Source organism: Pantoea sp. WEP (genome assembly GCF_041678305.1).
In the GTDB taxonomy this organism is placed as follows: domain Bacteria; phylum Pseudomonadota; class Gammaproteobacteria; order Enterobacterales; family Enterobacteriaceae; genus Pantoea; species Pantoea dispersa.
Genome location: NZ_JBGNXB010000001.1, coordinates 1554047 through 1611717, shown reverse-complemented (window position 1 = coordinate 1611717; position 57671 = coordinate 1554047). Strand labels below are relative to the sequence as shown.

Genomic DNA, 57671 nt, shown 5'->3' with positions numbered 1-57671 from the left:
TGACTGGGTTAACCCCGGACATATTATTTATTAAATGCTGCGAATAAGTTGCTATACCGCATTTAGTATTCCAGGTTGTTATCCAACCTGTTTTAGCTTTCTGATTTAACTCCCAATTTTTAGCTTCCAGAGTATGTATAGCAGAGACAGAGCGCTCTGCCACAGCAGACCATGTAAAATCAGAAAGAATTTTCTCACGTCCAATCTTAGCCATTTCTCTTCGTTGATCGTATGACGTCGATGCAGCAAGTTTCATCTTCCTCGCCAAGTCATCAACATCAATGTTGACCCATGCAGAAGAGTAAAGGCCAAAATGCGTTTTAGCATGCGCATAGTCATAATCAACAAGCCAGCAATTAGTTAAATCACAGAAATCCTTTTGTCCACTCCAGCCAGTGACAATAGCAGGCATTCCACTTAACATAGCTTCTGCAATCGGTAGACCAAAACCTTCCGCACAACTTGGAGCGACGAGCACATCACATTGTTCATAGATGCTCTTTAGATTACCTTCTTCAAGGTCCTCTTTTATAATAACAACTTCAGGAAAATCACAGTATTTTTCCCGTAGCGCTGCCAGGCTGTCAGAAATATTATTGTGTGGGTTGTCAAACGTCTTGATGATTAATGTTACATCATCTTTACAGCTAAATGCTTTACCGTAAGCCTCAAGCATGTGTTCTGCCCCTTTACGTGGGAAGCACGATGAGACATGCAAGAAACGGAATGTTTTGATGGTTTGAAGCGGAATGTGCTTAACGGCGACATTTTCCCAATGATCACATCCATTACCGGTTACGATTGCAGGTAATCGCAAGCCGTTATCTATTAGCACTTTTTTTACGTGCTTTGAAGTGCAGAGTACCGCATCAAGTTCTGATTAAAAGTATGAATCCACTCGGATGGGTACCCTGTCTCTTCCCAAGCATAGCAGTGTAAAAGTTTTACCTTCGAATTCAGTCCAGACACTCGTGGCGGGTAGATATTACGAGACTGCACGGAAACTGATTCATTTATTTGTCTGCGTGCCTTCTCATTCCATGCTAGCAAGTCAGCATTATTACCTTTTTGCAGGAAAGATGTGCTAGGATTAAAATCACCAGGCCCTTCAGTGGAATGCAGAAAAATCTCTACGCCTTTTTTGGCAAGACCACGAGCAAATTCACGATTGACTAAGGCAAGACTATAAGATGAGTCAAAAGGGCCATCAATTTGCCATTCCAACGGTTTTGATAGAGCCTTATATAATTCGACCCGCTTGATATTACGGTCAAGCGCCTCGGCGACGCGCAATAAATCCTGCTCAGTAGGCCTTATTTTAGTATTAATTCTTTTTATGCTGTCAAGCGCAGTAATGGCCTCTTCGGCGTTTTCATCTTTTTCATTATTTTCAGATTCAAAAAGCTCAAAGGCTTCAATTGCACGTTGAGCAGAAATGTCCCAGGAAAATTTTGAGGCTTGACACAATGCATGCTTTTTGAGTGAGTGACGAAATTGTTCATTGATAATCACATCACGAATTTTACTACTGATTGAATTTACTGAAAATGGGTCAAATAGAGCCTCTTCAAGCCCGATAACTTCAGGTATACTGGTTACATTAGAACCAATAGTTGCCGCGCCACATCTCATTGCTTCCAATATAGGTAATCCGAACCCTTCATGCTCAGATGCAAATACAAATAAGAAGCAGTTCCGATAAAGAAGAATTAATTCATCATCGCTAACGTACCCTGTTAGAACAACATCTTTTTTTGACAGTCCTGCTCTAAGCACGATGGATTGCAGATAGTTTCTATCAGTCTCATTGATCTTGCTGATAATAACCAACTGTTTATTAAAGCGTAATTCTGGCTCAATTTTAGAGAAAGCTAAAATAAGTCTTTCAAAATTTTTTCGTTTGTCAAACCCCCCCGGAGCATAAAGAATAATATCTTTTTTGATTGAAAATTTTTCTTTAACTGCTTCAAAGTTGATATCAACTATTTCTTTATTGTACCACTCATCCTCAGTAGCAGAAGAAATCGAGACAATTTTACCTTGAGCATCTGATAACCATTCATGAATTTCTTGAGCAGTATAATCTGAGTTTGTCAGGATCAAGTCTGCTCTTTTAAGATAATCAATTTTTTCCATATAGTACTGGCGAAAATGATTATCTTGCAGGTACGTTTTTTCATTGACTAGTGGTATAAGATCGTGATGAAGAACTGCTATTTTCGCATTGCTTTGCAATTTTTTTATAGTAATCGCGGCGTCGTCAACATGACCTTCAAATAGACTGGTAATGAAAACCCAGTCAACTGAAAGTGTACGGATCATTTCCTCGCGAATAATTGCCGCAGCTTCCTGCCGCCATTCATTTCCCTGATCGCAGGCACGAAGAGGAGCCGGAAGCTGACAGACTATAATATTTTTTTCTGGTAAAAGTCCATACAAAGATTTTTTAATGTCTTCTAAAGTATCTTCAAAATTACCGTTCAGAAAGATATAGAAATTATGGTATTTGTTATTACGTAGTAAACCTTTAGTAATAGATAATGAATAGCGTCCTATTCCTCTAAATTTGCTTTCAGTTTGTGAGCCTTGCAAATCGATTAAAATATTCATTATTAATCACCTTTATTATTCTTTATTTCATCTTTATGAAGATCCTCGTAGATCTCCTTTGCTCTATTTGTCAACTTATCAATATGAGATGTCGGGAAAAAGTTATTATAAGAATATTGATTATTTTCCCCGCTAACAGATTTTAAATAAATTTTCCTTAGCAGGGAGTATATTCCTATCTTACGCATCAGTACCAAAATGTTAGACCTTGCCCTTGGGTATTTCCCCAATACACGGACAAGCCTCTGAAATATTTTACGCACAATGGCTTTTGCGAGATACTTAAGCCCTTTTTTACGAGCAACATCGGTGCGTTTACCCAAGTCTATCACACGTCGTAATGGAGCAGTCATGCGCCAGGAGTTACTGGAATATACGGCAAATAATCTATTTTCTAATTCTTTATTATAATCATTGATTTCTTTTATTTCAGCACGTACATTTTCAACTTTGTTTGTGAGCTCTTGGATGATAACATCAAGTTTACCTCCCAATCCCATATCATAGCGGTCAGCAAGTTCATCCAGAGTTACACCTATTTTTTTTACAAAAAACTCGTTAAATTCAGTATTTAATTTCTGAGAACCTGACTTTTGTGAAACAGTACTGTAATCTGGACTAACACCCTTCAACACTTCCGATAACGTAAGTTCTGAAGAATGATCTTTAATACGGTCACTTTCTTGCAATCTGACAATTCGCGTTCTTTCAAATCCATAATAGTCAGGGAGAAACTTTAAAAGTTCAGGAGGGAGTGGATTTTGATGCGTCGGGTCCATGTAAAACGAACAACTGCCTACACTTATGTTTTCTGGATTCGGCGTTTCAAGGATCAAAAGACCGCCGGCTTTTAATACGCGCAAAGCTTCTAATACTAGAGAATGAACAATTTCAAACGGAAGATGCTCAACTATATGAAAGCCCGTAATTGCGATAGCACTATCGCTTTCTTGCTTCTTCAAAAAATTGATACAATCATCTAATTCAACTGTAAGGCCATCTTTAAGTGCTTCAGCTAGCATTCCTTCATCAAGATCGACTCCTACGGCATGTATATTATTATCATGTAGAAGTTTTAGCCATTCGCCACGGCCGCAACCAATATCAATAACATTAGCATCTGGGTAGAAAGAATTGAGTTTTTGAATTAACGGTAAATATAATGTAAGCCGTTGACGAATATCTGCCACACTTCCACGATGTTTATCTTCAAATGCACGGTAAAAATTATTACTCACCTTTAATCTCCAATTGTGGTGGCATCCAGGCTACGCCTACAAAAGATGGTTTACCGCTGTTCACGACAGTGAAGACCAGAGCAAGATCACGCCATTCATAGTTTCGAGCAACATGTGTTTCTGATGAATGTAGAGCAACTGCAATTGAATAAGATCCCACACCTAAATTGGCTAAAAAACTGAAGGTAAATTTAATTTTACTTCCGGCAGCGACTCCACTTAACACTTTTTGCATATGATGAGTATTAGTACCAAAAACAGGCTGTCCCAAGCGATCTTTAATAACATAGCCCACAACTAATTCATCTAAATATTCATGTATATCAGCTTGAATATTCAACGTTACAGCTTGCCCAACTTGCAATGTTTCAATAGACTCATTATCTTGATTCAGCAGTTCTATGTGACTGATACGAGCTTCTCCAGTGCCTGAAAGCGTGGCCATCTTGCCATCATTATTACTCAACTTAATAGATTTTTTTTCTTTATCCGCTAAAAGCGCATTATAGAAATCCATTACAGCTTCAGGTTCTCCTTCCATTGCCACCTCCCCTTGGTTTAAAAGGATAGCGCGGTCGCAGATACTTTGGATTGCCTGCTTATCATGCGATACCAGGAGTAACGTCGTACCTTTTCTTCGGAACTCACGGATACGTTCGAAACTTTTGTGCTGAAAATAAGCATCTCCTACTGACAACGCTTCATCTATAATCAGAATGTCTGGTCGTATAGCCGTTGCTACGCTGAAGGCTAGCCTTACCTGCATCCCACTAGAATAAACTCGGACAGGCTGGTCAATGTAATCGTCAATCTCAGCAAATGACTCAATTTCAGGCATTAATTGATTAATCTGCTCAACCGACAAGCCTAATAATTGACCTGACATGTATACATTTTGCCGGCCAGTAAAATCAGCATGAAATCCCATACCCAGTTCCAGCATCGCTGCAACCCGGCCAGAAATATCAATATTGCCTGTAGTAGGCTTAGCTGTGCCAGTAATTAATTTCAACAATGTACTCTTGCCTGCACCATTAATGCCTATGATGCCAACAGCTTCACCTTCATTAATTTTGAAATTAATATTCTTCAAAATCCACTTAAGGGTGTGTTGTGGTTTAATGCCGGGAATCATCCATTCCATTAGCCGATGAACTTTACGCTGATAAATCTTGTATGCTTTTCCAACACCAGAAACTAAGATATGTGTCATTAGAGTTCATCCACCATTTCTGCTGAGTGTCTTCTAAATAAAATAAATCCGTAAATACAAAAAAGAATGCTTAAAATCACAACCGGAATTAGTGAACCCCAGTCCGGTATTTTATGGTAGGCAAATATCCCCTGATAAGCTTGCATTAGGCGCGCGACCGGGTTATACATGAGTATTTTATGCGCCCATTGAGGCAGGGAATTCAATACATAGACAATCGGTGTAAACCAGAACCAGAATTGTAATAGAACACTAACGAACTGCCCCACATCTCTGAAAAAGACATTCATCACGCCAAAGATCATTCCTAGCCCTGTCGCAAATGCAATTTGCAATACGATGACAGGAATCATTGTCAAAACTAACCATCCAGGGAATTCACCTGTAAATATCAGGAAAATAATGAAGAGTGTAAAAATTATTAAGAAATTAAGCACAGCTGATGCGACAACAATGAACGGCAAACATATCTTAGGAAAACTGAGTTTTTTTATCAGGTTAGCATTATTTATGAAAACACTCTGACTTTTGTCCAAAATTTCAGTAAATAAACCCCATGTTAGAACTCCTGAACAGAGATAGATACTGTATGCGAATGAGCCTGTGTTATCAGGCATTCTGGCTTTCATTACCTGTGAAAAAACTAATGTATAAACTAAAATCATAGCAAGCGGCTGGAGTACTAACCATAATGCTCCAAGCATACTTGTTTGATAACGAGATTGAAAATCTCGTTTTATACTACTGATAATAAAACCGCGATATTGATAAATGGATTTAAACATATCAGATATAATCCCTATCATCTAAAAAAGATAATATATCTGAAGTTTTGTTTATCATAAGCTTATAATTTTGTCGAGTTTCAACGTTCAATCTCATCAATGGTTCAGTATTTGACGTTCTTAAATTAAAACGCCAATCCTCGAATGACATACTGAGCCCATCTGTTTTATCAATGTCCAGAGCGTCTGAATTATATTTTTTTTCAATCAGTGCAATTAATTCGGCGGCATTAACAACTTTACGATTAATCTCTCCGGAGGCAGGGAACTTAGCCATTCTATTTTTTACTAAAGATTGAATGCTAGCCCTATTCGTCTGGACCAGTTCAGCCACTAAAAGCCATGGAATCATTCCACTATCGCAATAAGCAAAATCACGGAAGTAATGGTGTGCGCTCATTTCGCCGCCGTACACCGCATCTTCTTCACGCATGCGCTCTTTAATAAACGCATGACCTGTTTTAGACATAACAGGTATGCCACCCTCTTTAGTGACGACGTCGATAGTGTTCCAGGTCAAACGGGGATCGTGAATGATCTTCGCACCAGGCTCTTTCTTGAGGAACGCTTCGGCCAGCAGGCCGACAATGTAATAACCTTCGATGAACTCTGCGTTCTCGTCAAACAGGAAGCAGCGATCAAAGTCGCCATCAAATGCGATGCCCATGTCGGCTTTGTTCGCTTTCACCGCATCGGAGGTATCTTTCCGGCACTCTGGCAGTAAGGGATTGGGGATACCGTTCGGGAAATGACCATTCGCTTCATGGTGAACTTTAACGAAGGTGACCGGTGCATTCGCCAGCTGGAAGCGCTTTTCGATCTCATCAATAACGTGACCGGCAGCGCCATTACCCGAGTTGATGACCAGCGTCATGGGTTTAGTGAAATTTGCCAGATCAATGTAGCCCATCAGGTGATCGACATAGGCATTCAATACCGAGATCTGTTTATAGCTGCCACGCTTAGCTGCATCTACCGGCGCAAAATCGTTAGCTTCAGCCAGACGCTGAACATCACGTAAGCCTGTATCGCCACTGATAGGACGGGAACCTTCACGCACCAGCTTCATGCCGTTATAGTTCATCGGATTATGGCTTGCCGTCACTTCGATGCCACCATCAATGCCTAAATGGAAGGTGGCGAAATAAATCTCTTCCGTGCCGCTTAAGCCGATATCAAGTACATTGGTACCCGCATCCATTAAACCATTGGCCAGGGCCATTTTCAGGCTTTCGCTGGTCAGGCGGACATCGCCGCCCACGACAATCGTTTCCGGCTTTAAAAATTCGCCATAAGCGCGACCAATACGATATGCAATTTCTTCATTTAATTCCGCGCCAAGCTCACCGCGAATGTCATAAGCTTTAAAACAGGTCAATGCTGCCATGATTTTGTCTGTCCTTACTTACTTGCAAATTGTTCTTTAATCAGAATTAAATCGTCATCGCCCAGATAGGAGCCTGACTGAATTTCCAGCAGCTCTAACGGAATCTTGCCTGGATTTTCTAACGTGTGCTGATGGCCAATAGGAATAAAGGTCGATTGGTTTTCCGTCAGCAATAAGGTTTTATCCTGAATAGTCACTTTGGCAGTGCCGGATAAGATCACCCAGTGTTCAGTTCGGTGATAATGCATCTGTAATTCGAAACGTTCACCCGGTTTAACGGTGATACGATTTACATTAAAACGGCCGGTATTGACCACCAGATCGCAGCGTCCCCATGGCCAGTAAGTTTCACGATGACGACGATATTCCGTACGGCATTCGCTCTTCAGGAACTCCACCACGCGTTTGACGTCCTGAACCTGATCTTTGCGCGCCACCAGCACGGCATCTTTGGTGTTAACAATCACCAGATTTTCCACGCCGATAGCTGCCACTAACTGATCTTCGCTGTTGATGTAGCAATTTTTAGTGTTGTGCAGGAAGGTATCGCCTTTCAGCGAGTTACCGGCTGCATCTTTTTCATTCACTTCCCACAGCGCGGACCAGGATCCGACATCGCTCCAGCCCGCATCCAGCGGCACCACAACGGCTGCGTCCGTTTGCTCCATCACGGCATAGTCAACTGACTCATCCGGGCAGGCAATGAAATCGTCTTTATCAATGCTGATGAAGTCGTTACCTTCTGCCACGTTCGTCATCGCACGGCGGCAGGCATCCAGAATATCAGGACGGAATTTTTCCAGTTCCTGCAGATAACGTTTGGCGCGGAACATAAACATCCCGCTGTTCCAGTAATATTCACCGGAAGCCAGATAATCCTGAGCCGTTTTCAGATTCGGCTTTTCAACAAAACGCTGCACGCTAAACGGCGCATGTTCATCACCCGCCAGCTGCTCACCGCGATGAATATAGCCGTAACCGGTTTCAGGTCCGGTGGGCACGATGCCGAAGGTGACCAGATGCCCCTGCTTGGCATATTTCGTTGCGGTGGTGATGGCCTGATGGAATGCCGCGCGGTTCTCAATGACATGGTCGGCGGCTAACACTAACAGTACCGGATCATCGCCTTGCTCAATCGCGTTAATCGCTGCCAGAGCAATCGCCGGCGCCGTGTTGCGGCCAACCGGTTCAAGGATGATGTTATGGGAAAGTTTGTTGATTTGACGAAGCTGTTCAGCGACGAGGAAACGGTGCTCTTCGTTGCAGATGACCAGCGGAGCTCGCGCTTCGACACCGGTCAGGCGGTTGACAGTCTCCTGCAGCATCGAGTGCTGTCCGTGCAAGCTGATGAACTGTTTTGGATACAATTCACGTGAAAGGGGCCACAAACGACTGCCGGTTCCTCCGGCCATGATTACGGGAAGTAACATTCCACAACCTCTAATGTGTCTTTTAGACTGCTCTATCATTTTCAGCGGGACAATTTTTCAGCAAAACAAAAAATAGCCACGCTACCGCCCTTGGCTTGCAGCAACCAATATGCTGTGTAACAAGTCAATCCTGTGCTTTCCGTCTCGGCTAATTATGGTCAATATTGCAGCATCAACCGCTTTGTCTGAGACCATCGCAAATAATACATTTTGTGCTGCCGAATTAACATGGTTATTGTCTGATGCCGGCGCGGCGAATCTTAATTTCTTTTCGTCGTTGCGGTTAACTGCAAGCTACTGAGTCGGAAAGAATATAGCTGGCGATTCGCAGAATGAAAGGCTGCAGCGGGGTTTCACTAAATCAATATGATGAGTTGTGAACTTGATGCATTGGTCTGGCGCTGATTAGGATTTTTCTGCATCCCGCAAATGAATGCCTGAACAAAAAAACACCAAAGTAAATTATTTGCCCATAAAAAAACCCGGCATATGCCGGGTTTTTACTCATTACCTGCTTAATCACTTAAAGCCATTCGGGTTCTTCGACTGCCAGTTCCACGTATCGCGCATCATCGCATCAATACCGCGCGTGACGCGCCAGTCGAGCTCTTTGTTGGCCAGGCTGGCATCCGCCCAGAACGCCGGCAGATCGCCGTCGCGGCGCGGTTTGAATTCGAACGGAATCTGTTTACCGGACGCCTGCTCAAACGCCTTGATCATCTCCAGCACCGAGAAGCCTTTGCCGCCGCCGAGGTTGTAAGCTTTGTAGCCTTCAACTTTTGGCAGGTGATCCAGCGCTTTCAGGTGCCCTTCCGCCAGGTCGACGACGTGAATGTAGTCGCGCTGGCAGGTGCCATCTGGCGTCGCGTAGTCATCGCCAAACACGCCCAGCTTGTCCAGACGCCCAATCGCCACCTGCGCAATGTACGGCAGCAGGTTGTTCGGAATACCGGTTGGGTCTTCGCCAATCTCACCGGATTCGTGCGCGCCGACCGGGTTGAAGTAGCGCAGCGCGATGGCTTTGAAGTTCGGCTCGGCTTTGGCGAAGTCGCGCATCACGAACTCAATCATCAGCTTGGAGGTGCCGTACGGACTGGTGGTGCCACCAATCGGCGTCGTTTCGACATACGGAACCGGTGCGTCAGCGCCATACACGGTGGCGGATGAGCTGAAGATAAAGTTCCACACGCCGGCAGCGCGCATCTCTTCCAGCAGCACCACGGTCCCGGCGACATTGTTCTCGTAATATTCCAGCGGCATGCGCGTGGATTCGCCGACCGCTTTCAGCGCAGCGAAGTGGATGACGGCCGAGATGTCATTGCTGGCAAACAGATCGCGCAGGCAGGCGCGGTCGCGGATGTCGCCTTCAACGAAGACCGCTTTCTTACCGGCCAGCTTCTCAACGCGATTGATTGCTTCGCGCGAGGCATTGCAAAGGTTATCCAGGACTACAACGTCGTCGCCGCGCTCTAACAGCGCCAGCACCGTATGGGAGCCGATGTACCCTGCTCCGCCCGTTACCAAAATAGCCATGTGTACTCCTTTAAAACCGCGCAACCTGCGCGGCGGGGAAAGAGATTATTTTGCCAGAATTTTTTGGATTGCTTCGCGGAAATCGCGGCCCTGGGTGTTGTTGCGCAGACCGTAAGAGACGAAGGCCTGCATGTAGCCGAGTTTACGGCCGCAGTCGAAGCTGGTGCCGGTCAGCAGCTGGGCATCAACCGGTTTTTTCTGGCTCAGGGAAGCGATGGCATCGGTCAGCTGGATACGGCCCCAGGCACCTGGCTCAGTGCGCTCCAGTTCACCCCAGATATCCGCAGAAAGCACGTAACGGCCCACGGCGGTCAGGTCTGAGTTCAGCTCGGACGGATGCTCAGGTTTTTCCACGAAGTTGGTGATGGTGCTGATATCGCCCGGATTATCCAGCGGCTGCTCGGTGGTCAGCACGCCATACTCAGACAGGTCTTCGCCCGGCATGTGTTTCGCCAGAACCTGGCTGCGGCCGGTCTCTTCAAAGCGTGCCACCATCGCGGCAAGGTTGTAACGCAGGTGGTCAGCGGTAGAGTCATCCAGCAGCACGTCTGGCAGTACCACCACAAATGGGTTGTCGCCAATCATCGGACGGGCACACAGTACCGAGTGGCCAAGACCCAGCGGGTTCGCCTGACGCACGTTCATGATAGTCACGCCCGGCGGGCAGATTGACTGCACTTCGCTCAGCAATTGGCGTTTCACGCGCGCTTCAAGCAGCGCTTCCAGCTCGTAGGTGGTATCGAAGTGGTTTTCCACTGCATTTTTGGAAGCATGGGTGACCAGCACAATCTCCTTGATGCCCGCCGCCACGCACTCGTCGACAATGTACTGAATCATTGGTTTATCGACGATAGGCAGCATCTCTTTCGGAATGGCTTTAGTCGCAGGGAGCATATGCATACCGAGACCCGCAACCGGGATTACTGCTTTAAGCTTGGTCATATTTATTCCATTTCATGAAGTGAATACGTGGGGTCGATTATGCAGGATCGGCCGGTTGAGCAAGTATAATCTTTATCTGAAAAACCGGCACTAACTCTCTGTCAACACATAAAAAATCGTCAAAAAGTCCATCTGCCAGCCGGCAATGAGGCGGGAAAAAAAAGCGGCTAAATGGCTGAAAAACAGTGGAAGGCAGAGTGCAAGGCGATGACCGGTGAGGCCAGTGATTGTTGAGCGTTCAGACCGGCATTGCGGAAACATCATTGGGGCGAAGATGGAAGCGTAATTTTGAAAGGTCGCCATAAATGGCGCCCCTACGGGATCACGGCAGGTTTTTGTAGGGTGCGCATTAATGCGCACCGGCAGCTGCACATCAGTCACCGATCACACCTGATTTTGAAAGGTCGCCATGAATGGCGCCCCTACGGGATCACAGCAGGTTTTTGTAGGGTGCGCATTGATGCGCACCGGCAGCTGCACGTCAGTCACCGATCACATCTGATTTTAAAGGTCGCCATGAATGGCGCCCCTACGGGATCACGGCAGGTTTTTGTAGGGTGCGCATTAATGCGCACCGGCAGCTTCACGTCAGTCACCGATCACATTTGATGATGGCGGGCGGTCGCCGTTGCCAACGACAGCCCCTGTCATCACCGCTTACAGCCAGCCCTCAAACCACTCGGGCATCACGAACAGGTTGAAATGATTCACCAGCAGCATCAGGCCGACAAACACCACCGACACCGACACCCATTGACGCGCATACGGCATAAAGCGGATGCCAATCACCGGTTTGATGAAGAACGGATGCGCGAAGGCGGAGATCAGCACCTGGGAAATCGACAGCGTCAGCGCCACGTAAATCACGTTCGGCCAGATCCACGTAGTGGCCAGCACCACCACCACCACCAGGCTGGCGACGATATTCCAATAGAACTCCGACGTTGGTGCGTCCGTTCGCCTGGGAGATCGCGCCGGTCAGGCCGCCCATCGGGCGCAGCATACCGAACAGCAGCATCAGCGGGATCAGGTGATACACCTGCTCGTGCGAGGCGCCATACAGCACACGCACAATCACCGGAGAGAGAATACCAATCGCCAGGTACATCGCGCTGCTGAACAGCATGATGACGAAGGTGCCCTTGAGGAACAGTTTTTTCAGCTGCTCGGGATCGTGCTGCTTCTCGGCGAAGCGCGGCAGCGCCAGGCGGTTAATCACCGGCGACACCAGCTTCAGCGGCTGCAGAATCAGCTCCTTCGCCAGCGAGTAAATCCCCAGCATCTCGGCACCCATCACTTTACCGACGATCAGCGCATCGGCCTGGGTACGCAGCTGGTTAATGGTCTGCGAACCCAGCTGATAGATACCGTAACGCACCGCGCTGACAAAGGTTTTGCCGTCGAACTCCCACGTTGGCCGCCACGACTTCTCGCCAAAGTAGATCATGCAGAGAATGCGCGTGAAGGCGTTGATGAACAGCCCGAGAATCGCCGCCGCTACCGTCAGGGAGGTGAAATAGAGCATCGCCACCGTACACAGGAAGGCAAACAGCTTGGTGCCCATCTCAATCTTCGCCAGCGTCACCATGCGTTTGGTTTTCACATAGTGCGCCTGATACTGCGACAGATGACCGAGCACGAGGAAGTTGAGGCTGGTGAGCATAATCAGCGCCGTCAGCTCCGGCAGATGGTAGAACCACGCCACCGGCCAGGCGATGGCCAGCATGATCAGACCGGTACAGAAGCTCAGCGAGACGTTAACCCAGTAAATGGTGCTCTGCTCACGACGTGTAATCTCCTGACGATGCACGATGTAGCTACTCATGCCCATGTCCTGCAGCACGGTAGCCACCGCCAGAATGGCGTTGATGATCGCCAGCAAACCCAGCTCGTGCGCTTCCAGCTTACGCGCCAGCACCGCCAGCTGCAGCACCTGCAGCAGCGCGGCAAAGCAGGTGCTGCCAAACAGCCACACCGCCTGTTTTTTTAATCCACTCACACCATGCGCTCCAGAATTTTCGCCAGCTCACCGTAAGCGATGTGCTGATTGAACTCGGTTTCCACTTTATGGCGCGCTGCGGCCACCACCGGTGCAACGTCAACGTCGCCGCGCGACAGGCGCAGCAGCGTGTCCGCCAGCTCGTCGGCATCATTTTCCGACACCAGCCAGCCGCTGACGTTATTCTGAATCAGCTCCGGGATGCCGCTGTGGTAGGTGGACACCACCGGCAGGCCAACCGCCATCGCTTCCATCAGCGCCACCGGAATGCCTTCCATATCGCCATCGGCGGCGGTTTTCGACGGCAGCAGGAAGATGTCGGCCTCGCTCAGCGCCTGACGAATCTCCTCCTGCGGCTTGAAGCCCGGCATGGTCACCATGTCTTCCAGGCCGGCACGCGCGATGTGCTCGCGCATCATGCCGTCCTGCTCGCCGTTACCAATGATGGTGAACTGGAACTGACCGCCGTTATCGCGCAGGATTTCACTGGCTTTGACCGCCACGTCCAGCCCTTTTTTCTCGGTCAGGCGCGCCACCGAAACAATGCGCAGCGGTTTGTGGAACGCGTCGCGCGGCTGGAAGTTAAATTTCTCCGGCTCGATGCCCATGCGCGTGACGTGCACTTTTTCGCGCGGACAGCCCATCTCAATCAGCTTGTTCTCCCACAGATGGCTGATCGGCAGCATCAGTTCGCTCTGTCTGAACAGGTTGATGTAATCCTGTTTGTGCTCTTCAAGAATGTGGCGACGCGAGATATCAGCGCCGTGGAACACCGTCGCCTGCTTGCCCTTCAGTACCCCCAGCTCGCGCAGTTTATTCGCCAGCGCACCGGCATAGCCGAAGTGCACCAGGAACACATCGGCGGTAAAGGTCTGCCGGGCATTTGCGACAATGGCCGGCAGCAGCAGTTTTTTCGCCTGCGCACCGTAGCGGCCAACGTTAAGCGACTTCAGCAGCGCCGGCTTGGCGATTTTCGGCAGCATCAGTCCGATGCGCTGGGTCAGTTTGTCGAGGTTTGATACCTTCTCTTCCGGCAGCAGATAGTGGGTTTTCGCCGCCAGATTGTACTCATCGAATGCGGCATGACGGTTGATCATGTCGCCCGGAAACACCGAGATGATCTCGACGTCATAGCCGGCATCGATGAAATGCGTCACCTGATTGAGGACAAACGTCTCAGAGGCAACCGGAAAACGCATGGTGAAAAAGGTTAGCTTCATCACTTACCCCAGGACGTTGAGAATTTCTTCGGTGATGCGGTTGCCGATTTCACGCTCCTGCGCCACCGCGGTGTTCACTTTTTGCTTCACGTTGTCGTAGTCCGCCAGCACGGTCTGCACTTTGTCGATCAGCGAGCCGTCCATCAGGCTCTGCACGTCGGTGGCCATCTGCGGCAGACCCAGCTGGTTCATCACGCCGAGCGATTTGTGCTCGTAGTTGATGGCCACGGCTGGCGTGCCGAAGTTCATGGAGATGATTGCCGAGTGCAGGCGCGTGCCGATGGTGAGATGACAGTGGCTGAGCAGGATGCCGAGCTCCAGGTCATTGAACTCGTCCATGATCACATGGTAGTGCTCCGGCTGCTCAACGTGGTCGCGCAGCGTCAGCGCCACCATACGGTCATCTTTGGCATAGCTGTCGATGCCGGTACAGGTGGAGAACGCCACCACCTGATAACCTTCGGCGATCATGGCGTTGATCACCCGGCCAAACGCGGCTTCGTACTCTTTCTGCGTGACGCCAAGACGTTTGTCGAACGGTGCCAGCTCACGCACGGTGATGGCGATGGTTTTGCGCGACTGAATGATGTTCTGCCAGTGCAGCAGGTTGTGGCTCGGATTTTCCACCTCGCGCGCCTGCACCAGGAACGCGGTGTCCACGCCCTTCTTCACCCGGCTGGTGGTCACGCCATCCTGCTTCAGGCGATCGAGGCTGACCTCTTCGCGCAGCACCAGGCTGTCGACGCGGTCAAAAACAAAGTTTGCCAGCGCATTGACGCGCGGGTTTTCGAACGGGCCCACCGAGTGACCGATCATGTGCAACGGCTTCTTCGCCATCAGCGCGCACAGCGCGTGATCGAACTGGGTGACGCCGTACAGATCGACGAAGAACGAGCCGCCGACCTGAATGATGGCATCATATTTCGCCAGGCTGCGGGTGAATTCCGCCAGATGCGGCGGCACCGAAAAGGATTTATACACGCCACCTTTGCCGAGGTGCGCCATCATGATATCCGGCATCAGACGGTTGGCGACTTTGCGCTTCAGGCTGCTGACCAGCCCTTTTGGCGCCTTACTGTTGTGCAGAAACAGCGAATCCTGCTGGATGTGCTGCTGCAGTAAATATCCGGAGCTGGTTGGATAGCGGCTGATGACATCGATATCCAGATCCCCACGCGCGGCCTGCAATGAATCAATCAGTCCACGTAAAATCGCGCCATCCCCACGATTTCCACAGGTATGGTTACCCACCAATAAAATCTTCATAAAAACTCCAGATAAATTTTTGTAATTTTTTACAAGCCGCCAGTTCCATACTGGCTAAGTGAACTCTGTAAGAAAAAACTGCTAATGGGCCAGCGGCCCGAAATTAACGACTGCCTGTTGTGACGTAAATGCGTTACCTGTTTAGCGGTGCGCATAAATGCGCACCCTACATATCTGGCGCTGCGCCGGGCATCAATCCACGCCCTGCATCGCCGGTATACGGTGCGCATAAATGCGCACCCTACATTTCTGGTGCTGCGACGGGCATCAATCCGCGCCCTGCATCGCCGGTATACGGTGCGCATAAATACGCACCCTACATTTCTGGCGCTGCGCTGGGTATCAATCCACGCCCTGCATCGCTGGTATGCGGTGCGCATAAATGCGCCCCCTACATTTCTGGTGCTGCGCCGGGCATCAATCCACGCCCTGCATCGCCGGTATACGGTGCGCATTAATGCGCACCCTACATATCTGGCGCTGCGCCGGGTATCAATCCACGCCCTGCATCGCCGGTATACGGTGCGCATGAATGCGCACCCTACAAGTCCTGTGCGCGATGATGAGAAGTGCACGAACGTAGGGTCGCCATTCATGGCGACCGCCGCTCATCCTCACGACTTCAGCGCAAAATACGGCAGCGCCACCTGCTCGCCGTTGATCACCACTGAAACAAACCCCTTCGGCTGGCGCGTATCTACCTCTTCGGGCTTCAGCGCGCGCGACGCCAGCAGCAAATCGCCCTGCTCGTTGCCGCCGATGCCGGCTTTACCGTTGTGCAGGCTAAACCGCTGCGGGGCCGGCTGGCTGCCGCTGGTCGGACTGCCCTGCGCCATGGTGGCGTCAACGCGCGCACAGCGGCCGGTGAGGAACCGGTCTTTGGCGGTGCTCTTAATCAGCACCACCGCCGTCGGCGTCCAGCCCGCCAGTTTGACGAACACTTTGCTATCGGTATCGCTGCGCGCATCGACGCGCACCTCCAGCACCGGCGAACTGCCTTCCGCAGACCAGCTGGCTTCCGCCTTGCTGGTTTTGCGCTGCAGATGAATCACCGCGCGACCGCCGGTCTGTTTACCGCCCATCACGTCGAGCAGCGGCTGTTTGTCGCTGCCGTTGCTGAACTGCGACTGACCAAACAGCTCGATCTCCCAGCTGTCACCCACGGTTGGCGAGTAAAAATTACCCAGCTCGAACCAGGTGGCCTGATTGGTGTTGTTGGTCAGACGGAAACGCGACGTGATGTAGTTGTATTTCAGGCTGCCGTCGATGGCCACGCCGTAAGACTCCACCCGCGTTGAGCCCATCTCCCAGATATTCAGCCAGCGCTCGCCTTCCAGCGAGTTATCGATCCAGCTGCCAGACTGCAGATTGGTCTGGCGCATGTTGAGGCGGGAATTGCGCGCGTTCAGCGGGTTTTTGCAATCTTCCAGGCTCAGCGCATCAATAATCCACTGGCCGTTCGAGATATCGCCGGGGTGCTCGCTGTGCTCAATCCAGCCGTTATGAATGATCGACTGGCTGCAGCGCGGCAGGTTAAGTACCATGCCGCCGGTACAGCGCTGGGCGTTGAAGTTCGACAGCTCAATCGCCGTACTGTGGTCCCACGCACCCTGTTTCTGTCCGGACCAGCTAGCTTTGATCACGTCACCGGTACAGGTGTCGGCGTACCACTGGTCGATTTTGCAGTCCAGCGTATCCAGCAGGCTGATCGAGGTGCCGCCGACGCGGTTGAAGCGCAGGCAGGCACCGCGGAAGAACTGGCCGCCCGGACAGGTGTTGCGGAACAGCCCCTGTTTGTTTGGCCGCTTGTCGTTCTGACCGTTAAAGATCAGGTTGGAGATTTCGGTCCAGCGCGCATTCACCTGGAACAGGAATTCGGAACGACCGTCAGATACCAGCGTAGTCGCCGGGAAATAGCCGAAGTTAACCATCGCGCCGGAAATGCGGAAGAAGCGCTGCTGCTGATCGCCAAAGTCACAGCCGGTCACGAAGAAGGTGCCTGCCGGAAACTGAACGCAGATCTGCTGGTTAGCCTTGAGCGACCACTGATACATGGCTTTGATCGCCGGTGCCGTATCGGTTTTGCCGTCGGCGATGGCGCCGAAGTCAAACAGCGTCAGACGGTTGAAATCTTCCACCACGCGGCGCCAGTAGAACCCGTTACCGCTGAAAATCACGCCGCCATCATCTTCGCCTTCGCCATACACGCCGACGAACTCGCCGCCGCCCACTTCCAGCCCTTCGTGCCAGCTCTTCAGCTTGATTTTCGCTCCGGCAAACAGCGGTCGGGTTTTACGCAGCTCTTCCACCGACGGGATTTCGCCGATCAGCTGATAACCGTTCGGCTGCGCCAGGCGCTGGCTGAAGTTGCTGGCGTTCGGGCGCGACACGTCGCTGATGGAAAACAGCGTATTACCCTGGTTATCTTCCACCACCATCGAGTGCGCGGGATTGGCGATTAACGCGGCATTATCGTGAATAAACTGGGCAAAGTTGCCTTTATTGAGCGCAATTGGCTGGCTCACCTGGGAAACCTTACCGCTGGCGTCGCGCAGATACACCGGAATCTGGTTGCCGGCCTGGCTGGCATCTTTGCCTGCTGCGCCAATCCACAGTTTGCCCTCAAAGTTCTGCCAGAACTGCGGTGGCATGGTATAGACATTTTCCGGCGTCAGAATCGGCACATCGCCCGGCGGGACGCTGGAGGCATCAACCGCTTTCAGCGCCGGCTGACCACTTTTGGCGGCGTAACTGGAAAACGCGCTCACCGACAGCGCGGCAACAATGGAGGAGGCTGCAGTTTGCAAGACTTCTCTTCTTTTCATGCTAACAATCCCGTGGTCATGGGGCCGCATGGCGGCCGAAAAGGTATCCCCGAGGCACGATAAAAGTGGTTACACCAGCGCCAGCCAGCTCTGTTTGATCTGATTACCGTCAAACTTCAGCGCCGTCTCTTTGGTCTTTTCGCTCATGGCAAAGAACAGGCGATCGTCGCTGGCCAGCTGCTCCATGCGCGCCAGGAAAGTGGCTTTGTCGTTCATTGGTACCAGGAAGCCATCTTCGCCGTGGTTGATGATCTCCTGCGGTCCGGTCGGACAGTCATAGGCCACCACCGGCAGCGACCAGGATTTGGCTTCCAGCAGTACCAGCGGCAGCCCTTCATAACGTGAGGTCATCAGCGCCATGTCGCTGTCGCGGTAGTAATCATTGATATTGCTGACTTTCCCGACAAAGTTAACGCTGCCGGTGATGCCCAGCGCCGCGGCCTGATCGTGCAGTTGCTGGCGCAGTTCGCCGTCACCGGCGATCACCAGCTTCCACTCCGGGTGTTTTTTGCTGAAGTCGGCCCAGATATCCAGCAGCAGGTCAAAGCCCTTTTGGTTATCGAGGCGGCCTACCGCCAGCGCCTGACGGCTGCGCGTCTCGCGCTGCCAGGATTTGTACACCACCGGATTAGGAATTTGCTGGCTGGGGATATGCCAGCGGGTGAAGACCTGATGGTCTTTGTCAGTCAGCACGATCACCTGGTCGTAGTAGCGCAGCAGCAGCCACTTCAGCAGTTTGATCGGCTTGCTGAAGGAGTTAATAGCGATGTGCTCGCAGGCGTAGGCTTTGAAGGTTTTTTTCTTCATTGCCATCAGGTTCCAGAAGGCAAACATCACGCTCAGGCGCCCCATACTAATCAGGAATACGCTGTCGAAGCCCTCCTGATGGATGCGCGCCACGGCACTTTTAATCGGGTTGCTGTGGCCTTCGAAGCTGACAATCTCTTTCACCCGCTCAAACGGGTAAAAGGTTTTGCCGTGCCCTTCCAGCGAGTAAATGGTAACGGCATGCTCTTCACCGAGGCACTCCGACATGAAGTTGCAGATATTCTCCGTGCCTGCGTAGGAGTAGGCATCCTTAATAACCAAAACAATCTTTTTCATCTGATACTTTTCACCTCAAATTGCTCAAATCCAGACCCAAGTCATTTGCGTTGCCGCAAGGCGGCAAGTGCGTTCATTCCCGGGAGCTTACTCAAGTAAGTGACCGGGATGGACGTGCGCAGCCAACGTAGCGGCAGCGCGAAGGACACAGGGTCTTAGCGATGTTTAAGGGTGAAAAGAACCCCATTCACCATATACCAGCCGTAATAGTAATAGATTTTTAAAGGATTGTTTTTATAGATAATTCTTAATAATTCGAGGTGCCATTTCGCCGCTTTATTTTTGTTACGCGACAGTGAATCGCCCAGCTCGTAGTAGTTGACCAGCGTCTTCTGGATCACCCGGGCTTGTTTGTAGCGGAGGAACAGCTCATAGAGGAACAGGAAGTCTTCATGGCCTTTACGCTGGAAGAAGATGCCCTGTGGCGGACGACGGAAACACACCGAGGAGAAGCAGACGCGATACTGCTTCTTCACGAAATTTTCCTGCTGCAGATAAGGTTTGTGGTAGTTGATGTCGTGATCGGCGGTTTTGGTTTTGTAGTGATAATGGGTGATGACGAAGTCGTCACCGGCGGCCAGCGCCGCGGCCTGCTCGGCCAGTTTCTCCGCGTGCCATTCATCATCGCTGTCGAGAAACGCAATGATCTCCTCTTTGGCCGCGCGCAGGCCCACGTTGCGCGTTTCCGCCGCGCCGAGGTTGACCTCGTTGCTGAGGATAGTGATGCGCGCGTCCTGGCAGTGCTCGCGCACAAAAGCGAGTGAATCATCGGTGGATTTATCATTGACCAGGTAGAGATGCCAGTCGCTGTAGGTCTGATTCACGATCGACTCAACCGCACGCAGCACGGTGTTGCGCGCGTTGTACATCGGCATCACGATACCGATGGTGCCAACATGATTTGTCATTTGTATACCCGGAGTGTCAGGAACCGAAAAAATGCTCCCGCTGCGGGAGCAAGTGAAAGTCATAAATCGATCAGGAAACCGCTCTTCGCCCCGTGAAGCGCGACTTCAGCTTATCGACCAGGCGATTGATGAAGTAGGCGCGGTTATCACGGTTGGTGAGGAAGAAGTAGCGCGCAAAACTGACGCTGGCCAGCAGCGAATTGCCATCCATTTTGTAGCGCAGCGGCAGCTTGAACGCTTTGTAGGTATGGATATCGCGCGCCGTCAGGTGCGGCTTCATGGTGTCGAGCCAGAAGAAGGAGTACTTCACCGACTCGCCTTTGTGTTTGGAACCAAATTTGGTCACCAGATGGTAGGTCGCCAGCGGTTTGGCGATCATCACAAATTCATAGCCCATGCGGTCGGCGCGGATGCAGAAGTCATAATCCTGATGGCGAATATAGCGCGCATCAAACTGGATTCTGGCGGCATCTTCGCGTTTCAGCACGATGGTACTGGTCTGGATAAAGCCGTAACAGCCAAACAGGTACTCCGCCACGGTCTCATTTTTCCCCGGCGGCTGCATCGGCATCACTTTGAGGAAGCTGCCGTCCTGATGAATATTGACCTGGCTGAAGATGACATAGCGCGATTTACCCTGCGCTTCCAGCTTGCGGATGGTATCGCACACTTCCAGTAGCTTGTCCGCGTGCCACTCGTCGTCGGCGTCGAGGAAGCTGATGAAGTCGCCCTGCGCCAGTTCAATACCTTTGTTGCGTGCGCCGGCGCCGTTGAGTTTGACCTCAGACAGCTCCAGTTTGATGTCCAGATCCTGATAGCGCTCGCCGCGCACCACCTGCGCCAGTTCCGCGGCATCAGCGGATTTGTCATCCACGATGATGACTTCAAAGTTGCGATAGGTTTGCGCTTTGACGCAATCCAGCGTCGTGACAATCGATTTCGACGCGTTATAAGCGGGAATTACAATTGAGAAGCGGATGTCCTGCATTGCCAGCACCTCTTAAACAGCTGTTCCAGATTCAACGGTAACGCGAGCGGCCTGTAGAAAGGAATCGGCTTTGTTCTGAAAAATCATGCCGTTAGTATTCTTTTTCAATAAGACTTTTCGTACCGTCACGGAAATACCTAAGATTGTGCTGTGTGTATGTTTGATGGTGCAAAACGCACCGAAAAAAATCGTTATTATGTTCGCGGTATCAATTTCACCGCCGCAGTTTTATGCGTTTAATCACCGCACGTTCCGTAGCGGCGCAATTTATTGCGCGATAAATCGCGCCGCTACAATACTCTGCGGTGTATCCGCATGTTTTGCAGAGGCACAAGGCATGGCGCTTAGCCAGAGACGCGCCATAAAAAGGGGCGGAAAATCCGCCCCCGATAGTGCTTAGCTTTTGCTCTCTTTGCCGTATTCGTAGTTGTAATAGTCGTAGCCATAACCATAGGCATTCGACGCTTTACGGACCACGGCGTTGAGGATGACGCCTTTAATCTCGATACCGTTCTGGGCGAAGCGCTTGTAGCTGACATCCAGCTCTTTGGTGGTGTTGGTTTCGAAACGCGCCACCATCAGCGAGGTACCGGCCAGCTTACCGATGATGGAAGCGTCGGTCACAGCCAGAATCGGCGGCGTATCGATCAGCACCAGGTCATAGTTCTTGCTTGCCCAGTCCAGCAGCTCCTGCATGCGACGATGCATCAGCAGCTCAGACGGGTTCGGTGGCACCTGACCACGCGGCAGGAAGTCAAAACCGTACACACCCTTCTGAATCATCGCCGGCGAGAACTCGCTCTTGCCTGACAGCACGTTAGACAGGCCAGTCTTGTTATCCGCACCCAGCAGCTCGTGGGTATAGCCGCGACGCATATCACCATCGATGAACAGCACGCGCTGACCTGCTTTGGATACCAGCGTCGCCAGGTTGGCACAGATAAAGGTTTTACCAATACCCGGGCTGGCACCGGTGATCATCAGGATGTTGTTTTTCGCTTCCATCATGGCGAAGTGCAGGCTGGTACGCAGGCTACGAATCGCTTCGATGGAGAGGTCCGTCGGATTGCCCAGCGCCAGCAGCGTGTTGTGCGGATCCGACTTCTCTTTGCTGCCGCGTCGCGCCAGCGCTTCGGTGTCTTTCTTACGCTGCCACTCGGAGAGCGGTACGCTGGCATAGACGTTCATGCCCAGCTCTTCCAGCTGCTCCGGGTTGTCGATCCCGTGGTGGAACAGCGCTTTCAGCAGCACCAGACCAACCGACAGCATCAGACCCACAATCAGACCCGCGACAATAATCAGCAGCTTCTTCGGTGCCACCGGGCTGGTGCTGGTTTCGGCACGGTCGATGATGCGCACATCACCCACGGTGCTGGCCTTGCTGATGCCCAGTTCCTGCTGACGATTCAGCAGCTGCATGTAGATTTCCTGACCGGCCTGCACGTCACGCGTCAGACGCAGAATCTCCTGCTGGGTCTGCGGCATGGCCGAGATTTTCTTGTTCAGCTGCGCCTGTTCCGCTTCCAGCGTTTTGCGTTTTTCCAGCAGCGCGCGGTAGGTCGGGTGGTCTTTGGTGAACAGCTGGGAAACTTCGGCTTCACGGAAGGTCAGCTCGTTCAGCTGGCTCTGGACGCTAACGGACGAGTCGAGCGCCGATTTGGCTTCCAGCGACATGTCCACCGACTCGTTCTGACGACGGAAGGTGTTCAGCTTGTCTTCCGCATCGTCCAGCTTGGCACGCACGTTAGGCAACTGGGTGCGCAGGAATTCGAGGCTCTTCTCTGCCTGCTCAGACTTGCGCTCAACGTTCTGCAGCAGATAGTTGTTAACGATCTGGTTCAGCACGCGGCTCGCCTGCTCCTGATCTTCATCCTGGAACTCCAGGCCCAGCACGCCGGTGGTTTTGCCTTTATCGGCGACGGTCAGCGCGCCCAGCACAGTTTTGATCGCCTGCAGGTCGCTCAGCTTGGTGACGCTGAAGCTGGTGCCTTCGTCAGCCTGAATGCCGCTAACCAGCATGGTGACGTCGCCGTGCTGCTCCAGCTGACCGACGCGGCCTTTGAACAGTTCGTCGCCGTCTTTGCTCACGGTATAGGTCTGCGGACCGGTGACTTCCAGTTCAACGGTACGTTTGTCGATGCTGCGCGGAATTTCCAGGCGTGAAATGGCAATCTGCGCCGGCTTGTTGCCCATCAGGCGCGACAGACCTTTACCGATTACCGGGAAGTAGTTTTGCTGAATGACCGTGTCCAGACCGAGGTCGTTAACGGTTTTACCAATCACCATGCGGGATTCGATGATCTGAATCTCGGTGTCTGATGCTGGCGTGGTCGGAATCACATCCTGTAATTCGTTCAGCACCGAGGCGGTGTTTTTCTGCTCCACCTGCACCATAGCGTCCGCGCTATAGATTGGCGTAGCAAACAGTGTGTAGAGCGTTGCCATCAGCATAAAGAAAGCGGTGACCGCCACGATGATCCAGCGATGATCGATCAGCTGTCCCACAAGATGCGCCAGATCCCATCCATTCGAATCTTCTTTTGGCGCAGTCATAACCTTGTTTTTGATATTCATGGATATTCCCAACTATCGGCTTAGTACGTTAACCCATTTCTGGGTAGCGTTTTCCAGTAACCCGTAAACCTCTTCAAAGGCCTCACGGCTTTTTTTGTACGGATCCGCAATTTCCTGTTGGTTAAGCCAGTGGCCCAGCAGCATGGTCTTCCCCCGCGCGGCCGGATCGATGCGATTCACCTGCTCAACGTGGCGCTTCTCCATTACCAGAATCAGGTCAAAGTCACGGCACATGCTGGCCGTTAACTGCTGAGCCTCATGACCGTCCAGCGAGACGCCATGTTCAGCGGCGACGGCGCTGGCCGTCTTATCCGCCGGGTGGCCCTTGAGGGCGCCAAGACCGGCAGAAGCGATACGGGTATGCGGAAGTGCGCGTTTAAACAGACGCTCCCCGGTGGGGGAGCGGCAAATGTTGCCGACGCAGACGACTAACACTGACTTAATCATGGTAAAACCTTAGTCCGACCAGTTGCGGAAACGCAGCGCTGCGGAGCTTGCATCGTCGATACCTACGATGGTCGGCAGCAGTCCGGAAATCACGCGGTTCCAGCGGGTGATTGGTGTTGCGGTGACGTAGACAATGTCGTACGGCTCCAGTTGGAATTCGGTGCCCATCACCATCGACGCCGCATCTTTGGTGTTCAGCTGATAGATGTTGGCGATCTTGGTGCGGTTAGCACCGCGAATCGGACGAATGACGAATACGCCGGTGGCGTCAGAGGTGGTTTGATCCATGCCCTGTGCGTTACCCAGTGCTTCAGCCAGCGTCATGCCGCTGCGGTCCATCTTCAGCGTGGTCTGCTGTTTCACTTCGCCCATTACGAAGATCTTCAGATCGTCGTTACGCGGTACGTAAAGGATATCGCCCGGATAGAGCAGATGGTTCTGGCTCAGGTCGCCGTTTTGCATCAGCGCCTGCAGCGAAATGCGCTGCTCGCGGCCGTTGTGCGTCAGCACCACGTTGCGCCAGTCGGCGTCAGCGGCAAGGCCACCCGCGGCGTTCACCGCATCCAGCACGGTCAGCGGCACGTTGGTGATCGGCTGCTGGCCGGAGGTGGTGACCGAACCGGTCACGTAGGCTTTCTGCGAACGGAACGCGGCCACATTGACATCCACCTGCGGACTTTCAATGAACTGCGCCAGACGACGCGCGATTTCACTGCGGATTTCCGTCACGGTGCGGCCTGCAACGCGCACTTTACCGATGTACGGATAGAAGATGGTACCGTCTGCCTGCACCCAGTTACCGGTGTCGCTGGCGCTACGGTACTGACCGGCCGGCGTGGTCAGCTCAGGGTGATCCCATACGGTGACGTTCAGTACGTCGCCGATGCCAACGCGGTATTGATAGCTCTGAATCTCGTTCTGCAGCAGCGGGTTAGCCTGAGCAACCAGCGGCTTCGGACGCATCTGTTCAACCAGACGCGGCGTCAGAGGGAAGACGTTAACGTATTTGTCGATGTCAAAATTGCTATCCTGTTGCTCAATGACATCTTTTCCGCTAGTGGAAAGGTGCGAACCTGGTTCGATGGTGCACCCGGAGAGGAAAGTCGCGGATACCAGTAACGGTATCAATTTAGTTTTCATTATCATCTGGTTCTTCGCTATCAGTTAATGATTGATAGAGGCGAAAACGCCGCTGTGTAAGCGTCTAACAAAAATAAAGGCAAGGAATTAAACACTGAAACTGAGGTTCATTATCATTAGCTCCCTGGTTTATGTTGTCATCCTGGTTGCAGACGACTTCAATTAAAGTGGGTTATCGTTAAGCGGCTTAATAACCCGCTCTGTTCGGGCTCGATAATGGCAGTTATCAGTTACAGACACTCCCAGCACCGGCAGTTATCAGGCGGGAACGTTATTTCGTCCCCTGCCCTTGCTGTCTATCAATAAGCGCCGTCGCGTTTGAGTACCACGCCGACCGTCTTAAACAGAATCGCGATGTCATTCCACAGCGACCAGTTTTTGACATACCACGAATCGAAATAGACGCGCGTCTCATAGTCAACGTCGTTACGACCGCTGACCTGCCACAATCCCGTCATGCCTGGCTTTGCCATCAGGTAATAATCAACATCACCGGCATAACGGCAGAGTTCATCTTCAATCACCGGGCGCGGGCCAACGAGGCTCATGTCACCGCGCACGACGTTCCACAGCTGCGGCAACTCATCCAGACTGGTTTTACGGATGAAATGACCGACTTTGGTAATACGTGGATCGTTTTTCAGTTTGAAATCTTTGTCCCACTCGGCGCGGGCTACCGGGTCGGTGCGCAGCACCTCTTCCAGCACCTCTTTCGAGTTAATCACCATTGAGCGGAACTTCAGGCATTTGAACTTGCGGCCATTGAGACCCACACCGTTCGTGACCGTAAATCGGTGGTCCGCCATCACGGCCAACCATGAAGCCGAGTACCAGCAGTGCAGGTGACAGCGCGATGATGATGCTGAGCGCGCCGACGATATCGAATGCCCGCTTCAGGACACGCGAGGTGCGTTTCGCCAGGTTGTTATTCACACGCAGAATCATCACTTCATGGCTGAAGATGTAAGCCATATCGGTGCCGTACAGCGGTACGCCGCGCAACGTCGGGATAACCGAGACCGAGCGACAGTTATGCATCGCCAGCATTTTCAGCCAGCGGTCGCGGTGCTGACTCTGCTCAAACTCAACCGCAACGATAAACTGGGTTTCGCTGTTGGTCAGCTGCCACAGCTCCTGCTCGTTATGCAGCACCGGTACACCGGAGATGCTGGCCTGCGGGCAGCTGCCATCGACGTCGAAGAAGGCGATCACGTCAAAGCCCATCACCTCTTCGCTCTGCAACGCCTGCCAGGCTTCCTGCGCGTTACGGTTGCTACCAATAATAATGGTTTGCTTTTTCCACATACCGAAATGATTCAGCACGCGTTTGGAAATAGCACGCGCCAGCGGAATCAGCACCAGCGCTAAAATCCACGTTAATACCCAGACAAAACGGGACATCTGCCATTGTGATAATGCTGAAATTGACAAATCGATGACAGAGAAAATGAGAATGGTACGAAAGATCTCTTTCAGTTCAAACCAGAAGGGTTTGCGATAGGTATAATGACGCAGGCGAACCCAGAACCAGCCTGTACAAATTAAGGACAGACAGACATGGGTGGCGATTTTTAAGTTGAGGTCTTTTTCAGAAATATCTGCCAGTGGAGAATCGGCGAACGAATTAATCAGCGCGAGTGCAATAAACAATGCCGCGTTGAAACAAATTAAATCCGAGCACGCCAGTAAAATTTTTGTCAGAAGACTTTTATATGTAAATTCATTATCGCGCATATTTGACTCTTTTATTTTATTTCCCTTAATCCCTAACGCCTAAGCCTGAGTAATTAATGAGCGATGCACTAACTAAACCAGCGAGACAAACTGCGGCGAACTCCCCGGCATTTAGGCCAATTCTCTTTCCAGTTAAGCAAGAAAATTGTGATAAATACCAACAGATTAGTCTGACTTCCTTTTGCCGCAAGGCCAGACAATTCTTAACCTGTGAAAACCACGTCAGGCACGCTACCGCCCTTGGCTGTCGCTGCCAATACCGCTTACAACACCCTATTTTTTGTCCGCGCTTTGTCGCCACGCCGGGAAATACCCGCCTTAACCCGTGCACGATCACAATTCACAACATTAAGAAGCTAAACAGCGCGCTATTAACAACATTGGCGCAGACATTTACTAACACGTTGCTATACTAGTTATTACTGGCTTGTTTACAAGTAGGCCCCGTCTTCCCTGCACTATTTTAGGAAAAAGACTACCAGCCATAAGTATTGATGCCAGCCCCGCCAGGCAATTTCACGCCAAATTTCAGAATAATTCGATACCCGTCTTCAGATTAGTCGCATTAAAAATGTACGCTTTTGCCGCCGGATAAGAATAAATAGTGGTCTTCATCCACACAGGATGTTTATCCATACTTTTCACTTATCGCCCGGCTGAACAAGGTAAGATTAATCCTAATAAGCCGCCAGCCCGCGACATCCGCGCGGCCGGGGCGTATTTGTACCCTGTCTGACGATTAACTATCATCAGACTAAGCTCATTTTTAGACATTATGGTGATGAAAGTATGTGGGAGTGGATCATCGATCCGTCGCTCTGGGCAGGATTAGTCACGCTAATCGTTCTTGAGCTGGTGCTGGGTATTGATAACCTGGTTTTCATCGCCATCCTGGTGGAGAAGCTGCCGCCAACGCTGCGCGACCGCGCGCGGGTGTTCGGCCTGCTGCTGGCGCTGATATCACGGCTGGTGCTGCTGGCGTCGCTGTCGTGGCTGGTTACGCTGACCCAACCGCTGTTCACCCTCTTCCAGCACAGCTTCAGCGCACGCGACCTGCTGCTGCTGGGCGGCGGTATCTTCCTGTTGTTTAAAGCCACGACCGAACTGAACGCCCGACTGGAGGGCAGCGACGAGGAATCGGGTCAAAATAACAGCGGTGCTAAATTCTGGCCGGTGGTGGCGCAAATCGTGGTGCTGGACGCCATCTTTTCACTTGATGCCGTCATTACCGCCGTCGGTATGGTCAACGACCTGCCGGTGATGATGATCGCCGTGACCATCGCCATCCTGTTAATGCTGCTGGCCAGCAAGCCGCTGACGCGCTTCGTTAACGGCCATCCTACCATTGTGATTCTCTGCCTGAGCTTTCTGCTGATGATCGGCTTTAGTCTGGTGGCAGAGGGTTTCGGCTTCGTCATCCCCAAAGGCTATCTGTACGCGGCCATTGGCTTCTCGATTGTGATTGAGATCTTTAACCAGCTGGCGCTGTTTAATCGCCGCCGTTTTCTTACCGCCGGACGGCCGCTGCGCCAGCGCACCGCCGAAGCCGTGCTGCGCATTCTGCGCGGTGAAGCGCAGCGCGCCGATCTGGATGCCGACACGGCATCGCTGCTGAGCGATAACCAGGGCGCAGCGCTGTTTAACCGTCAGGAGCGGCGCATGATCATGCGCGTGCTGGGCCTGGGTCAGCGCCAGATCAACAGCATCATGACGTCACGCCATGACGTCGAGCACATCGATCTGAGCGAAGACCCGCAGTCGATCATGGATAAACTCGACCGCAACCAGCATACGCGCCTGCTGATCACCGAACAGGGGCGCGAGCCGCTGGGCGTGGTGCATGTGATCGATCTGCTGCATCAGTCGCTGCACAGTAAATCGCTGGATTTGCGTGCGCTTATTCGCCAGCCGCTGGTGTTTCCCGAGCGCGTCACCCTGCTGCAGGCGCTGGAGCAGTTTCGCCATGCGCGCACCCATTTTGCCTTTGTGGTAGATGAGTTTGGTTCGGTAGAAGGCGTGGTGACGCTGAGCGACGTGATGGAGACCATCGCCGGCAACCTGCCCAATGAAGGAGAAGAGATTGATGCCCGTTACGATATTCAGCCCGCAGAGCATGGCGGCTGGATCGCCAACGGCCATATGCCGCTGGAAGATTTAGCGCTGTATGTGGCGCTGCCGCTCGACGAGAGGCGCAATTACCATACGCTGGCGGGATTGCTGATGGATAGCCTGCAGCACGTGCCGGCCGAAGGTGAGGAGTTGCGCGTCGGGGATTATCTGCTGCGCACCCTGCAGGTGGAGAACCATCGGGTGCAAAAAGTCGAGATTGTGCCGGTCGCGCCCGCACCGTTTATTTAACCCGGTGCCGGGGCGTGATTTATCGCGTGTTGCTTAGCTGGTCGCCATAAATGGCGACCCTACACGGAAAGCATCGGTTTTTGTAGGGTGCGCATTCATGCGCACCGGCATCGGGCTTTATTGCCGCGGTGCAGACTTCTGACTATCCAGCCACTGATTAAGGCGCGTTTTGGCTTCGCCCTGCAACTGCTGGCGCACCACATCATCCACTGGCAGCGAATACTGCAGGTTGTTCCAGTTACCGTACATGCGCAGCGGAATCGGCTGGCCGTTGAGGACTTTCGCCAGCCGGTCGTCGCCCTGCCAGCCGCGCAGAATCATATTAATGGTGACATCCAGCTGCTGCTTCACCACATCCACGTTGCCGTGCGTTTGCAGCGCCAGCCGGCTGCTGCCGCCCTGCAGGTCCGGCAGCGTGACGTTGCCCTGCTTCAGGCTGATGCGCCCGCTTAACTGTTCAATTCCCTGATCATCCGGCTGATCGTTACTGACGCGATTGCTGACGCGCGCCACGGCGCGGCGCACCATCTGCTGTAAATTCAGCTGCGCCAGCTGCAGATTAGTTGCTTCCAGTTCTGCATTGCCCTGCCAGTTCTGTTTCGCCTCCGCCACGCTCAGCCCGGCACCGCTGATGTCGCCCTTGAGCGAGACCGTGCCCTGCAGCGAAGCCGGCAGTTCCAGCGCTTTAAGCAGCGGCGCGATGGCAATGCTGCTCAGCTCCGGCTGAAACGCCACCTGCGTGACCGGCTGACGGATATCCACCGAGCCGGGAATGGAAAAGTGGCCGTCACCAAATTTGCCCTGCAGCTTGTTGAGCGTCAGCAGCCCGCGCTGATTGCGGGCGTCAATTTGCAGATTACTGAGCGTCAGACCGCGCCACACGCTGCTGTCGGCGTCGAGCGTCAGCTGTAAATCCATGCTGTTGAGCGGCGAGTCGGCATTATTGTGCGCGCGCGGCTCAGCGATCACCGGCGTGCGCATCACGTTAGCCTGCTGCGTGGTGCTGTTATCGCTGGCGGGCGCGCTGGCCATCAGGTTATCCAGATTGAGCGAGGTCGCGTGCAGCGCGAGGTTGAGCTGCTGCGGCAGGGCCAGCCGGCCCTCAGCGCTGCCGTCGAGGGCGCTGTCGTTCGCGGTTAACTGCAGCTTGTTCAGCGCGAACTGCTGCTGGTCGCCATCCCACTGCGCCTGCCCGCTCAGCGTCCCTTTAATGCCCTGCGGCGGCAGGTTCGCGCCGTCCAGCGTGTACTCCAGTTCATCCAGCTGGCCGCTGATACGGTGCGGATAGTGCGCCACGTCCATCTGCCCTTTCAGGTTCAGGCTGAGATTACGCTGATTGCGCGACACGCGTGTCGCCAGCTCAACGCTGGCCTGCCGGTTATCGTCCTGATTCAGGTTGAGGTTGAGATCGCGGAAGTTGTACTCGTCACCGCCCGGCTGCTGCCAGATGAGCAGGCTATCGGCGATGCGCAGTTTACTGATGTTAAAGGTCCAGCCGTTGCTGGCGGCGATGGCCGGTTCACTGTCGCCCGGCTCAATCGGCGCGCCCTGCGGTTTCTGCACCGCACTGTCCGGCGTGGCGCGAATAATCGCGTTTTTCAGCATCACCTGGCTGACGCTCAGCTGATGCGACAGCAGCGGCCACAGATTGACGTCCAGACGCATATTATCGGCGGTCACCATCGGCTGGCTGGCGCCGGGCGCGGTCAGGCTCATGCGGCCCGCCAGAATGCTGAGCTGCGGCCAGACGTGCCAGCGCAGGTCGCCGCTCACTTCAAGCTGATAACCACTGCGCTGTTTTACCTGCTGTACCATATAGGTACGAAAGTCGTTGGGATTGACCAGCAATACCAGTGCCGTCATGCCCGCTACGACCACCACTAACAGGATGGCCAGCGTGGTTATCAGTCTTCTCATTGCATCCTCATCACCGTCAGATTTCAGGCCGCTGGCGCGAAATCACTCCAGGAGAAACGTTAGTCTTTATCAATACGGCTGGCGTCAGCGCCCTGCTGCCCGCGATATTTGGCGTCTTCGCGGCGATTGTAAGGACGCGCCGCCGGCCCGGACAGCGGTTCAAAGCTCAGTGCGCCAATCAGCATGCCGGGACGCAGCGCCAGCGGCAGCTTACCGGAGTTGTAAAACTCCAGCACGATGCGGCCCTGCCAGCCCGGATCGATACGGTGCGCGGTAACGTGCACCATCAGTCCGAGGCGCGCCAGTGACGAGCGGCCATCCAGCCAGCCCACCAGATCGTCGGGGATGGTGACGGATTCCAGCGTCACCGCCAGCGCCAGTTCACCCGGATGCAGAAAGAACGCTTCGCCTTCCGGCAGCACAATCTCGTCGCTCATCACGCGATCCAGCGCCGCGCTCACTTCATGCTTTGGACCACTCAAATCTATAAACGGTGCGGTGTGGCCGCTAAAGGTACGGAACTGGTTACCGAGGCGCACATCCACGGTAGCACCGTTGATGCGCTCAACCGGCGGACGGGGATCGATGGCCAGCTTGCCGCTGTCCAGCCAGCTTTCAATATCGCGATCGCATAATCTCATCGCAGAAACTCCATGATTTAAGTGTAGCGAAAGGTGGTCAGGTTGTGACAAACCGTTCGCGTCACGTCCATCCGGACGCACGGTGTCCCGTTCCGGTCCCGCTGAACCGGACGGGCGCGTCAAAGATACTGGTTAATTTTGGCCTTGAGGATATCAATGGCGATGCGGTTTTTACCACCGCGCGGCACAATGATGTCGGCATACTGCTTGGAAGGCTCAATAAACTGCAGGAACATCGGGCGCACGGTCTTTTGGTACTGGCTCATCACCGAGTCCATCGAGCGCCCGCGCTCGTTGACGTCGCGCTTCATACGGCGCATCAGGCAGATATCCAGCGGGGTATCAACGAAGATCGAGAAGTTAAGCTCCTGGCGCAGCCGTGCATCGGTCAGCAGCAGAATCCCTTCCAGAATAATCACTTTCTTCGGCTTCAGATGAATACACTCGTCGGTGCGGGTGTGCTCAACGTAGCTGTAAACCGGCAGGTCGATATCTTCGCCGGCCTTCAGTGCGCGCAGATGCTGCAGCAGCAAATCGTGGTCCATCGCGCTCGGATGGTCGTAGTTGGTTTTCACCCTCTCTTCCATGGTGAGGTGGCTTTGATCTTTATAGTAGGCATCTTCGGGGATCACACCGATATGCTCGTCACCGACCTGGTCACGGATTTCACGATAGAGCGTGCTGGCAATAAGACTTTTTCCGGATGCGGATGCACCTGCAATGCCAACGATCACGCACTGATGAGACTTGTCAGTCATACTTTTTTAAGACCTGATAACTGGAGCCGGTTTCTGTCTGCACAAAAACAGGCCGATTGAGAGGGTTAGTTGGCGGCAATTATAGGGATTTCACCGGGTTGATGCCAGTGAAAACCGGCGCGCCGCCTTTTCAGACTATCCCGTTTTGCAGCCAGCGGCTTAATCGATACACTGTTTCTCTGCCCGCCGTGTGACTGGCGGGAGCCCGATAGTCGTTGCAAGGAAAAGTATGAGCTGGAGAACCCTGACCTATTTCGGCGACAGTATGTTGCTGATCCCCACTGCGGTGATCATTGCACTGGTGCTGCCGTGGAAAAGCGACAACCGTCGCACCGTCTGGTACTGGCTGCTGGCGTTTGGCCTGGCGGGCCTGCTGGTCAGCATCTCGAAGATTATGTTTCTCGGCTTCGGCATTGGCAGCGCGCGCTACAACTTCACCGGGTTCAGCGGTCATAGCGCGATGTCAGCGACGCTGTGGCCGGTGATGATGTGGCTGATTTCCGGCCGCTGGCCCACCTTCTGGCGCGCCCTGACCATCGGTATCGGCTATCTGATTCCGCTGATGGTGGGATTATCGCGCCTGGTGATCCATGCGCACTCGGTGAGTGAAGTGCTGGCCGGACTGATGCTAGGCTTTACCCTGAGCAGCGCGTTCCTTCTGAGCCAGCGCCGCACCGCGCTGAAGGGGTTTAGCGTGGTGCAGGTGGCGGTGGCATTTTTGATTCCGCTGTTGCTGATGGGCCACGGCCGCGTCGCCACCACCCAGCAGTTCCTCGAGCGTTTTTCCGCTGACCTCGCCGGGCTGGAAAAGCCCTTCACCCGCGCCGATTTGTTTCGCTGAGTGCGTTGTACAACCTGGTCGCCATGAATGGCGCCCCTACGACAGTTCTGGTGCAGGATGCCAACACCCTAAACCATTCACCGTTTTTGTAGGGTGCGCATTCATGCGCACCTGGTTTCGCTGAGTGCATTGTACAACCTGGTCGCCATGAATGGCGCCCCTACGACAGTTCTGGTGCAGGGTGTCGACACCCTAAACCGTTCACCGTTTTTGTCGGGTGCGCATTCATGCGCACCTGGATGCAGGCCGCAAAAAAACATTTCCGCACAAAGATATCTGACAGATGTGCTAGCATGGATTAAGAGATTGACTGGCGCATTTTTCTTCGAGTAATCAATGCGCGCTGCTGGATTCGTGCATGACTCTTGAGATATTAACCTCGCAGGATAATCCGCAAAAAAAGTGGCTCAGCGCCCTGCTGCTTTGCGCGCTGGCATTTTTACTGACGCTGTTCTGTCTGGAACTGATTGTTGTCAGCGGCCGCATTTCCCCGCTCTGGTACTCCACCGCGTTAATGACCGTCGTGGTGTTCCGCGCCCCCTCGCGACAGGTACCGCTGCTGCTGGCCAGCTGCGTGCTCGGCACGGCGCTGGCCAATCTGCTGGTGATCGGCCCGGCCCTGAGCAATGTCAAATTCGCCATCCTTAATATGGTGCAGGCCATCCTCGGCGGGCTGATGCTGCGCGCGCTGCTCGACCGCAAAGCCCCGCTCAACTCACTGGCCGACTGGATACGCTTTGCGCTGGCTGCGGGCCTGATCGCGCCGCTGCTGGGCGGCGTCGTGGCGCTATGGATGCTGCACGTTGACGGCCACGCCTCGCTGCCGTTTTTCTCCACCTGGGTGATCTCTGAAGTGATTGGCGTGCTGGCCTTCGGTCCGGTGCTGCTGCTGTGGCCTGATAAACCGCTGCGCCAGTTGATCACGCCGGAACGTCAGCTGGAGACGCTGCTCACGCTGATGGTCACGCTGCTGGCCAGCTATCTGGCGCTGCGCTTCCTGCCGTGGCCGTTTACCTTTATCGTGGTGATTCTGTTCTGGTGCGCGGTGCGCCTGCCCAAATTCGAAGCCTTTCTGCTGTTTTTCCTTAACGCCAGCTTTATCTCGCTGCTGCTGGCGCTCGACTGGGTCAACCTGGCGCGCAACGATCTGCTGCTCGGCCAGGTCAGCACCTGGCTGCCGTTTCTGCTGGTGCTGCTGCCGAGCCACGTGATGTCGCTGGTGATGGATGCCTTCCAGCGTGAAAAGCACCACATCAGCGAAAGCGAAACCCGCTTCCGCAACGCCATGGAGTATTCCGCCATCGGCATGGCGCTGGTATCACCGGAAGGCGGCTGGCAGCAGGTCAACCAGTCGCTGTGCCGCACGCTGGGCTTCGCGGCGGAAGAGCTGAAAAAACTCACCTTCCAGCAGATCACCCATCCGGACGATCTCAACAGCGACCTGCAGCAGCTGGAGCGGCTGATCGCCGGTGAGATCCTGACCTATACCCTGGAAAAGCGCTATTTCCGTAAAGATGGCGAGATCGTCTGGGCGCGCCTCACGGTCTCGATGGTGCGTGATGCGCAGCTGCACCCGCTCTACTTTATCGCGCAGATTGTGGATATCTCCGAGCTGAAGCAGAGCGAGCAGGTCAACCAGCGACTGATGGAGCGCATCACGCTGGCCAACGAAGCGGGCGGCATCGGCGTGTGGGAGTGGAACCTGCTAAACGGCGAGATGTTATGGGACAAGCGCATGTACGAGTTATTTGCGCTGGAGCCGCACCGGGTACCGAGCTACGACCTGTGGCTGCATCTGGTCGATGTTCAGGAACGTGAAGCGGCCGCGCTCACCATTCAGCAGGCGATTGAACGCCGCAGCGCCTTCCAGCTGGAGTACCGCATCAATCTGCCGCAGGGCGTGCGCTACGTGCGCTCCGAGGCCAATAGCATTATCAGCAAGGATGGGCAGATCGAACGCATGCTGGGCATTTGCCAGGACATCACCTCGCTGCGTACGCTGAATGAAGCGCTGTACCAGGAGAAGGAACGTATGGCGATCACCCTCGACTCGATCGGTGAAGCGGTGATTTGTACTGACGATGAGATGCGGGTGACCTTCATGAATCCGGTGGCCGAGACGCTGAGCGGCTGGCCGCAGGCGAAAGCGGCTGGCGTGGCGCTGAGCGAACTGCTGACGATTACGCGTGGTGCGCAGGGGCCGCGCGTGGAGAATCTGTTGCTGTGCAGCCTGCCCGCCAGCAAAACCACACCGGACCTGGAAGAAGAGCTGGTGTTGCATACCCCGGATGGTGCCCAGGTCGAGATTCACTACAGCATCACGCCGCTGAAAACCCTGACCGGCAGCGACATTGGTGCCGTAATGGTCATTCATGACGTCAGCGAGTCGCGCCGCATGATGAAACGCCTGAGCTACAGCGCCTCTCACGATATGCTGACGCGTTTGCCGAACCGTCACAACTTTGAACAGCAGCTGAAGCGACTGGTGAATGACGCCGCCGTGCATCACAGCGAGCACGTGCTGGTGTTTATCGATCTGGATAAGTTTAAAGCGGTCAACGATACCGCCGGCCATGCCGCTGGCGATGCGCTGCTGCGCGCACTGGCCGATCTCATGCAACAGCACCTGCGCAATAGCGATGTGCTGGCGCGCCTCGGCGGTGACGAATTTGGCCTGCTGCTGCCCTACAGCAATGTTGACCAGGTGCGCGAGGTGGTGCAGGGCATCGTCAGCGCGGTGCATGACTTTACTTTTATCTGGCAGGACCGGCCGTATCACGTCGGTGCCAGCGCCGGTATCACGCAAATCGATCAGCATAACTGCATCAGCAATGTGGTGATGTCGCAGGCCGATGTCGCCTGTTACAGCGCCAAACACGCCGGACGCGGCCAGTATCAGGTTTACCAGGAAGTTCAGGGATAAACTGCGGCGCTGCCCATTGCCAGCCCGCGTTGGCTGCGCTAAAGTCGCCCCCTTTTTTCTGGCATGGGGGATACAATGTTTATCGGATTCGACTACGGCACGGCTAACTGTTCCATCGCGGTAACGGATAGCGGCACACCGCGGTTACTGACACTGGAAAACGGTCAGCGCCTGCTTCCCTCCATGATTTGCGCGCCCACGCGCGAAGCCATCAGTGAATGGCTGCACCGCCACCATCAAATCCCCACGCCAGACAGCGAAAGCACCGCGCTACTGCAGCGCGCGTTGCGTTATAACCGCGAAGAGGATATCGAGGTAACGCCTGCCAGCGTGCAGTTTGGTCTGACCGCGCTGCAGCACTATATGGTCGACCCGGAAGAGGTGTGGTTCGTCAAATCACCGAAGTCGTTCCTCGGCGCCAGCGGCCTGAAACCCCAGCAGATCGCCTTCTTTGAAGATCTGGTGTGCGCCATGATGCTGCACATTCGCCAGCAGGGTGAAACCCAGCTCGATCAACCGATTGACCAGGCGGTGATTGGCCGGCCAATCAACTTCCAGGGGCTGGGCGGTGACGACGCCAACCAGCAGGCGCAGGGCATTCTGCTGCGTGCCGCACAGCGTGCCGGGTTCCGCGACGTCGAGTTTCAGTTCGAGCCGGTTGCCGCCGGTCTGGAGTTTGAAGCCACGCTGCAGCAGGAGACACGCGTGCTGGTGGTGGATATCGGCGGCGGAACCACCGACTGCTCCATGCTGCTGATGGGTCCGCAGTGGCGTAATCAGTCCGATCGCCGTGCCAGCCTGCTTGGCCACAGCGGCTGCCGCGTCGGCGGTAACGACCTCGATATCATGCTGGCGTTCAAAACGCTGATGCCGCTGCTGGGTCTGGGCGGTAACACGCTGAAGGGCACTGCCCTGCCCGCGCTGCCGTGGTGGAACGCGGTGGCGATTAACGATGTGCCGGCACAAAGCGACTTCTACTCGGCTGCCAGCGGTAAGCTGCTGCGCGATCTGGTGCGTGATGCCGAACAGGGCGATAAAGTCGCACATCTGCTGAAAGTTTGGCAGCAGAAGCTAAGCTACCGGCTGGTGCGCGCGGCGGAAGAGAGCAAGATTGCGCTCTCCGAGGAGCGCGAGACCGCAGCCTCGCTGGCGTTTATTGCGCAAACGCTGCAGGCGGAGATCAGCGCCGCGCAGCTGGAAGAGGCGATCAACCAGCCGCTGGCGCGCATTCTTGAGCAGGTGCAGCTGGCGCTGGCCAGTTGTGACACCCATCCGGAGGTGATTTACCTCACCGGCGGCAGTGCCCGTTCGCCGATACTGCGCGCCGCGCTGCAGCAGGCACTGCCCGACACGCCCATCGCCAGCGGCGATGATTTCGGCTCGGTCACCGCCGGCCTCGCCCGCTGGGCCGAAGTGATGTTCAGATAATTCCCTCTCCCGCTTGCGGGAGAGGGTTAGGGTGAGGGCCAGACATCTCCGTGCGATTTTCCCCTCACCCTGCCCTCTCCCAAAGGGAGAGGGAAAAGTCACACATTCTGCCAGATTAGAAATTCACGTTCGCACTGATCCCACCCACAAACGCATCTTTCACTTCGCTCACCGCACCCGGTGCCACCACGTATTGCAGGTTTGGACGCAGCTGCAGCCATTTGGTCAGTTGCGCATTGTAATAAACCTCGTAGTTGTACTCGGAACCATCCTGAATCGGCAGATAAGTTGGGCTGTCGAAATCAGTTTCGCCGTTGGCATCATTCTGCTGACGCAGCGAACGGGTATACGCGCTGTTAACGTGAATACGCGCCGCGCCGACGCCAATCTCATCCTGCGGACGCGCATCAAACGGCCCTTTCCAGGTAAAGCTGATCGACTGATAGTTGTCGGTTTTCGAGGTTTTGTGATCGTTCATCACCGCCTGCACCGTCACGCCCAGACCCCGGCTGGCATCGCCGCCCTGCGCGGTCAGCTGCTGCTGTAACAGCACGTAGCCGCCGTAGGCGTGATCCTTGCTCTGATAAGCGCCATCGCGCCAGCTGCCGTAGTTATCGCCGTTGGCCGACGAGTAGTAGTAACCAATGCGGTAGTTACCCGGCAGGTTGGCCGGCCCGAAGGTCGGCTTCCAGCCCAGTTCCACCGGCACCAGGTTGCCTTCGGAGTTGCTGGTATCCAGACGGAAACCGTCACCGCGATCGTAGTTGGCACTGTTCTGGTTGTAGAAGCCCACCTGGAAGAACACTTCCGGCGTGAAGTTAACCTTCACGCGGCCGCCCCACTGGGAAACCGGCCAGTTAAACCAGCGGTCGCCGCGCCAGTTACCCGCCTGGCCGCTGCCGAATGCAAGGTTCTGGAACTTGCTGTCGAAGTTGTCGAAATCTTCCCCGACGGTGACGCGACCGGCTTTCAGGTTGACAGTGTTATCAAACAGCCCTTTGCTGAGCCAGAACTGCGTCAGACGCCAGGTCTGGCCACGTCCGTACACTTCCTGCACCGATGACAGCATGCCGGTACGGCGGTCTGCCACCTGATCGGAGATGTTGCGACCGTTACGGTCGGTAATGGTCATCTGGAACTGCGCATCCTGCCAGTCGAGCAGTTTTTGCAGGTCAAGATTCAGGCCAAACGCCCACTGATCGCTGTAGCGCATCGAGGTGTTGGTATCGGCACCGCCGCCCAGGTTCGAGGCACTTTCCATGGTGTAGTTAACGTCGAACTTCACGCCGTCGTTTTCCAGCTGCGTTCGGTTACCGCCCCAGTCGCCAAACATGTAGGGGGAATCGTAGCTGAACGCATCGGCTGCCACCGCCGACGCACTCAACATGGCAAACATCAGGGTGCCCGCTGCCAGGCGAGGCATATGCTGCACTGCTTTTTTTCTGTTCATGATGATTATTCTTCTGTGAATTTCCGGAGAGGAACGGGCAGAGAATAATGCTGAGGTTATGTCAGTTTTTGCAAATCTGTGCGCAGTGAGTGCAAAGGTGACAGTGACTTAACGCAATTGTGACAGCGATCGATGAATGGATATGTTCTGGAGGAAAAAGGCATTTTTTGCGTGGCGAAAAAATTATTACGTGACGGGACGCCGCAGCGTCCCGCTTCGCGTTACGGCTTGCTGGCGCTGGCCAGCTCTTCAATCTCCTGCTTGCTGAGCTCCAGCTCAGTGGCTTTCACCAGCTCATCCAGCTGCTGCAGCGAGGTGGCACTGACAATCGGTGCCGTGATGCTCGGTCGCGCAATCTGCCACGCCAGCGCCACCTGTGTAGCCGAGGCGTCGTGCGAGGCCGCGACATCTTCCAGCGCTTCAATGATGCGCTTACCGCGCTCGTTGAGATATTTTTCTACAATGCCCTGGCCGCGCGCGCTTTTGCTGGCGTCTTCCGGCTTTTTGTATTTCCCGCTCAGGAAACCGCTGGCCAGCGAGTAGTAGTTAATCACGCCGAGACCGTTTGTCACCGCCACCTGCTCCAGTCCGCTTTCATACTCCTGACGATCGTACAGGTTGTACTCCGGCTGCAGGGTTTCATAGCGCGCCAGTCCCTCCTGCTTACTGATGTCGAGCGCTTCCTGCAGGCGCTGCGCGCTGTAGTTGGACGCACCGATTGCCCGCACTTTGCCCTCTTTGATCAGCGAGTCGAAGGCTTTCAGCGTCTCCACCAGCGGCGTGCTGTCATCATCACGGTGCGCCTGATAGAGATCGATGACATCCGTCTGCAGGCGGCGCAGCGAATCTTCCACGGCCTGGCGGATATAGGCCGGTTTTAGCCCGGTTTTCTCCGGCGTCAGCTCCATGCCTACCTTGGTGGCAAGCACGATACTGTCGCGCTTACCGCTTTTTTTCAGCCACTTACCGATGATGGTTTCCGATTCACCGCCGGCGTTGCCCGGCGCCCAGCGTGAGTAAACGTCTGCGGTATCAATGAAGAACAGCCCCTTTTCCACCAGCGCGTCGAGCAGTGAAAACGAGGTTTTTTCATCGACCGTCCAGCCAAAAACGTTGCCGCCAAACGTCAGCAGCGGCACGCTGATACCGCTGTCGCCCAGCTGACGGGTTTTGTGTTGACGCATGTGATCCTCCTTAGTGAAACGAGACTGGTCTGTCATTCAGCTTAGCAAAGGAAAAAGTCACGCTTATGCGTATTGCTGCCAAAATATTTACTGAATATGAATACTTAGCGTGCCCGGGGCGATATTCTTAATTCCTTCAATTTTTGCCCGACCCGGGCGACTACAATCATTTCGTTTGCGCCGCGGTTCGTTTGCGCGCGCATGTGGGGAAAACGAAACCGCCGGAGAGCACACAGAGCAATGAATAAACGATTAAAAACAGGCCTGATTAGCGTGGTGGTGCTGGCTGCGCTGGCAGGCGCTTATTACTGGTGGCAGCATCCGGCCGAGCCTGCACAGGCTACCCAGGCTGATGGCCAGCCGCATCACGGACGCGGTGGCAACAACGGCGGTGGACGCCGTCCGCTGGCACCGGTGCAGGCCGCAACGGCGACCACCGAAAGCGTGCCCTATTACCTTAGCGGACTTGGCACCGTCACCGCGGCCAACACCGTTACGGTGCGCAGCCGGGTCGATGGCCAGCTGATGGCGCTGCACTTCACGGAAGGTCAGCAGGTGGAGGCCGGCGCGCTGCTGGCAGAAATCGATCCCCGCCCATGGCAGGTAGCGCTCACCCAGGCACAGGGCCAGCTGGCCAAAGATCAGGCGACGCTGGCTAACGCGCGCCGCGACCTAAGCCGTTACGAAAAACTGGCAAAAACCTCACTGGTGTCGCAGCAGGAGCTGGATACGCAGCGCTCGCTGGTCAGCGAAACTCTCGGCACCATCAAAGCCGACGAAGGCAATGTGGCCAGCGCGCAGCTCAATCTGACCTACAGCCGCATCACCGCGCCGATTGCCGGACGCGTCGGGCTGAAGCAGGTGGATGTCGGCAACTACATTACCGCCGGCGATACCAATGGTCTGGTGGTGATCACCCAGACGCACCCGATTGACGTGGTGTTCAGCGTTGCCGAGAACAACATCAGCCAGATCCTGAAAGCCCAGAAAAGCGGTCAGCCGCTGCCGGTTGAAGCCTGGGATCGCAGCAATAAAACCCTGCTGACCACGGGTGCGCTGCTGAGCATTGATAACCAGATCGATGTCACCACCGGCACCATTAAACTCAAGGCGCGCTTCAGCAATCAGGACGACGCCCTGTTTCCCAATCAGTTTGTTAATGCCCGGCTGAAGGTGGATACGCTGCAAAACGCAGTGGTGATTCCGACCGCCGCGCTGCAGATGAGCAACGACGGCCACTTTGTCTGGGTGGTGAACAGCGATAACAAAGTGAGTAAGAAACGCGTCACCGCCGGGCTGCAGGATAGCCAGAAAGTGGTGATTGATGCCGGGCTGCAGGCCGGTCAGCGCGTGGTCACCGACGGTCTCGACCGCCTGACCGAAGGCACCACGGTGGAAATTGTCGCCGCACAGAGTACCGCCACGCACAGCACGCGCGCGGCGCAACCGGCTCGCGGAGAACGTCAATAATGCAGGTGATGCCTCCCGACGCCAGCGGCGGCCCGTCACGCCAGTTTATTCTGCGCCCGGTGGCCACCACGCTGCTGATGATCGCAATTTTGCTGGCCGGCGTGCTGGGCTATCGCTTCCTGCCGGTTTCCGCGCTGCCGGAAGTCGATTACCCGACCATTCAGGTCGTCACGCTCTATCCCGGCGCCAGCCCGGATGTGGTGACCTCGTCGATTACCGCGCCGCTGGAGCGTCAGTTCGGGCAGATGTCCGGCCTGAAGCAAATGGCGTCGCAAAGCTCCGGCGGTGCCTCGGTGATTACGCTGCAGTTCCAGCTGACGCTGGCGCTCGACGTTGCCGAACAGGAAGTGCAGGCGGCGATCAACTCTGCCACTAACCTGCTGCCTAACGATCTGCCAAATCCGCCGGTGTACAGCAAAGTGAATCCGGCCGATCCGCCAATCATGACGCTGGCCGTTACCACCACCAGCATGCCGCTGACGCAGGTGCAGGACATGGTGGAGACGCGGGTGGCGCAGAAGATTTCCCAGGTCTCCGGCGTCGGTCTGGTCACGCTCTCCGGCGGCCAGCGCCCGGCAGTGCGGGTGAAGATGAACGCTCAGGCGCTGGCGGCCCTCGGCCTTACCAGCGAGACGGTGCGCACCGCCATCAGCAACGCCAACGTCAATTCGGCGAAAGGCAGTCTTGATGGCCCAACGCGCTCCATCACGCTGTCAGCCAATGACCAGATGACCTCCGCGGAGGATTACCGCAAGCTGATCGTCAGCTACAGCAACGGCGCGCCGGTGCGGCTGGGCGACGTCGCCACGGTTGAACAGGGCGCAGAAAACAGCTGGCTGGGTGCCTGGGCCAACCGTGAGCCGGCGATTGTGCTGAACGTGCAGCGCCAGCCGGGTGCCAATATTATCGCCACCGCTGACAGCATCCGCGCACTGCTGCCGTCGCTGACCGCCACGCTGCCGAAGTCGGTTGACGTCAAACTGCTCACCGATCGCACTACCAACATTCGCGCCTCAGTAGCGGATACTCAGCATGAGCTGATGCTGGCCATCGGGCTGGTGGTGATGATCATCTATCTGTTTCTGCGCAATGTCCCGGCCACCATTATTCCGGCAGTCGCGGTGCCGCTGTCGCTGGTCGGCACCTTTGCCGCCATGTATTTCCTTGGCTTTTCGATCAATAACCTGACGCTGATGGCGCTGACCATCGCCACCGGCTTTGTGGTCGATGACGCCATCGTGGTAATCGAGAACATCTCGCGCTACATCGAAAAAGGCGAAAAGCCGATGACCGCCGCGCTGAAAGGTGCCGGTGAGATTGGCTTCACCATTATCTCCCTTACCTTCTCGCTGATCGCGGTGCTGATTCCGCTGCTGTTCATGGGCGACGTGATTGGCCGTTTGTTCCGCGAGTTCGCCGTGACGCTGGCGGTGGCGATTCTGATCTCGGCGGTGGTCTCGCTGACGCTGACGCCGATGATGTGCGCGCGCATGCTGAGCGCCGAATCGCTGCGCAGGCAGAACCGCTTCTCCCGCGCCAGCGAGGCGATGTTCGATAAGGTGATTGCCGGCTATGGCCGCTGGCTGACGCGCGTGCTGCGCCATCCGTGGCTGACGCTGTCGGTGGCGCTTGGCACGCTGCTGCTGACGGTGCTGCTGTGGGTGGTGATTCCGAAGGGCTTCTTCCCGCAGCAGGACAACGGCATCATTCAGGGCACGCTGCAGGCGCCGCAGTCGGTCTCTTACGCCAGTATGGCGCAGCGCACCCGCGACGTGGCGTCGATCATTATGAAAGATCCGGCGGTGCAGAGCCTGACCTCGTTCGTCGGCGTGGATGGCACCAACGCGGCGCTCAACAGCGCGCGGCTGCAAATCAACCTGAAACCGCTGGACCAGCGTGACGATCGTATTCCGGCAGTGCAGCAGCGGCTGCAGCAGGCGATCGATCGCCTGCCCGGCGTGTCGCTGTGGCTGCAGCCGGTACAGGACCTGACCATTGATACCCAGGCGAGCCGCACGCCGTACCAGTTTACCCTGCAGTCGGGTTCGCTGGAGTCGCTGGGCAGCTGGGTGCCGAAACTGCTGGCACAGCTCAACACCTTGCCGCAGCTGCGCAACGTCAGCAGCGACTGGCAGGATCAGGGGCTGGAAGCCTTTGTGCGCGTCGATCGCGACAGCGCCAGCCGGCTCGGCATCAGCATGGCCGACATTGATAACGCGCTGTACAACGCCTTTGGCCAGCGCCTGATCTCAACGATTTACACCCAGGCCAACCAGTATCGCGTGGTGCTGGAGCAGGACAACACGCAAACCCCCGGTCTCGCCAGCCTCGACGCTATTCGCCTGAACAGCAGCGACGGCGGCAGCGTGCCGCTCAGCGCCATCGCGCAAGTCGAAGAGCGCCACGCTGCGCTGAGCATTAATCATCTCGACCAGTTCCCGTCGGCCACCTTCTCGTTTGACGTGGCGCACGGCTACTCGCTCGGCGATGCGCTGCAGGCGATCACCACGGCGGAAGATCAGGTCGGCATGCCGGCAGAGATGATGACGCAGTTCCAGGGCAGCACGCTGGCGTTTGAAGCGGCGCTGACCAGCACCATCTGGCTGATCGTCGCGGCGGTAGTGGCGATGTATATCGTGCTCGGCGTGTTGTATGAGAGCTTCATCCACCCGATTACCATTCTGTCGACGCTGCCCACCGCCGGCGTTGGTGCGCTGCTGGCGCTGATGCTGAGCGGCAACGAGCTGGATATCATCGCCATCATCGGCATCATTTTGCTGATCGGTATCGTGAAGAAGAACGCCATCATGATGATCGACTTCGCGCTGGCCGCCGAGCGTGAACAGGGCATGGCGCCGCGTGAGGCGATCTATCAGGCCTGTCTGCTGCGCTTTCGGCCGATTCTGATGACCACGCTGGCGGCGCTGCTTGGCGCGCTGCCGCTGATGCTCAGCACCGGCGTCGGCGCGGAGCTGCGTCGTCCGCTCGGCATCGCCATGGTCGGTGGCCTGGTGCTGAGCCAGGTGCTGACGCTGTTTACCACCCCGGTGATCTATCTGCTGTTTGATCGCCTTGCCCACGCCACGCGCCGGCGTCTGAAAGGCACGGAGGCGCAGTCGTGAAGTTTTTCGCCCTGTTTATCCATCGGCCGGTTGCCACCACGCTGCTGACGCTGGCGATTGCGCTGGCGGGCATTCTTGGCTTCCGTCTGCTGCCGGTGGCGCCGCTGCCGCAGCTGGATTTCCCGGTGATTCTGATCTCGGCCTCGCTGCCCGGCGCGTCGCCGGAAACCATGGCGGCCTCGGTCGCCACGCCGCTGGAGCGCTCGCTGGGCCGCATTGCCGGCGTCAGTGAAATGACCTCCACCAGCTCGCTGGGCAGCACGCGCATCATCCTGGTGTTTGATTTCGACCGCGACATCAACGGCGCGGCGCGCGACGTGCAGGCGGCGATCAATGCCGCCCAGAGCCTGCTGCCGACCGGCATGCCCAATCGTCCAACCTACCGCAAAGCCAACCCGTCCGATGCGCCGATCATGATCCTCACCATGACCTCGGATATTTATAATCCCGGTCAGCTGTATGATTACGCGTCGACGCAACTGGCGCAGAAGCTGTCGCAGATTGATGGCGTTGGCGATGTCACGGTGGGCGGCAGTTCGCTGCCGGCGGTGCGCGTCGACCTCAATCCGCAGGCGCTGTTTAATCAGGGCGTGTCGCTGGATGCGGTGCGCACCGCCATCAGCAACGCCAACCAGCGCCGTCCGCAGGGTGCCATCGACGATACCCAGCAGCGCTGGCAGGTACGGACCAACGATGAGCTGCAAACCGCCAGCGTCTACCAGCCGCTGGTGGTGCACTACAACAACGGCGCGGCGGTACGGCTGAGCGATGTGGCGAACGTGCAGGATTCGGTGCAGGACGTGCGCAACGCCGGGATGACCAACGGTAAACCAGCGGTGCTACTGGTGGTGCGCAAGTCGCCAGACGCCAACATTATCGATACCGTCGACCGCATCCGGGCGGAAATGCCGGAGCTGCATGAGGTGATTCCGGCGGCCATCGACCTGCAAATCGCCCAGGACCGCTCGCCCACTATCCGCGCCTCGCTGCACGAAGTGGAGCAGTCGCTGGTGATCGCCGTGGCGCTGGTGATTCTGGTGGTGTTTTTCTTCCTGCGCGACGGCCGCGCCACGCTGATTCCGGCGGCGGCGGTACCGGTATCGCTGATTGGTACCTTCGCCGCCATGTACCTGTGCGGCTTCAGCCTGAATAACCTGTCGCTGATGGCGCTGACCATCGCCACCGGCTTTGTAGTGGATGACGCCATCGTGGTGCTGGAGAACATCGCGCGTCACGTCGAAGCCGGCATGAAGCCGCTGCAGGCGGCACTCACCGGGGTGCGCGAGGTGGGCTTTACCGTGCTGTCGATGAGCCTGTCGCTGATTGCGGTGTTCCTGCCGCTGCTGATGATTGGCGGTATTATTGGTCGCTTCTTCTCGGAGTTTGCCATCACGCTGTCGGTGGCGATTCTCATCTCGCTGTTTATCTCCATCACCCTGACGCCAATGATGTGCGCGTATCTGCTGAAACCGCAGGCGAAGCGCAGCCAGCCGCGCACGCGCGGATTTGGCCGCGTGCTGCTGGCGGTGCAGCAGGGCTATGCGCGCTCGCTGGGCTGGGTGCTGAACCACGCGATCTGGGTGCTGTTGCTGCTGCTCGGCACCGTCGGGCTGACCATCTGGCTGTTTATCGCCATCCCGAAAACCTTTATGCCCGAGCAGGATACCGGCCGTCTCAACGGCTTTATCTCCGCCGATCAGAGCATTTCGTTTCAGGCGATGCGCGGCAAGCTGCAGGATTTCATGAATATCATCAAGGCTGACCCGGCGGTCGATAACGTCACCGGCTTCACCGGCGGCTCGCGCACCAACAGCGGCTCGATGTTTGTGTCACTCAAGCCGCTGTCAGAACGCAGCGAAAGCGCGCAGGAAGTGATCGCCCGCCTGCGCGTGAAGCTGGCGAAAGAACCGGGTGCCAACCTCTACCTCAATGCGGTGCAGGATATTCGCGTCGGCGGACGCGAATCGAACGCCAGCTACCAGTACAGCCTGCTGTCGGATAACCTCGCCGATTTACGTGAGTGGGAGCCGAAAATCCGCCAGGCGTTTGCCGCGCTGCCAGAGCTGGCCGATGTGAATTCGGATCAGCAGGACAACGGCAGCGAAATGGCGCTGACTTACGATCGCGAAAGCATGGCGCGCCTCGGCATCGACGTGTCGGCGGCCAATGCGCTGCTGAATAACGCCTTCGGCCAGCGGCAAATCTCCACCATCTACCAGCCGCTGAATCAGTACAAAGTGGTGATGGAGGTGGATCCGCGCTATACCCAGGATGTCAGCGCGCTGGATCAGATGTTCGTGATCAACAGTGACGGCAAAGCGATTCCGCTGAGCTGGTTTGCCAAATGGCAGCCGGCCAACGCGCCGCTGTCGGTCAACCATCAGGGGCTGTCGGCGGCCTCGACCATCTCGTTTAACCTGCCGGAAGGGGTCTCGCTGTCGCAGGCGTCAGAGGCCATTGACCGCACCATCACGGCGATTGGCGTGCCGTCCAGCGTGCGCGGCAGCTTCGCCGGCACTGCGCAGGTATTTCAGGATTCGCAGTCGAACCAGCTGTGGCTGATGCTGGCGGCGATTGCCGCGGTGTATATCGTGCTCGGCATTCTGTATGAGAGCTACGTGCATCCCCTGACGATTCTCTCTACCCTGCCCTCGGCGGGCGTCGGCGCGCTGCTGGCGCTGCAGCTGTTTAATACGCCGTTCAGCCTGATTGCGCTGATCGGCATCCTGCTGCTGATCGGTATCGTGAAAAAGAACGCCATCATGATGGTGGATTTCGCGCTGGAGGCGGAGCGCAACGGCAATCTGTCGGCGCGCGACGCCATTTTCCAGGCGTGCCAGCTGCGTTTCCGCCCGATTCTGATGACCACGCTGGCGGCGCTGTTTGGTGCGCTGCCGCTGGTGCTGACCAGCGGGGACGGCGCGGAGCTGCGCCAGCCGCTGGGCATCACCATTGCCGGTGGGCTGGTGATGAGCCAGCTGCTGACGCTGTACACCACACCGGTGGTGTACCTGATGATGGATAAACTGCGCCGTCGGAAAAAGCAGCCGCGGTTGATAACGGAGCCATAACGTCATACCTGCACTAAGCGTAGCGGCGCAATTCAACGCGCGATAAATCGCGCCGCTACGCGACCTGCGGCTGATGAAACTGTTAACACGGGATGACCATGAACGCACAAACCGCCACCGTCCGCTGGCAACTGTGGATTGTGGCCTTCGGCTTTTTTATGCAGACGCTGGATACCACCATTGTGAACACCGCGATTCCGGCGATGGCCCACGATCTCAACGTCAGCCCGCTGCATATGCACTCGGTGATTGTCTCCTACGTGCTTACCGTGGCGGTCACGCTGCCGCTCAGCGGCTGGCTGGCAGACCGCTTTGGCGTGCGCAACATCTTCTTCTGCGCCATCGTGCTGTTTAGCCTCGGTTCGCTGCTGTGTGCCTTCGCCACCTCACTCGACCAGCTGATGATGGCGCGCGTGGTCCAGGGCATCGGCGGCGCGATGATGGTGCCGGTCGGCCGGCTGACGGTGATGAAGATCGTGCCGCGTGAGCAGTACATGTCGGCCATGACCTTTGTCACCCTGCCCGGCCAGATTGGCCCGCTGCTCGGCCCGGCGCTGGGCGGCATTCTGGTGGAGTATGCCAGCTGGCACTGGATCTTCCTGATTAACATTCCGGTCGGCATCATCGGTGCCATTGCTACGCTGCTGCTGATGCCGAACTACACCATGCAGACGCGACGCTTTGACTTCCTCGGTTTTGTGCTGCTGGCGGTCGGCATGGCTACGCTGACGCTGGCGCTCGACGGCCAGCGCAGCGCCGGCGGCTCACCGCTGCTGCTGTGCCTGCTGATTCTGCTGGGGGTGTTTTCCCTGTTGTTCTACCTGATGCACGGTCGCAACAACGATAACGCGCTGTTTAGCCTGAAGCTGTTTGACAACCGCATATACGCCATCGGCCTGCTCGGCAGCTTCACCGGCCGCATCGGCAGCGGCATGCTGCCGTTTATGACGCCGATTTTTCTGCAGGTGGGCCTCGGCTTTAGCCCGTTCCACGCCGGGCTGATGATGATCCCGATGGTGCTGGGCAACATGGGCATCAAACGCGTGGTGGTGCGCATCGTAAATCTGTTTGGCTATCGTAACGCGCTGGTGGGCGGCACGCTGGCGCTGGCGCTGGTGGTGCTGCTGTTTCCCGTGGTGGCGCTGCTCGGCTGGATCTGGCTGCTGCCCGTGGTGCTGCTGTTGCAGGGCATGGTCAATGCCATCCGCTTTTCGTCCATGAATACCCTGACGCTGAAAGAACTGCCGGACGAGCTGGCCTCGAGCGGCAATAGCCTGCTGTCGATGATCATGCAGCTGTCGATGAGTATCGGCGTCACCGTGGCCGGTCTGCTGCTCGGCGCTTTCGGCCATGGAGCGGTGAGCGACAGCGCCGCGACCCATCAAACCTTTATGTACACCTATTTGTGCATGGCGCTGGTGATTGCGCTGCCGGCGCTGGTGTTCTGGCGCGTGCCCGCCGATGTGAGTAAAAACGTGGACCTGAGAGGCAGGAGAAAAGGATGAAGCAGCCGGTAAAACTCGGCATCAGCGCCAAACTGTTTATGGCGATTTTTTCCACCTGCATGCTGGTGATCATCACCATGCACTGGGGCGTGCGCCTCAGCTTTGAGCATGGCTTTGTCGATTACATCAAAAAGGGCAACGAGCAGCGCCTGACGCTGCTGAGCGATGCGCTGGCCGATCAATACGAACAGCACGGTAGCTGGGATTTTTTGCGTAACAACGACCGGCTGATTTTCACCATTCTGCGCTCGCTGGAACAGAACCCCGGCAGCGGCACTCAGCTGCCGCCGCACGGCTGGCGCACCCAGTTCTGGATTATCGATCAACAGTACAAAATATTGTCCGGCCCGCGCTCGCCGGTGCCGCCGGAAGGTTCGCGCCGCAATATCACCACCAGTAACGGCAAGATTGTTGGCTGGGTGATTGCCTCGCCCGCCGAGCGGCTGACGCGCAGCACCGATATCAACTTTGACCATCAGCAGCGCCAGACCAGCTGGCTGATTGTCGGCCTCACCACGCTGCTGGCCGCGCTGGTCACCTGGCTGCTGGCGCGCGGCCTGCTGGCGCCGGTGAAACGGCTGGTGGACGGCACCCATCAGCTGGCGGCGGGCAAATTTACCACCCGGGTGCAGGTCGGCAGCAGCGACGAAATTGGTCAGCTGGCGCGCGACTTCAACCAGCTGGCGCGCTCGCTGGAGAAAAATGAGAGCAACCGGCGCGCCTTTATGGCCGATATTTCCCATGAGCTGCGTACGCCGCTGGCGATTTTACGCGGTGAGCTGGAGGCGATGCAGGATGGCGTGCGCAAGCTGACGCCCGACGCCATCAGTTCGCTGCAGAGTGAAGTCGCGCTGCTGACCCAGCTGGTGGAAGACCTGCACCAGCTGTCGCTCTCCGACGCTGGCGCCCTCGCCTACCGCAAACAGCCGGTGGATCTGGTCAGTCTGCTGGAGGTGGTGGCGGGCAGTTTTGGCGAACGCTATCGCAGCCGGGGGTTGACGCTCAGCCTGATGCTGCCGGCGCAGGCCAGCAGCTTTGGCGATCCGGACCGGCTAATGCAGCTGTTTACTAACCTGCTGGAAAACAGCCTGCGCTACACCGATGCCGGCGGCACGGTGCAGCTCAGTATGCAGCTCAGCGGCGAGCAGTGGCAGCTGCAGTTTGCCGATAGCGCACCGGGCGTCGAGCGCCAGCAGCAGGCACAGCTGTTTGAGCGCTTCTTCCGCGCCGAAAGCTCGCGCAATCGCGCCAGCGGCGGCTCCGGGCTCGGTCTGGCGATCTGCAAGAATATTGTTGAGGCGCATGACGGCAGCATTAATGCGGCCGACTCTGATTTAGGTGGGCTGAAAATCACGCTAAACTTGCCGTATGTTCCTCACTAGACACCCTTTATGAGCACGGAAAATAGCGATCCCCTGATTCTTGTTGTGGAAGACGAACCCAAACTGGCGCAGCTGATGATTGATTATCTGCAGGCGTCAAACTACCGCACGCACCATCTCGCCGATGGCAACGCGGTACTGAGTTATGTGCAACAAACGCCGCCAGACCTGATGCTGCTGGATTTGATGCTGCCGGGCCGTGACGGCCTGACGCTGTGTCGGGAAATTCGCCGCTTCTCCGAGCTGCCGATTATCATGGTGACCGCACGCACGGAAGAGATTGATCGCCTGCTCGGGCTGGAGATTGGCGCTGACGACTATATCTGCAAACCCTTCAGCCCGCGTGAAGTGGTGGCGCGGGTGAAAACCATTCTGCGCCGGGTGAAACGTTCGCCAGAAGAGGCGCAGCTGGCCTCGCATCTGCTGATCGACGAAGGGCGTTTTCAGGCCAGCTGGCGCGAACAGCCGCTGGAGCTGACGCCCGCCGAGTTCCGCCTGCTGAAAACCCTGGCGCTGGAGCCGGGCAAAGTGTTTTCGCGCGAGCAACTGCTGAACCATCTGTATGACGACTATCGCGTGGTCACCGATCGCACCATTGACAGCCACATCAAGAACCTGCGGCGCAAGCTGGAGAACCTTGATGCCGAACAGCCGTTTATTCGCGCCGTGTACGGCATGGGATATCGCTGGGAAGCAGATGTTGGCCGCCTGCTGTAACCGCTTGGATTGATCCAGGTCAATTTACATCTGGTGTCGCCCTGCCTACAATTCCCCACCTTTTGCAGGGCCGCCTGACGCGGCCGCTGCACGTGCCATCCGTGATGGCATGCTGACCTGACATCAGTGAGAACTCCCCATGCTTAAACCCGAACTGCTTTCGCCGGCAGGCACGCTGAAAAATATGCGTTACGCCTTTGCCTACGGCGCCGACGCGGTGTATGCCGGCCAGCCGCGCTACAGCCTGCGCGTGCGCAATAACGAATTCACCCATGAAAACCTCGCCAAAGGCATCAGCGAGGCGCACGCGCTCGGCAAGAAGTTTTACGTGGTGGTGAATATTGCCCCGCACAACGCCAAGCTGAAAACCTTTATCCGCGATCTGACGCCGGTCATCGAAATGCAGCCGGATGCGCTGATCATGTCTGATCCCGGCCTGATCATGCTGGTGCGCGACGCCTTCCCGCAGATGCCGATTCACCTGTCGGTGCAGGCTAACGCGGTGAACTGGGCCACGGTAAAGTTCTGGCAGCAGATGGGGCTGACGCGCGTGATTCTGTCGCGCGAGCTGTCGCTGGAGGAGATCGCCGAAATTCGCCAGCAGGTACCGGAGATGGAGATTGAAATCTTTGTTCACGGCGCGCTGTGCATGGCCTACTCCGGCCGCTGCCTGCTCTCTGGCTATCTGAATAAGCGCGATCCCAATCAGGGCACCTGTACCAACGCCTGCCGCTGGGAATATAACGTGGCCGAAGGCCAGCAGGATGAGGTCGGCAACATTGTTGGCTTTCATCAGCCGGTTGCGGTGCAGCCCGCGACGCTCGGCGTCGGTCAGCCTACCGACCGGGTATTCCTGCTGGAAGAGAAGATGAAGCCAGGCGAGGTGATGAGCGCGTTCGAAGATGAGCACGGCACCTACATCATGAACTCGAAAGATCTGCGCGCGGTGGCGCACGTCGAACGCCTGAGCCAGATGGGCGTGCATTCGCTGAAAATTGAGGGCCGCACCAAATCGTTCTACTACTGTGCGCGCACCGCGCAGGTGTACCGCCGCGCAATCGACGATGCGGCCGCCGGCAAACCTTTCGATCCGGCACTGCTGGAGACGCTGGAAGGGCTGGCGCACCGCGGCTATACCGAAGGTTTTTTGCGTCGCCACACCCATGACAGCTATCAAAACTACGAGCAGGGTTTTTCCATTTCGGAGCGTCAGCAGTTTGTTGGTGAATTTACCGGTGAGCGGCGCGGTACGTGGGCGCAGGTGGCGGTGAAGAACAAATTCATGCTGGGCGATAGCGTGGAGATCATGACGCCGGACGGCAATCTCAACTGCACGCTGCAGGCGATGCAGAATGACAAGGGTACCGCGGTTGAGGTCGCTCCGGGCGACGGTCATCGCGTCTGGATCTGCGTGCCGGAGGGGGTCGATCTGGCCTATGCGCTGCTGCTGCGTAATTTTACCGACGGTAACAGCACTTACGATCCGCACGGTAAAAATCGCACTAAATGAAAAGAAAACGGCGAAGTTAGAACAGGATCACAGACCGCCGCTTCGCCGCGCTTTAGAATCGCGCCTGCTGCTAACGAGTAACAACAAACAGCAGGTAGTACCAGGAACCACCTCATTCACCCGCCCGGCTCCCCCGTGCGGGTTTTCTTTTTTTCATCGTTCGCCGATAAAGTTCCCGCCGCAGCTATGCTATAACCACAGCTCTGTCTTACTCATCAGGGAAGCGATAATGCAAAATAAACCCCTCACTTTGCTGATTCTGAATGGAAAAGGTGCAGGCAATGAAGAGTTGCGTGCCGCCGTGAATACCCTGCGCGACGAAGGCTTTAACCTGGCGGTGCGCGTGACCTGGGAAAAAGGCGACGGTGACCGCTACGTGCAGGAAGCGCTGCAGCTGCAGGCGGAAACCGTGGTGGCTGGCGGCGGCGATGGCACCATCAATGAGATTGCCACCGCGCTGGCCGCCCTGCCGCCAGCGCAGCGGCCGGTGCTGGGGATTTTACCGCTTGGCACCGCCAACGATTTTGCTACCAGCGCCGGTATCCCGGCAGAAATGGAAGCGGCACTGCGACTGGCAGTGCTGGGCAAAGCCACGGCCATCGATCTGGCGCGGGTGAACGGCGACCGTTACTTCATCAACATGGCGACCGGCGGTTTTGGCACGCGCATCACGACGGAAACGCCGGAGAAACTGAAATCGGCGCTGGGCGGCGTCTCCTATTTTATTCATGGCCTGATGCGCGTTGATGCGCTGAAGCCGGACAGCTGCGAAATCAGCGGACCGGGCTTTCACTGGCAGGGTGACGCGCTGGTGATTGGCATTGGCAATGGCCGTCAGGCCGGTGGCGGACAGCGGTTGTGTCCGGAAGCGCTGATCAATGACGGACAACTTAATCTCAGCATCGTCACCGCCCAGGAGCTGCTGCCAACGCTGCTGCACTCGCTGACGCGCGACGACGAAAACCCGAACATTGTCGCGGCACAGCTGACGTCACTGACCATCCGTTCACCGCATGAGATGACCTTTAACCTCGACGGCGAACCGCTGTCCGGCAGCGAGTTTGTGATTGAGGTGCAGCCCGGCGCGTTGAGCTGCCGCCTGCCGCCGCAGTGTGCGTTGCTGGCGTAATCTTTGGAAAATTTCTGCATTATCCCGGTGCGCATAAATGCGCACCCTGTGAGGCTCGCCATCCCTGCACGCACCGTGTAGGGTCGCCATTCATGGCGAGCGGTTACGTGCGTCTGCGGCTGACGCTCTGCATCACACCTTCATCCAGCGGCGCTCCACGGCGGAAATCGCCACCGCTTCCAGCACCTTCTGCACCTGCAGCCCTTCGGCAAAATCCGGCCACATGCGATCGCCGGCGGCGATGCCGTTGATCAGATCGCGAATCTCGACCGTTTTCTGATCGTTAAAACCGATGCCGTGGCCAGCCGAGACGCAGAAGCTGGCGTAATCGGGGTGCGCCGGACCGGTGAGAATGGTTTTAAAGCCCTGGCGACCCGCCGGATCGTCGTGCAGATACAGTTCCAGCTCAGCCATGCGCTCCTGCGTGTAGCGCAGCGTGCCTTTGGTGCCGGTCACCACATAAGTCAGCCCCATCTTGCTGCCGCAGGCGATACGCGAGGTTTCAATCACGCCGTGCGCACCATTTTTAAAGCGCAGCAGCGCGCTGGCCTGATCTTCATTTTCCACCGGCAGCAGACGTGACGGCGCCTTCGGATCCGGTCGCTGTTTGATCACCGTCATCATGTCACCGCTCACCTCATCAATATCACCGACCAGATAGTGCGCCATGTTGACGATATGCGCCGCCAGATCGCCAAGCGCGCCGAGACCGGCCAGCGCTTTCTGGCAGTGCCAGTCGAGCGGCGTCTCCGCGCGCGCCAGGTAATCTTCGTTATGGGTGCCGTAAAAGTGCACCACTTCGCCGATCTCACCGCGCGCGATAATCTCCCGCGCCAGCTGGCTGGTGGGGTTTTTCATGTAGTTGAAGCCCACCAGGGTTTTCACCCCCGCCTGCTGCGCCGCCTGCACCATCTCTTCGGCATCGGCCACCGAGAGCGACAGTGGCTTTTCGGAGTAGACGTGCTTGCCGTGGCGAATCGCCTCCAGCGCCATCTCTTTGTGCAGGAAATTGGGCGCGCAGATATCGACTACGTCGATGTGCGGATCGCGCACCAGCTCGCGCCAGTCGCCCGTCGAACGGGCAAAGCCAAACGTCGCCGCCTGCTGCGCCGCCAGCGCCGGATTCACCTCTGCCAGCATCTCGCGCACAATCTCGCCCTTCAGGGCAAACACCGTGGGTGCCTGCGCGTAGGCAATCGCGTGACAACGCCCAATATATCCACTGCCAATCATACCGATTCTGACTTTGTTCATGCTGCACCTGCGGTTCACGGGGAAGAGTTTCCCGGAATATATGTTTCGTTTTGGGCGGCGACAACGGCGAAATGAAATATCTGTGATCATACATGCGAGGTATCTGACAGAAGCGACAAATCAGAATGTAATTTTGCATAGCATTGGTGACATCTCTCACAATCAGGCGCAGTGCTGGCGCTAATTCGCGCCATCGCGCGGGCCCGCGACGGGCAATTGACGCTTTATTCAGCAGTCAGAAAAAATTGTGAAAAAGAGCTTTGACAAGCCACAGCCTGCCCGATAATATGCGCCCCGTTCCAAACGATTCCTCTGTAGTTCAGTCGGTAGAACGGCGGACTGTTAATCCGTATGTCACTGGTTCGAGTCCAGTCAGAGGAGCCAGATTTAGAAAAGCCTGCTTTTAAAGCAGGCTTTTTGCTTTTCTGCGTCTCTGAAGTTAACTCAGAATCGCATCCAGCCTGGCAAGCACCTCATTTACCACAGCGTCAGGTATACGTTCCAGCCGCATGCCGTTCCTGGCAGCCATATCAATAGTTCTGAGCTGGTCGCAGCGAATAACGCCCATTGTTTTTGTCCCCGCCCCTTCCAGGGAAACGGTGAAACCTGCTGTGCGAGCAAAGTTTCCGCCGCTGGTGACGGGAACCACCACCGGTAGCCGCGTCAGCTTGTTAAACGATGCCTTCGATACGATGAGTACCGGACGTTTACCACTTTGCTCGTGGCCAGCAATCGGATCCAGTGAAACAAGCCAGATCTCCCCTCTTTCCACTTACAGGATCTCCTTACCCACCGCAGGCGCATCAATCCATTCCCGATCCTCTTCGCTCATTTCAGCGTGCGGATCGCACTGCGCCAGCAGCTCCTCAAGTGAATAATGAGGCCGTTTCTTAGGTTCGATAATCAGGCAGCCATTATTAATGGTCATGCCGACTTCGCTGTCCGTCGAGAGTTCCAACATTTTCAGCACGGCGGGAGGAACCGCCAGCATGATGGATCCGCCGACCTTTTTAAGACGAGTTGTATACATAGCGCACCTCCAAATATTATATTTTAATATAACATTCATGGCGGGAGGTGCGCAATTATTCATCAGATTCATGATGATTTCCTTTTCGTAATGATGTGGGCAGAAAGCCGTTATCCATCGAAGGGCAGTGCAGATGGGAACGAAGTGCGTCACTAAGAAGGCAGATAATAGAAAACTGTTTTTGCGGTTCAAAGGATTATGGCGGGTAGGATAAACGAAATGCGAGGCGGCTTCTGGATCGGAGATGTGTCGGAGGAGCATCAGCGGTAGCGTGAAGGTCAGATTTATCCAGGCTCGAAGCCGTACGCTTAAGCAAACAATCTTCCGCTTTTGGGCCAGCGGTGGGTAAGCGTATTAGCCAGCGCGGGGTTTTCTTTTCCGCAGTAACCAACATTTCTCGTGGTTCCAATACCGGCCCCTGAATTTGCAGGCACGGGCTTAAGATTTCACTTTCGGGCAAAAACAGCAACAGGAAGTGGTGTAATACAGTTCGCAGATTGTTATAAATATAAGCATTGGTCGCTAATCTGTCATCTTCACCAATATTACGGAGGGAGTCAGTTGAATACTATTGAACAACAGATTGTTAAGCTGGGGCCACCAGTAGGAAAAGCAGATGCTTATATACCTCTGGAGCT

General features: G+C 55.6%; 40 protein-coding genes, 1 tRNA gene and 2 pseudogenes (2 of these 43 running past the window's edge). 14 read left to right on the top strand and 29 right to left on the bottom strand.

Annotated elements, in window-relative coordinates; genetic code table 11:
• The 21 genes and pseudogenes from ABVR31_RS07310 to wbaP all read right to left on the bottom strand — a co-directional run.
• Positions 1–676 carry the 5' portion of a glycosyltransferase gene (locus ABVR31_RS07310; RefSeq protein WP_372772261.1) on the bottom strand. Its footprint begins 1040 nt before the window's first position, so 676 of the gene's 1716 nt are visible here — the first part of the coding sequence; the start codon lies at positions 674–676; its stop codon lies beyond the left edge, outside the window.
• Between the two features lie 164 nt (positions 677–840).
• Positions 841–2610: a glycosyltransferase family 4 protein gene (locus tag ABVR31_RS07305; RefSeq protein WP_372772259.1), complete on the bottom strand. Its 1770-nt coding sequence runs from the start codon at positions 2608–2610 to the stop codon at positions 841–843.
• Between the two features lie 2 nt (positions 2611–2612).
• A complete protein-coding gene (locus ABVR31_RS07300) occupies positions 2613–3848 on the bottom strand; it encodes a class I SAM-dependent methyltransferase (protein WP_372772257.1) in 1236 nt (411 codons plus the stop codon).
• On the bottom strand, positions 3841–5061 hold the full coding sequence (locus ABVR31_RS07295; protein ID WP_058780363.1) for an ABC transporter ATP-binding protein: 1221 nt from the start codon (positions 5059–5061) through the stop codon (positions 3841–3843). The genes ABVR31_RS07300 and ABVR31_RS07295 overlap by 8 nt, the downstream gene beginning before the upstream one ends.
• Positions 5061–5846, bottom strand: coding sequence for an ABC transporter permease (locus ABVR31_RS07290; RefSeq protein WP_058780362.1), 786 nt, complete (start codon positions 5844–5846; stop codon positions 5061–5063). Before ABVR31_RS07290 ends, ABVR31_RS07295 begins: the two co-directional genes overlap by 1 nt.
• A gap of 1 nt (position 5847) precedes the next feature.
• Positions 5848–7233, bottom strand: coding sequence for a phosphomannomutase CpsG (gene cpsG / locus ABVR31_RS07285; protein ID WP_372772255.1), 1386 nt, complete (start codon positions 7231–7233; stop codon positions 5848–5850).
• Between the two features lie 14 nt (positions 7234–7247).
• Positions 7248–8663: a mannose-1-phosphate guanylyltransferase/mannose-6-phosphate isomerase gene (locus tag ABVR31_RS07280; RefSeq protein ID WP_127834323.1), complete on the bottom strand. Its 1416-nt coding sequence runs from the start codon at positions 8661–8663 to the stop codon at positions 7248–7250.
• A gap of 519 nt (positions 8664–9182) precedes the next feature.
• Positions 9183–10196 carry a UDP-glucose 4-epimerase GalE gene (gene galE, locus ABVR31_RS07275; protein WP_058757297.1) on the bottom strand — a complete coding sequence of 338 codons (1014 nt, stop codon included), beginning with the start codon at positions 10194–10196 and terminating at the stop codon, positions 9183–9185.
• 45 nt (positions 10197–10241) lie between these two features.
• Positions 10242–11138, bottom strand: coding sequence for a UTP--glucose-1-phosphate uridylyltransferase GalF (galF, locus tag ABVR31_RS07270; RefSeq protein ID WP_021509335.1), 897 nt, complete (start codon positions 11136–11138; stop codon positions 10242–10244).
• Between the two features lie 90 nt (positions 11139–11228).
• The gene (locus ABVR31_RS07265) at positions 11229–11519 is read right to left on the bottom strand and encodes a hypothetical protein (protein WP_372772252.1); all 291 of its coding nucleotides are present in this window, start codon (positions 11517–11519) and stop codon (positions 11229–11231) included.
• Positions 11520–11795: 276 nt separating this feature from the next.
• Positions 11796–13137, bottom strand: a pseudogene (locus ABVR31_RS07260) (MOP flippase family protein).
• Entirely contained in the window at positions 13134–14357 is a 1224-nt protein-coding gene (locus tag ABVR31_RS07255) for a glycosyltransferase (RefSeq protein ID WP_058775759.1), read from the bottom strand. Before ABVR31_RS07255 ends, ABVR31_RS07260 begins: the two are co-directional and overlap by 4 nt.
• A gap of 3 nt (positions 14358–14360) precedes the next feature.
• A complete protein-coding gene (gene wcaK, locus ABVR31_RS07250; protein WP_058757295.1) occupies positions 14361–15623 on the bottom strand; it encodes a colanic acid biosynthesis pyruvyl transferase WcaK in 1263 nt (420 codons plus the stop codon).
• 614 nt (positions 15624–16237) lie between these two features.
• Entirely contained in the window at positions 16238–18448 is a 2211-nt protein-coding gene (locus ABVR31_RS07245; RefSeq protein ID WP_031280062.1) for a phage tailspike protein, read from the bottom strand.
• Positions 18449–18517: 69 nt separating this feature from the next.
• Positions 18518–19552 (bottom strand): glycosyltransferase, encoded by a 1035-nt coding sequence (locus tag ABVR31_RS07240; protein WP_021509330.1) that lies wholly within the window; start codon positions 19550–19552, stop codon positions 18518–18520.
• Between the two features lie 155 nt (positions 19553–19707).
• The gene (locus ABVR31_RS07235) at positions 19708–20460 is read right to left on the bottom strand and encodes a glycosyltransferase family 2 protein (protein WP_058757293.1); all 753 of its coding nucleotides are present in this window, start codon (positions 20458–20460) and stop codon (positions 19708–19710) included.
• A 70-nt stretch (positions 20461–20530) separates the two neighbouring features.
• On the bottom strand, positions 20531–21448 hold the full coding sequence (locus ABVR31_RS07230) for a glycosyltransferase family 2 protein (RefSeq protein WP_058757292.1): 918 nt from the start codon (positions 21446–21448) through the stop codon (positions 20531–20533).
• 396 nt (positions 21449–21844) lie between these two features.
• Positions 21845–24022, bottom strand: a complete 2178-nt coding sequence (gene wzc / locus ABVR31_RS07225; protein WP_021509327.1) for a tyrosine-protein kinase Wzc — start codon at positions 24020–24022, stop codon at positions 21845–21847.
• A 12-nt stretch (positions 24023–24034) separates the two neighbouring features.
• Positions 24035–24469 (bottom strand): protein-tyrosine-phosphatase, encoded by a 435-nt coding sequence (locus ABVR31_RS07220; protein ID WP_021509326.1) that lies wholly within the window; start codon positions 24467–24469, stop codon positions 24035–24037.
• A 9-nt stretch (positions 24470–24478) separates the two neighbouring features.
• Positions 24479–25609, bottom strand: a complete 1131-nt coding sequence (locus ABVR31_RS07215; RefSeq protein ID WP_031280061.1) for a polysaccharide export protein — start codon at positions 25607–25609, stop codon at positions 24479–24481.
• 299 nt (positions 25610–25908) lie between these two features.
• A pseudogene (gene wbaP / locus ABVR31_RS07210) lies at positions 25909–27343 on the bottom strand (undecaprenyl-phosphate galactose phosphotransferase WbaP).
• 789 nt (positions 27344–28132) lie between these two features.
• Here wbaP and ABVR31_RS07205 point away from each other — a divergent pair.
• The gene (locus tag ABVR31_RS07205) at positions 28133–29701 is read left to right on the top strand and encodes a TerC family protein (RefSeq protein WP_058769963.1); all 1569 of its coding nucleotides are present in this window, start codon (positions 28133–28135) and stop codon (positions 29699–29701) included.
• A gap of 117 nt (positions 29702–29818) precedes the next feature.
• Here the strand turns inward: ABVR31_RS07205 and asmA are convergent, their stop codons facing one another.
• From asmA to udk, 3 genes are all read right to left on the bottom strand, one after another.
• Positions 29819–31618 carry an outer membrane assembly protein AsmA gene (asmA, locus tag ABVR31_RS07200; protein ID WP_372772248.1) on the bottom strand — a complete coding sequence of 600 codons (1800 nt, stop codon included), beginning with the start codon at positions 31616–31618 and terminating at the stop codon, positions 29819–29821.
• Between the two features lie 59 nt (positions 31619–31677).
• The gene (dcd, locus tag ABVR31_RS07195) at positions 31678–32259 is read right to left on the bottom strand and encodes a dCTP deaminase (RefSeq protein WP_021509321.1); all 582 of its coding nucleotides are present in this window, start codon (positions 32257–32259) and stop codon (positions 31678–31680) included.
• Positions 32260–32378: 119 nt separating this feature from the next.
• Positions 32379–33017: a uridine kinase gene (gene udk, locus ABVR31_RS07190; RefSeq protein WP_010615887.1), complete on the bottom strand. Its 639-nt coding sequence runs from the start codon at positions 33015–33017 to the stop codon at positions 32379–32381.
• A 229-nt stretch (positions 33018–33246) separates the two neighbouring features.
• Here udk and ABVR31_RS07185 point away from each other — a divergent pair, with 229 nt between their 5' ends.
• The 3 genes from ABVR31_RS07185 (at position 33247) to yegD (ending at position 38209) form a co-directional block, all read left to right on the top strand.
• Positions 33247–33858, top strand: coding sequence for a phosphatase PAP2 family protein (locus tag ABVR31_RS07185; protein WP_021509320.1), 612 nt, complete (start codon positions 33247–33249; stop codon positions 33856–33858).
• A gap of 358 nt (positions 33859–34216) precedes the next feature.
• Positions 34217–36781 carry a diguanylate cyclase gene (locus tag ABVR31_RS07180; protein WP_372772246.1) on the top strand — a complete coding sequence of 855 codons (2565 nt, stop codon included), beginning with the start codon at positions 34217–34219 and terminating at the stop codon, positions 36779–36781.
• Positions 36782–36856: 75 nt separating this feature from the next.
• Positions 36857–38209, top strand: coding sequence for a molecular chaperone (gene yegD / locus ABVR31_RS07175; protein WP_372772244.1), 1353 nt, complete (start codon positions 36857–36859; stop codon positions 38207–38209).
• Positions 38210–38324: 115 nt separating this feature from the next.
• Here the strand turns inward: yegD and ABVR31_RS07170 are convergent, their stop codons facing one another.
• Positions 38325–39659 carry a carbohydrate porin gene (locus ABVR31_RS07170; RefSeq protein WP_021509317.1) on the bottom strand — a complete coding sequence of 445 codons (1335 nt, stop codon included), beginning with the start codon at positions 39657–39659 and terminating at the stop codon, positions 38325–38327.
• Positions 39660–39880: 221 nt separating this feature from the next.
• The gene (locus ABVR31_RS07165) at positions 39881–40843 is read right to left on the bottom strand and encodes an aldo/keto reductase (protein ID WP_104188470.1); all 963 of its coding nucleotides are present in this window, start codon (positions 40841–40843) and stop codon (positions 39881–39883) included.
• A 240-nt stretch (positions 40844–41083) separates the two neighbouring features.
• Here ABVR31_RS07165 and ABVR31_RS07160 point away from each other — a divergent pair, with 240 nt between their 5' ends.
• From ABVR31_RS07160 to yegS, 8 genes are all read left to right on the top strand, one after another.
• Positions 41084–42313 carry an MdtA/MuxA family multidrug efflux RND transporter periplasmic adaptor subunit gene (locus ABVR31_RS07160; RefSeq protein WP_372772241.1) on the top strand — a complete coding sequence of 410 codons (1230 nt, stop codon included), beginning with the start codon at positions 41084–41086 and terminating at the stop codon, positions 42311–42313.
• A complete protein-coding gene (locus tag ABVR31_RS07155; protein ID WP_262264448.1) occupies positions 42313–45435 on the top strand; it encodes an MdtB/MuxB family multidrug efflux RND transporter permease subunit in 3123 nt (1040 codons plus the stop codon). Before ABVR31_RS07160 ends, ABVR31_RS07155 begins: the two co-directional genes overlap by 1 nt.
• A complete protein-coding gene (mdtC, locus tag ABVR31_RS07150; protein ID WP_021509313.1) occupies positions 45432–48506 on the top strand; it encodes a multidrug efflux RND transporter permease subunit MdtC in 3075 nt (1024 codons plus the stop codon). Before ABVR31_RS07155 ends, mdtC begins: the two co-directional genes overlap by 4 nt.
• 98 nt (positions 48507–48604) lie before the next feature.
• Positions 48605–50011, top strand: a complete 1407-nt coding sequence (gene mdtD, locus ABVR31_RS07145) for a multidrug transporter subunit MdtD (protein WP_125309722.1) — start codon at positions 48605–48607, stop codon at positions 50009–50011.
• On the top strand, positions 50008–51393 hold the full coding sequence (gene baeS / locus ABVR31_RS07140) for a two-component system sensor histidine kinase BaeS (protein ID WP_372772238.1): 1386 nt from the start codon (positions 50008–50010) through the stop codon (positions 51391–51393). Before mdtD ends, baeS begins: the two co-directional genes overlap by 4 nt.
• Positions 51394–51402: 9 nt before the next feature.
• Complete coding sequence (gene baeR, locus ABVR31_RS07135; protein ID WP_031280058.1) at positions 51403–52110, top strand: two-component system response regulator BaeR; 708 nt, start codon at positions 51403–51405, stop codon at positions 52108–52110.
• A 139-nt stretch (positions 52111–52249) separates the two neighbouring features.
• The gene (gene yegQ, locus ABVR31_RS07130) at positions 52250–53620 is read left to right on the top strand and encodes a tRNA 5-hydroxyuridine modification protein YegQ (RefSeq protein ID WP_372772236.1); all 1371 of its coding nucleotides are present in this window, start codon (positions 52250–52252) and stop codon (positions 53618–53620) included.
• Positions 53621–53849: 229 nt separating this feature from the next.
• On the top strand, positions 53850–54749 hold the full coding sequence (gene yegS, locus ABVR31_RS07125) for a lipid kinase YegS (RefSeq protein ID WP_058757280.1): 900 nt from the start codon (positions 53850–53852) through the stop codon (positions 54747–54749).
• Between the two features lie 132 nt (positions 54750–54881).
• Here the strand turns inward: yegS and ABVR31_RS07120 are convergent, their stop codons facing one another.
• On the bottom strand, positions 54882–56003 hold the full coding sequence (locus tag ABVR31_RS07120; protein WP_104188475.1) for a Gfo/Idh/MocA family protein: 1122 nt from the start codon (positions 56001–56003) through the stop codon (positions 54882–54884).
• A 308-nt stretch (positions 56004–56311) separates the two neighbouring features.
• Here ABVR31_RS07120 and ABVR31_RS07115 point away from each other — a divergent pair.
• A tRNA-Asn gene (locus ABVR31_RS07115) sits at positions 56312–56387 on the top strand.
• Between the two features lie 55 nt (positions 56388–56442).
• Here ABVR31_RS07115 and ABVR31_RS07110 read toward each other — a convergent pair.
• Entirely contained in the window at positions 56443–56775 is a 333-nt protein-coding gene (locus ABVR31_RS07110; protein WP_058780342.1) for a type II toxin-antitoxin system PemK/MazF family toxin, read from the bottom strand.
• Positions 56776–57033 carry an AbrB/MazE/SpoVT family DNA-binding domain-containing protein gene (locus tag ABVR31_RS07105; protein ID WP_200547907.1) on the bottom strand — a complete coding sequence of 86 codons (258 nt, stop codon included), beginning with the start codon at positions 57031–57033 and terminating at the stop codon, positions 56776–56778.
• A gap of 561 nt (positions 57034–57594) precedes the next feature.
• Between ABVR31_RS07105 and ABVR31_RS07100 the strand changes: the two genes are divergently transcribed.
• On the top strand, positions 57595–57671 hold the start of the coding sequence (locus ABVR31_RS07100) for a hypothetical protein (protein WP_372772234.1). 1873 nt of this gene lie beyond the right edge of the window; the window shows 77 of its 1950 coding nt (coding positions 1–77); the start codon lies at positions 57595–57597; its stop codon lies off the right edge, out of view.

Coding starts and splice junctions, on each gene's coding strand:
- ABVR31_RS07170 (WP_021509317.1), bottom strand. CDS start 39,659: ATGAACAGAAAAAAAGCAGTGCAGCATATGCCTCGCCTGGCAGCGGGC.
- yegQ (WP_372772236.1), top strand. CDS start 52,250: ATGCTTAAACCCGAACTGCTTTCGCCGGCAGGCACGCTGAAAAATATG.
- asmA (WP_372772248.1), bottom strand. CDS start 31,618: ATGAGAAGACTGATAACCACGCTGGCCATCCTGTTAGTGGTGGTCGTA.
- yegD (WP_372772244.1), top strand. CDS start 36,857: ATGTTTATCGGATTCGACTACGGCACGGCTAACTGTTCCATCGCGGTA.
- galE (WP_058757297.1), bottom strand. CDS start 10,196: ATGGCTATTTTGGTAACGGGCGGAGCAGGGTACATCGGCTCCCATACG.
- udk (WP_010615887.1), bottom strand. CDS start 33,017: ATGACTGACAAGTCTCATCAGTGCGTGATCGTTGGCATTGCAGGTGCA.
- cpsG (WP_372772255.1), bottom strand. CDS start 7,233: ATGGCAGCATTGACCTGTTTTAAAGCTTATGACATTCGCGGTGAGCTT.
- ABVR31_RS07230 (WP_058757292.1), bottom strand. CDS start 21,448: ATGCAGGACATCCGCTTCTCAATTGTAATTCCCGCTTATAACGCGTCG.
- baeR (WP_031280058.1), top strand. CDS start 51,403: ATGAGCACGGAAAATAGCGATCCCCTGATTCTTGTTGTGGAAGACGAA.
- ABVR31_RS07220 (WP_021509326.1), bottom strand. CDS start 24,469: ATGATTAAGTCAGTGTTAGTCGTCTGCGTCGGCAACATTTGCCGCTCC.
- ABVR31_RS07155 (WP_262264448.1), top strand. CDS start 42,313: ATGCAGGTGATGCCTCCCGACGCCAGCGGCGGCCCGTCACGCCAGTTT.
- ABVR31_RS07235 (WP_058757293.1), bottom strand. CDS start 20,460: ATGACAAATCATGTTGGCACCATCGGTATCGTGATGCCGATGTACAAC.
- dcd (WP_021509321.1), bottom strand. CDS start 32,259: ATGAGATTATGCGATCGCGATATTGAAAGCTGGCTGGACAGCGGCAAG.
- wcaK (WP_058757295.1), bottom strand. CDS start 15,623: ATGAAGATTTTATTGGTGGGTAACCATACCTGTGGAAATCGTGGGGAT.
- ABVR31_RS07180 (WP_372772246.1), top strand. CDS start 34,217: ATGACTCTTGAGATATTAACCTCGCAGGATAATCCGCAAAAAAAGTGG.
- ABVR31_RS07290 (WP_058780362.1), bottom strand. CDS start 5,846: ATGTTTAAATCCATTTATCAATATCGCGGTTTTATTATCAGTAGTATA.
- ABVR31_RS07215 (WP_031280061.1), bottom strand. CDS start 25,609: ATGAAAACTAAATTGATACCGTTACTGGTATCCGCGACTTTCCTCTCC.
- mdtD (WP_125309722.1), top strand. CDS start 48,605: ATGAACGCACAAACCGCCACCGTCCGCTGGCAACTGTGGATTGTGGCC.
- ABVR31_RS07240 (WP_021509330.1), bottom strand. CDS start 19,552: ATGAAAAAGATTGTTTTGGTTATTAAGGATGCCTACTCCTACGCAGGC.
- ABVR31_RS07295 (WP_058780363.1), bottom strand. CDS start 5,061: ATGACACATATCTTAGTTTCTGGTGTTGGAAAAGCATACAAGATTTAT.
- ABVR31_RS07160 (WP_372772241.1), top strand. CDS start 41,084: ATGAATAAACGATTAAAAACAGGCCTGATTAGCGTGGTGGTGCTGGCT.
- yegS (WP_058757280.1), top strand. CDS start 53,850: ATGCAAAATAAACCCCTCACTTTGCTGATTCTGAATGGAAAAGGTGCA.
- ABVR31_RS07255 (WP_058775759.1), bottom strand. CDS start 14,357: ATGAAGCTAACCTTTTTCACCATGCGTTTTCCGGTTGCCTCTGAGACG.
- ABVR31_RS07165 (WP_104188470.1), bottom strand. CDS start 40,843: ATGCGTCAACACAAAACCCGTCAGCTGGGCGACAGCGGTATCAGCGTG.
- galF (WP_021509335.1), bottom strand. CDS start 11,138: ATGACCAAGCTTAAAGCAGTAATCCCGGTTGCGGGTCTCGGTATGCAT.
- ABVR31_RS07105 (WP_200547907.1), bottom strand. CDS start 57,033: ATGTATACAACTCGTCTTAAAAAGGTCGGCGGATCCATCATGCTGGCG.
- ABVR31_RS07185 (WP_021509320.1), top strand. CDS start 33,247: ATGAGCTGGAGAACCCTGACCTATTTCGGCGACAGTATGTTGCTGATC.
- ABVR31_RS07280 (WP_127834323.1), bottom strand. CDS start 8,663: ATGTTACTTCCCGTAATCATGGCCGGAGGAACCGGCAGTCGTTTGTGG.
- ABVR31_RS07120 (WP_104188475.1), bottom strand. CDS start 56,003: ATGAACAAAGTCAGAATCGGTATGATTGGCAGTGGATATATTGGGCGT.
- baeS (WP_372772238.1), top strand. CDS start 50,008: ATGAAGCAGCCGGTAAAACTCGGCATCAGCGCCAAACTGTTTATGGCG.
- wzc (WP_021509327.1), bottom strand. CDS start 24,022: ATGAATATCAAAAACAAGGTTATGACTGCGCCAAAAGAAGATTCGAAT.
- ABVR31_RS07205 (WP_058769963.1), top strand. CDS start 28,133: ATGTGGGAGTGGATCATCGATCCGTCGCTCTGGGCAGGATTAGTCACG.
- ABVR31_RS07305 (WP_372772259.1), bottom strand. CDS start 2,610: ATGAATATTTTAATCGATTTGCAAGGCTCACAAACTGAAAGCAAATTT.
- ABVR31_RS07245 (WP_031280062.1), bottom strand. CDS start 18,448: ATGAAAAGAAGAGAAGTCTTGCAAACTGCAGCCTCCTCCATTGTTGCC.